A 54,950-nucleotide genomic window follows, 5' to 3' on the forward strand; every position below is an offset into this window, starting at 1 on the left:
TGCGGCAGGGTGCGCGCCAGCTCGTTAAGCGAGGTCCCCAGCGAGGCCAGCAGCACAACGGCTAACATCACGATAAGGCCTATCAGCAGTGAGATCGCCAGCACGCGCGGCACCCGGCAGCGGACCAGCAGCTGCACCAGCGGATTAAGGATCACCGCCAGAAAAAGCGCGAGAATAAACGGGACAATAATGTCTGCCGCAAAGCGAATGCCGGTCAGGATGATCACCAGCATGCCCAGCATGATGACCATCTTTAGTCCGTTAAGTGTAATAATAGGTTTAGCCATAGGATCCCGTCCTCAATCTTCCTTGCCTGTTAACAGGTTGCGTTACATTAGCATAATGACGTTTTTTTTCAGAAAAAACGCATTGCTGCAAAACCGCGGCGTAAAGAATTGCAAAGTCTTTGAATTAAATGTAGCACTATGCTACAAATCTACCTGTGTTTAACTACTGAGGACAATTTCCATCCGCACCGGACGAGAAGCAACACCGCGGATAATTGTAATTTTATGGACAATCAGTTCAGGATGTATATTTTAAATCACCCCGCAGTATCCCTCACTTTTTCCCGTTTTGCCGGCGAACAGCACTGGCATTCGGCGCTATAGTCACCTTCTTTCTGCCTGAGCTGGCGCCAAGCGCACAGCGAAATCTACGTCAGAAATTTTCCGGTTTACGCGTCTCGTAAACGGTAATGGATTATATTCTCAAGCAGGAGAAGGGATCATGTTTTATTGGATTTTATTAGCTTTAGCTATTGTTGCTGAAATTACCGGCACGTTGTCGATGAAATGGGCAAGCATCAGCGGTGGGCATACCGGCTATATTTTAATGCTGGCCATGATAGCTCTGTCATATATTTTTCTCGCCTTTGCAGTTAAAAAAATTGCCCTCGGCGTGGCTTACGCGTTATGGGAAGGAATTGGCATTTTGCTGATCACCCTGTTCAGCGTTCTGTTATTTGATGAAAGCTTGTCGCTGCTGAAAATAGCCGGTCTGACCACACTGGTGGTGGGGATCGTCCTGATTAAGTCCGGCACCCAGAAAAAAGCGTCGTCGAAGCAGGAGGTGGCTCATGCAGCAGTTTGAGTGGATCCACGCCGCCTGGTTGGCTATCGCCATTGTTCTGGAGATTATTGCCAACGTCTTTTTGAAGTTTTCCGACGGTTTCCGCCGCAAGGTCTATGGCATCCTGTCGCTGGCGGCGGTGCTGGGTGCGTTCAGCGCCCTCTCGCAGGCGGTAAAAGGCATCGATCTGTCGGTTGCCTATGCGCTGTGGGGCGGCTTCGGTATCGCGGCGACCATTGCCGCCGGCTGGGTGCTGTTTGGCCAGCGCCTGAATAACAAAGGCTGGGCGGGAGTCATCCTGTTGGTTGCCGGCATGGTGTTAATTAAACTCGCCTGACGTCGCGCCGCCTGCAAAGCCAGGCGGCAAAACGGGTCCGCTGTAGTATGCTTACCTCAAGACCGGCCCCGCAGTTATTGTGCCCGGTGACGATGAGGACTGCGCATGTTCACAGCTTTCGGCTGGCGGAAAATTCCTTCCGCCAGGACGTTGTCAATAATGATTTTTCTCGCCGGGCTCGGCCTCACCGCGTCGGTGATCTCCCTGCTTTACCTGTCGCAACACCTCATTGCCAGCAAATCCAATGAAATTGACCAGCAGCGTTCGGTCCTGTCGGTGGAAGGGGCGGTGCAGACATCGGTCAACCGGGTGCTGTCCCTGGTGCTGGACAATGCTATCTGGGACGATGCGGTGACCCAGACTTACGCCCCCAGACTGGATCAAAAATGGCTGTACGACACCTGGGGATCGGGCTTCAAAATCAATAACCTGTACGACGGCACCTTTGTCCTTGATGAACATTATCACATTCTGTGGGGCGCCTTTCAGAGTCAGGTGATGCCCCGGACAGACCTTTCATTTCTCGGCGCCGGGCTGACCAGCCTGATCCGTTATCATGCAAAGGCTCTGCGCGAGGGCAAAAACGCCTTCGCCGGCATCACGCGCACCGAGGCAGGGATCGCTTTCGTCGGCATCGGCCTGATCCGGCCGACGACCGGCCGGCTGCAGGTGGCTGACGATACCCGGCGCTATCTGGTCATTACCCGGCACATCAGTCCTCAGCTGCTGCAGCGTTTAGGCGACACCTTCCAGATAAGTCATCTCCATCTCAGCGACGGCCCCGGCGAACACCGTATTCCGCTGCGCACGCAGGGAGGCGAGGTGCTGGGCTATCTGGCGTGGCAGCCGCGTCTGCCCGGCGCCGAAGCGGCCCTGGCCTCATCAGGCAGTATGCGGCTGATCGCCGGGGTGGCCGCCAGCCTGATCCTGCTGTTTATTCTGTTCAGCAGCCTCGGCATGTATAAGCTGGCCCGCGGCGAACGTCAGGCGCGGGAGATCGCCCTGATTGACTGGCTCAGCCGGCTGCCCAACCGACGAGCGCTGCTGCTGCGGTTAAGCCAGGTGTGCGACACGAGTAAGCACGACATGCAGTGCGTGGTGTTTATCGATCTGGACGGATTTAAGGATGTGAATGATAACTATGGCCACGATGTGGGCGACGCCCTGATCCGCCATATCGCCAGCGCGCTGCAAAAACGGGTGCCGGCGGAGGCCATGCTGGCGAGAATGGGCGGGGATGAATTCGCCATGGCGGTGAGCGGCGAACAAGCGATCGACCGGGCGGCGGCGTTCGCCTGGGCGGCGCTGGAGCTGCTGAAAGCGCCGGTGGCACTGAGCAAACGCAAAATTTATATCGGCGCCAGCATCGGCATCGCCAGCGGAACCCCGGCGGAATGCTCCAGTACCGAACTGTTTCGCCGGGCGGATATCGCCATGTACCACGCCAAGAAGAGCGGCAAGGGGCAGACGGCCTGGTATGACGATGCGCTGGATGCCGTGCGACGTCATCAGCTGATGATCGAGAATGGCATCCGTCAGGGGCTGGAGCAGGATGAATTTGAGGTCTGGTATCAGCCGGTAGTCGATGCCGATACCCTGACGATGACCGGTGTTGAAGCGCTGCTGCGCTGGCCGCGTCGCCCGCAGGGTGCGCTGGCGCCGGATGCATTTATCGCCATTGCCGAGAGCAGCGGCCTGATTGACACCCTCGGCCAGTTCGTTCTGCAACGTGCCTGCAGCGATCTGCAGCCGGTGAGCGATCTGCTGCTGTCGGTGAATATCTCCCCGGCGCAATTTCGCGATCCGGCTTTTGAAAGCCGGGTGATGGAGACGGTCGCTGCCTGCCGCTTTCCGCCGTCACGCCTGCAAGTGGAGGTGACGGAGAGTTATGTGCTGGAAAATCCGGAACGTTCGCAGGCGGTGGTGGAGAATCTGAAGGCCCAGGGCATCGCCGTGGCGCTGGACGATTTTGGCACCGGTTATTCGAGCATCGGCTATTTACGCCGCTTTCGTTTTGACAGCCTGAAGATTGACAAATCCCTCGCCGGGCGGGTGGACTGTGATGCGCAGGCGGCGGAGATGGTGCGCGGCACGGTGCGCATCGCCCGCGCGCTGGGGATGACGGTCGTGGCTGAGGGGGTTGAAGATCCGCAACAGCTGGCGCTGCTGCGGCGGGCCGGTTGCGACCGGCTACAGGGCTTTTACTTCAGTAAACCGATGCCGATCGCCGACCTGCTGCAGCGGCGCCAGCAGCAGGGGTAATTACTCTCCGGCCAGCGCCTCCAGCTTATCGCGAAAGCCGGTCACCGCGATGGCGCGGTTGTCCGCTCGCCAGCGATCCTGCGGGCCGGGAGCCGAACTTTGCACGGCGATCACTTGCCAGCCGTCCGCGGTTTTCAGCAGCAGCGGCGAGCCGCTGTCGCCGGGCAGGGTGTCACACTGGTGCGACAGAACGCTGTTTTGCGCCCAGCCGGTGACGATGCAGTCCTGGTGGCTATAAAGATTATCCAGATGATCTTCAGGATAACCTGACTGGGTCACTTTCCGGTCCGCCGCCTTCAGCGCCGCGGTTAAATCGGCCTTACTGCCGGGGAAGAGCGGGATCGGCGTGATGCCTGAGGGAGCATAGCGCAGCACGATCAGGCCAAAATCCGAGGGCGCCGCGGCGGAGGGAACGATCCAGCCGTCGCCGTCGGCTTTCAGGCGCTTGCCTAAGCCGGGATCCACTCGTCCGTCAATGCCGTGGATCTCATACACCCAGTTCCCCTTGCGGGAAATAAAGCGCAGAGCGACCGCTTTATCCGGCTTGCCGCGCGGGGGTGTTAACAGGCAGTGGCCCGCGGTCAGCGCCAGGTTGGGGGAGATGAGCGTCGCCGTGCACAGATTGCCGCTGGCGGTCTCCAGCTGGCCAATCGCGTCCCACGGGCTCTCCTCCGGACGGCTCACCGCTTTACGGTCATCGTGACCGAAAAACAACGTCTTAATATCTTTGGCGCTCAGTCCGTTATCATCGGCATGTGCGCCCAGAGGTAACAGATAAAATGAACACAGTAATAACAGAACGTTTCTACGCATATCACTCTCTGGGGAGGCTATGATGTCTATTGACAGTAGCAGGAGATTTAAGTTTATGAAAGTAAACAATAATTCTTATCAGGCCAAACGGCATGTCTCATCTGCGCTCGGTGGGCTCTGGCGCGGGTAAAACCGTCTGATTTCAATCGGTTAATACCAGTAACCTTCTGCTGCTATTTCCGCAGAAAGCGCGGTCTGGCGCAAGAACATTCGTGTATCAGAACGTACTGAAATTGGCGAATAATGCAGCAACACTTCTTTAAGGTTATTCCTGGTTTGTCAGCGGAATGCGCAAAAATAATACGTTTACCCGCCAGAACTTCACCAGAATTCGCACTTCTTTACACCTCACGTAATAATTTTCAATGCGAAACATTTTCTCACCGAAAACATTGTTACCGTCACCCCGCCGTTGAGTAAATAGAGAGGTAATACCGGCGATGATAGCCTGAATTCTATTTCCCCGGCGTTCGGAGGGTATATGTCTAAAAAAGGTATTCGCGCACTGGTCTATGTTTCCCTGGTCTCCGTGGCCATCTGGGGCGCAACCGGCTATCTGGTGATGGAAGCGGTACGTGCTTTGTGATGAGTCTGGCCGCCGCATGGGGGCCAGGCGCGCGATGGTTTCTTGCTAACGTGTCTGGCGTCTTCGGGCGCCGGGCGTTATTTGCACCGCTGGCAGCGGCAGGATACAGAGAGTGGTAAGAGGCAGGCAATAATATTTGCGCGACATTCACCTTCCGGGAAGTCTGCGCCAGGCGGCAAAACGGGAGAGGGGGCGAAACAATTAATAGAGGAAAAAGCGGGTCGCAACCACTGCGCAAATGATTAACAGGATCAGGATGAGCTCAAAACGATAGCGCCGCAGCATAGTGCTCTCCAGAAAAAACGGCGCTGAAACAGCGCCGATTATTTAAGAAGGTTGGTTCACCGGGAGGAATTATGCTGCCGGCTGTGCAGCAGGTTTAGCGGCCTGGTGTTTGGTGGTTTTGTGGTGTTTTTTCGCTGCCTGGGCTTTCTGGGCTACCGGTTTAGCGGCAGCTTTGTGGTGCTTTTTAGCGGCCTGGGCTTTCTGCGGAGCGGCTGGTTTAGCTTCTGCTTTTTTGTGTTTTTTAGCGGCCTGGGCTTTCTGGGCAGCGGCTGGTTTCGCTTCTGCTTTCTTGTGTTTTTTGGCAGCCTGAGCTTTCTGCTCTGCAGCTGGTTTTGCTGCGGCTTTATGGTGTTTTTTGTGATGGGTGGTCTTGGCAGCAGTGCTGTGGGTAGCAGCAGGCGCCTGAGTGGTGCTTACTGCGTCAGCAGCGAAAGCGGCGGAAGAGAGACCCATAGCAGCGGCAACGACCAGAGCTAATACTTTTTTCATTCTGATATCCTCGAAAAGTTTTCTTAATTTCAACCCCACTGCGGGGCCGGTGAAATTACTATATGCTTGTCTTTTCGGGCTTTCCGTGAGTGTTTGGTATCGGCGTGTAACCGAATGTACAAGGCGAGGAGCGAAGGACGCGCCGGGCAGCCCGGCGCGGACGATTACAGATAGCGGGCGGTAAGGTGGTCGCGGAAGTAGCGGCTGTTAAGATCCTCTCCGGTGGCCTGCTGGATCAGCTGCGAGGTGGTGAAGCGGCTGCCATGCTGCCAGATATTCTGCCGCAGCCAGTCAAACAGGGCGCTGAAATCCCCTTCCGCGATATCGCGGTCTAACGTCGGCAGCGCGCGGCGGGCGGCGGCCATCAGCTGCGCGGCGTACATCGCCCCCAGCGTATAGGAAGGGAAGTAGCCGAACCCGCCGTCGGTCCAGTGAATATCCTGCATACAGCCGTCCCGGTAGTTGCCGGTGGTCGACAGTCCCAGCCAGTGCTGCATTTTCTCATCCCACAGCGACGGAATATCTTCCACCTCGATCTCGCCGTCGATCAGCGCGCGTTCAATTTCATAACGCAGGATCACATGCGCCGGGTAGCTGACCTCATCGGCATCAACGCGAATAAAGCCTGGTTTCACCCGCTGGTTCCAGGCGACAAAATTCTCCTCGCTAAAGGCCGGCCGATCGCCAAAGCGTTCGCGCACCGCCGGCAACAGGCGGTGGAGGAAGCGCTCGCTGCGTCCCAGCTGCATTTCAAAGAACAGGCTTTGCGACTCGTGAATGGCGGTAGAGCGGGCCAGTCCTACCGGCTGGTCGATCCACGGGCGGGGCAGGTTCTGCTCATAGCGGGCGTGGCCGGTCTCGTGGATCACGCCGAACAGGGCGCTGAGCAGGTCGTTTTCGTTGTAGCGGGTGGTGATGCGCACATCCTGAGGGACGCCGCCGCAGAACGGGTGGGCGCTGATGTCCAGACGCCCGCCGTCAAAGTCAAAGCCGAGGATGCGCATCGCCTGCAGACCCAGCTCGCGCTGCTCAGGGATCGGGAACGGCCCCTGCGGGGCGATCAAGGTTCGCGTCGCCTGCTTGTCGACCGCTTGCCGCAGCAGGGAAGGTAGCCAGGACTTGAGGTCGGCAAACAGGCTGTCCAGCCGGGCGCTGGTCATATCCGGCTCGAAAATATCAAGCAGCGCGTCATAGCGTGAGCCTCCCCGGGCGTCGGCGCGGATCTGCGCTTCCTCGCGGCTCAGTCTGACCACCTCGCGCAAATTTTCGGCAAAGCCAGCCCAGTCGTTAGCCGGCCGCTGGCTGCGCCAGGCATGTTCGCAACGGCTACCGGCCAGTGATTTGGCCTCCACCAGGCTTTCCGGCAGCAGCGCCGCCTGATCGTACTGACGCTGCATTTCCCGCAGGTTGGCCTGTTCGAGGTCGTTGAGATCCTGCTGGCGGGCCGCCTGCAGCCATTGGCCCACTTTTTTATCGGTCAGGATCTGATGCTGTAGCACGCCGAGTTCCGCCAGCGCTTCGCCGCGGGCGGCGCTACCGCCCGGAGGCATCATGGCGAACATATCCCAGCCGGCGATGGCGGAGAGATGCGAAAAGCGCGACAGGCGCTGAAACGTGCGGGTAAGCTGCTGATAAGGCGTATTTTCAGTCATAGTAGCGTTCGGTCCGTGACAGGTGAATGAACAGATTATCGGTATGCCTCTACACTATCCTGATACGCCTGGCGGGTCGAGCGTTGCGCGCAGGAGGCGTGGTATAGCATCAGCCGGGAGATAGCAGGAAAAAAAGCGTGGCTCTGTGAGCGGTATTGCAGAAATCGGCAACGTATCGTGACTAAACTGTGATCGATTACACAGGTCTGGAGGTTCGGGGGTGGTTTATGAATCCGTTCACCTGGCTGTTTATTGCCTTACTGTCCGTTGATGCCGTCAGAGAGCTGATGGGCTTGTCATCTATCATGGGCATGTGGTGAAACGTGGCCCGCAGGCCACGTCACGGGCGATTATTTTAGTCGGCGATACAGGCAAGTGCCGGTCAACAGCGCGGCAAGGAGCAGCAGCGCGATAAATCCGCCGACGCCGTTCCAGCCGTAGCGGTGCCAGAACACCCCGCCTAACGTCCCCGCCAGGCTTGAGCCAAGATAATAGCTGAACAGATATAGCGATGACGCCTGACCGCGGGCGCGGCGCGCGCGTGGGCCAATCCAGCTGCTGGCGACGGAATGCGCGGCGAAGAAGCCGGCGGAGAACAGCAGCATGCCGATGAAAATCAGCCACAGGGAAGAAAAGAGCGTCATCAGCAGGCCGCAAAGCATCACGCCGGTAAAGCCGAGCATCACCGGACCGCGGCCATAGCGTATGGTCATGGCGCCCGCTTTCGGCGAGCTCCAGGTTCCGGTGAGATACGCCACCGACAGCAGACCCACCACCGCCTGGCTTAACGACCACGGCGACATCATCAGACGGTAGCCAATGTAGTTAAACAGAGTGACAAAGGCCCCCATCAGCAGGAAACCTTCGATGAACAGCAGCGGCAGGCCGCGATCGCGCCAGTGCAGGCGGAAATTAATCAGCAGCGTTTTTGGCCGCAGCGAGGTCGGGCGGAAATGGCGCGACTCGGGCAGGATACGCCAGAACATAATCGCCGCTGCCAGAGCGAACCCGCTGATCACCGCCAGCGCCACGCGCCAGCCGAAGAAATCGGTAAAGACCCCGGTGAGCAAGCGGCCGCTCATGCCGCCGATGGAGTTGCCGCTGATATAGAGTCCCATGGAGAAGGCCACGAAGCTGGGGTGGATCTCCTCGCTCAGGTAGGTCATGCCGACTGCCGCCACGCCGCTCAACGACAGGCCGATCAGGGCGCGCATTATCAGGATGCCGTGCCAGCTGGTCATCATGGTCGACAACAGCGAGCAGCAGGCGGCCAGCAGCAAGGCGGTGACCATCACCGGCTTGCGGCCAATGGCGTCCGATAGCGGGCCGGTAAACAGCAGGCCCACCGCCAGCATCGCCGTGGAAATGGAGAGAGAGATACTGCTGCTGGCCGGCGATACGCCGAACTCGTTCGACAGCACCGGCAGGATCGGCTGCACGCAATAGAGCAGGGCAAAGGTGGCCAGACCGGCGGAGAACAGCGCGAGAGTGACGCGCATAAACTGCGGGGTGCCGCGCTTAATAAATTGATCCGGGCGGGATGCACCAGCGACGCTGACCTCGTCCGCCGGCACGGTGTCAACGGTTGTTGTACGACTCACAGAGAATTCCTTGGATAGAAGTTGCTGCTTACCAACAGAGTGTTGTGACCATTCAGCTCACATTTTTAGGGTATGAAAATGTAAATATTCTGTCTAATATATTAATAATCTCAAATAAGACGTTTTAAATATGAATATCGAGTTGCGTCATCTGCGCTACTTTGTCGCCGTCGCCGAGGAGCTGCATTTTGGCCGCGCCGCGGCGCGACTGAACATCTCTCAACCGCCGTTAAGCCAGCAAATTCAGATCCTCGAGCAGCAGACCGGCGCCCGCCTGTTCGCCCGCACCAACCGCAGCGTCAGCCTGACGGCGGCGGGCAAACAGTTTCTCGCCGACAGCCGACAAATTCTCGCCCAGGTGGAGGACGCCGCCGCCCGCGCCGCCCGCCTGCACCATGGGGAAACGGGCGAACTGCGTATCGGCTTTACCTCCTCGGCCCCTTTTATCAAGGCGGTATCCGATACGCTGTCGCTGTTTCGTCAGCGCTACCCGGATGTGCATATTCTCACCCGCGAGACCAATACCCGCGAACAGATTGTCCCGCTGAGCGAGGGGGCCCTCGACCTTGGCCTGTTGCGCAATACCCAACTGCCGGACACCCTGGCGTGGCAGCGGGTCCTGCGTGAGCCGCTGCTGGCGATGGTCCCGGCGGACCATCCGCTGGCCCGCCTGCCCTCGGTCAGCCTGGCGGCGCTGGCGCGGGAGCCGTTCGTCTTTTTCGACCCGCATGTCGGTACCGGCCTGTATGACGATATCCTTGGCCTGCTGCGCCGCTACGGCCATACGCCGGTGATTGCGCAGGAGGTGGGGGAGGCGATGACCATTATTGGCCTGGTGGCCGCCGGACTGGGGGTGTCGATCCTGCCGGCCTCCTTTCAGCGCGTGCAGCTCAGCGAAATGCGCTGGCTGCCGATCGACGAACAGGATGCGGTGTCAGAGATGTGGCTGGTGTGGTCGAAACACCATGAGCAGGGAGCGCTGGCAAAACGCTTTCGTGACACGCTGCTGGCCTGGAAAAGCGAGCGCAATTGAAGCAAAAATGGGCTGGAAATGTGCGGTAAATCACAAGGCTAAGCAAAAATTTGACGTTCACCATCGAAGTGCTTCACCATAGCCGAAAGTTTATTTCGAAGCGCGAAAATAAAGGGAGTCAATGGTGGTAGCGGATAGTCAACCAGGCCATATCGATCAAATCAAGCAGACCAATGCGGGCGCCGTCTATCGCCTGATTGATCAGCTCGGCCCGGTATCGCGTATCGACCTCTCCCGATTTGCGCAACTGGCGCCCGCCAGCATCACCAAAATTGTCCGCGAAATGCTGGAAGCGCACTTGGTGCAGGAGACCGAAATTCAGGAGCCCGGCAGCCGCGGGCGGCCGGCGGTGGGGCTGATGGTGGAAACCGAGGCATGGCACTATCTGGCGGTGCGCATCAGCCGCGGCGAGATCCACCTTTCGCTGCGTGATTTAAGCAGCCAGCTGGTGGTGGAGGAGCAGCTGGAGCTGGCGCTTGCCGACAGCACGCCGTTTCTGACGCGGATTATCGACCATATCGATCGCTTCTTTATTCGCCACCAGAAGAAGCTGGAACGTCTCACCTCCATCGCCATCACGATGCCGGGTATCATTGATACTGAAAACGGCATTATTCATCGCATGCCGTTTTATGAAGAAGTCAAAGACGTCCCGTTGGGCGAAACGCTGGCCAACCATACCGGGGTGCCGGTCTATATTCAGCATGACATCAGCGCCTGGACCATGGCGGAATCGCTGTTTGGCGCCTCGCGCGGCGCCCGGGACGTCATTCAGGTAGTGATCGATCACAACGTCGGCGCCGGGGTTATCACCGATGGACGTCTGCTGCACGCCGGCAGCAGCAGTCTCGTGGAGATCGGTCATACCCAGGTCGACCCCTACGGCAAACGCTGCTACTGCGGCAACCATGGCTGTCTGGAAACGATCGCCAGCGTGGAGAGCGTGCTGGAGCTGGCGCAGATGCGGATGGCGCAGTCGATGAGCTCGCTGCTGCATCAGCGTCCGCTGAGCGTGGAGTGGCTATGTCAGGCGGCGCTGCAGGGCGATCTGCTGGCCCGGGACATTATCAGCGGCGTCGGTAATCACGTCGGCCGCATTCTGGCGATCATGGTCAATCTGTTTAACCCGCAGAAAATCCTGATTGGCTCGCCGTTTAACCTGGCGGCAGACATTCTTTTTCCGGCAATTTCCAGCTGCATTCGGCAACAATCACTCCCGGCCTACAGCCAGCATATCGCGGTTGAATGCACCCAGTTCTCCAACCGCGGAACGATGGCTGGCGCGGCGTTGGTCAAGGATGCGCTCTATAACGGATCCTTACTCATACGACTGTTACAGGGTTAACATTTTTTCATAGTCACACCAAAAATTGCGCTATCTCAAGCTGACCCCCAGCGGCTTCACGTAGACTTTGCCCACTGTTGATTATTTCTCTCCCGTATATTTCATCGACAAAACTGTGGGGTTAGTGATGTTTAAGCGTTTCTTTATTACAGGTACAGACACCTCTGTCGGGAAGACAGTGGTTTCCCGTGCGCTGTTGCAGGCACTTGCTGCCAGAGGCAAAAGCGTGGCCGGGTACAAGCCTGTGGCGAAGGGCAGCAAAGAGACGCCGGACGGTTTGCGTAACAAAGACGCGCTGGTGCTGCAGAGCGTCTCCACGCTGGCGTTACCCTATGAGGCTGTCAATCCCATCGCCTTAAGCGAAGACGAAAGCAGCGTGGCGCACAGCTGCCCGATCAACTACGGTCTGCTGTCGGATGGTTTGCAGCGGCTGACCGGGCAGGTTGAACATGTGGTGGTTGAAGGCACCGGCGGCTGGCGCAGCCTGATGAACGACCTGCGACCGCTCTCCGAATGGGTGGTACAGGAGCAGCTCCCGGTGCTGATGGTGGTGGGGATCCAGGAAGGGTGCATCAACCATGCGCTGCTGACGGCCCAGGCGATCGCCAATGACGGGCTACCGCTGATCGGCTGGGTGGCCAACCGCATTAACCCCGGTCTGGCGCACTACGCCGAAATCATCGATGTGCTCAGCAAAAAGCTGCCGGCGCCGCTCATTGGCGAGCTGCCGTATCTGCCGCGCGCCGAGCAGCGTGAGCTAAGCCGCTACGTCGACTTAGACATGCTCGGCAACGTGATGGCGATAGATCGAATCCCGGCGTAACGTCCGCGACAGCACCGACGCCACCACGCAGGTGATCAACAGGCCGGGAAGCAGCGTATACTGCCCGGTCATCTCACAAATCATCAGGGTCGACATAATGGGCGCATGGGTGGTGGCGGCAAGAAACGCCGCCATGCCGGTCAGTCCCATCATCAAAGCCATCTCCTGATCCCCCGGTAGCCACAGCCCGCTGAAGCGGGCAAACAGCATGCCCATCGCCAGACCGACAAACAGCGTGGGGGTAAACACCCCGCCCGGCGCGCCGGAGCCACTGCTGGCCAGCACCGCCAGCAGTTTGCACAGGAATACCGCCACCAGCAGCGCGCCGGGCGGCGGCAGCAGGAGATAGCTTTGCACCACGCTGTAGCCGTTGCCCCACACCGCCGGAGTGATGAGCGATAAGCCGCCGACTATCAGCCCGCCCAGCGCCAGCTGCCACGGCGGCGCCAGCTTCAGCCTGACGAACCCGCGGTGGCTGTAGGCCATCAGCCAGATAAACAGCGGCCCGCACAGCCCGGCCAGCAGTCCGGTGGCGAGCATCAGGCCATAGTGCAGCGCGCTAAGGTCCTGCTGCAGGACGACATGGTACAGCGGCGCGGCGCCGCCGTTGAGAAACTGGGTGAGCAGCAGGGCGATCACAGCCGAGATGACAACCGGCCCAAGCGAGGCCAGCATCAGCGTGCCAAAGAGAATTTCAGCGATAAACAGGCTGCCGGCCAGCGGGGCATGATAGGCGCTGGCCATCCCGGCGGCGGCGCCGCAGGCGACCCACAGCTTCCATTCTGCCTGCGGCGTGAAGCGGCGGGCGAACAGCGAGGCCGCCAGCGCGGCCAGCAGGATCATGGCGCCTTCCCGGCCAATCGCGCTGCCGGTGACCACCACCAGCAGCGAAGCCAGCGACTTCACCAGGCTTGCCGGCGTATCGAAGCAACCGTCCCCGGTTTCCAGGGCTTCCATATAATCGGTGGCGGCGTGCGGGCGGGCAATGCTGCGCCGCTGCCAGAGCCAGAGAAGTGTCCCTGCCGCCAGTCCCCCCAGCGCCGGGGTAATCAGCCGCCGCCACGCCGGCAGCGACTGCGCGGCGTTGACCAGGCTCCCGCTGTCGTTACCGAGAAACAGCGTTTCCAGCACCACCATGGCATGGCGAAACAGGGCCACCGCCAGGGCGGCGAGCAGGCCAATCAGCGTGGCGATCAGCAGGCGACGAAACATCACCTGCACGTCAGGATAGGGATGAAGACGGTGCATCGGTCATGGCGAGAGTCGGAAAACATGGCCTTATTGTGATAGGGAATAACCTTATATGCAAAAGCGATAAGTGCGGGTCACGGTCAGGCGTGCAAATAAGGAAACCGCGCCGACTACCGGCGCGGTAAAGGGATTAGCGATAGAGCGGCTTTTCCGCCACGGCGATCGGCAGATTCTCCTGCCACTGCGCCAGGGTCGCCTTCGCCAGCTGACCCAGCGCCTGGTAGAAGGGGTGGGCAGCGCGTTCGACAAAGACGCTCAGGAAGCGTCCGGACCACGGCAGCAGATGCCAGGCCAGCAGCTGGCCAAACAACGCCTCCTGCTCCGTTTCGCACAGCCACGCCGCCAGCAGCAGCAGGGTGCCGAAATGGTCTTCCGGCTCGTTGCGATCGGCGTCCAGTGCGATGCCGTTCGCGCGCATCCATTCGCGCAGGGCCAGCGTGGATTCGCCGAACAGCACCGATTCTTTATCCAGCCAGACGGATCCCCATGGCGGCGCCGGCAGGGCCCATGGTCCGATAAACAGGCGCTGCCAGGCTTCCGGCAACGACTCTTCAGCCGACGCGGCAAACCCCGATGCCAGCGGGGCGGCAACCGGGTAGGGCCACTGTTGCTGCCAGCTGCCGTCCTGGAAGGCGGCGACCAGCGGCGCGATTTGCGCGTTATTCGGCGCATAAGAGAACAACGCGCCCAGGGTACGGGCGCTTAACGCGACGGCGTCGCGGTGTGGGAACGGCATCATCACTTATTCCTTTCTGCGGCGCGCGCCGGCGCGCCGTCTCATTAACCGGCAACCGCCATACCGACGGTCATATGTAGCCCATAAAACAGGCCGCGGCCAATACATTCAGCAATCAAGACCAGCAGCAGACCAGCCAGTAGCCCCGCCGCGCGCGGCGGCTGGCGACGGATCAGCGGGCACAGCCAGCAGCCGAGTCCCAGCGCCAGCAGGATCAGGCGTAAGGCCTGCAGTCTGCCGTAATTCGGCAACAGGCTGGCCGCCTGCTGAACGGAGCTGTGAATAGTACTGAGCCCGGCGCTTTGCATGACGATCACCGCGGCGCTGATGACCAGCGCGGCCACGCTCAACCCAGCAATAAACCAGCCGTTAACGTCGACTTTCGCCATTTGCAACAGCAGGGCGGCGAACAGCGGCCCGCTAAGGAGTACCGTCAGGAAGAAGGCGCTGGTGGTGTAGCCAGTGTACCATGTCGGTACAGTATCGATTTGATAAACCCGGGTCATCGCGAGGACAAACAGCAGCCCCAACAGCAGGGCGATCACCAGCCAGATTTTGCCCAGCGCTGCCGGCATTTTTTCCAGCACGGCCAGCAGCCACCAGAATCCGCCCACAGCGAAAAACAAGGCGCCGCTGGCGATTTCGTTGCTCAGCGCCGAGGCGCCGACGCGGTTCAGCGAGTTAAACGCGCGCAGTGGCGAACCGAGATGCATAACTGAAGCGAGAAAGCCGATCCCCATCAGCAGCCAGATAAAAAACATGCTGCGCACCAGACGCTGCCGCGCTTCGCGCTGGTCCGCCAGCTCGAGCCAGACCAGACCACTGATGAGTGTCGCGCCCACCACGCATTGCCCCAGTACCGTAAACAGCACCAGCGGCCATTCATGCCATCCGCTTCCCATCTCACACCTCCTTCGGGTTTGCCAGATAACCGGTGGTATCGCCACACGGCCGGGCGTTGCGGTTAGGGTTGATCGCGATGCTCGGCTGAGTGAAGTGCGCCGAGGGCAGCGGGGCTACCGCCGCCAGTTGGCCGTGCTTAGCACGCAGTTCAGCAATCGGCCCGAAATCGAGCGCCCGCAGCGGGCAGGACTCGACGCAGACCGGCTTTTTCCCCTCGACGACGCGCTCATGACAGCCGTCGCACTTGGTCATATGGCCTTTGTCGGCGTTGTACTGCGGCGCGCCGTACGGACAGGCCATATGACAGTAGCGGCAGCCGATGCACACCTCTTCATCCACCACCACAAAACCGTCTTCGCGCTTGTGCATCGCCCCGCTCGGGCAGACTTTGGTGCAGGCCGGATCGGCGCAGTGGTTACAGGCGATGGAGAGGTAATAGGCAAAAACGTTCTGCTGCCAGACGCCGTTGTCCTGCTGCCAGTCGCCGCCGGCGTACTCGTAGATGCGACGGAAACTGACTTCCGGGGTCAGGTTTTTATAGTCCTTACAGGCCAGCTCGCAGGTTTTGCACCCGGTACAGCGAGCGGAGTCGATAAAGAATCCATATTGCGTGCTCATGGTTTACTCCTTAAACCTTCTCGATATCGACCAGGATGGTATGCTGCGGATTCCCTTTCGCCAGCGGCGACGGGCGATGGGTGGTCAGGGTATTCATGCAGGCGCCATGGTCAACCCGGTCGCCGGCCATATTGGCGTCGTGCCACGCGCCCTGGCCCATCGCCGACACGCCCGGCATGATGCGCGGCGTCACTTTCGCCGGCAGCCGGACTTCGCCGCGCTGGTTGAACACCCGCACCAGATCGCCGTTATTAATCCCGCGTTTTTCCGCGTCAAGCGGGTTGATCCACACTTCCTGACGGCAGGCGGCCTGCAGCACATCCACGTTGCCGTAGCTGGAATGGGTGCGCGCCTTATAGTGGAATCCAAATAGCTGCAGCGGATACTGACTGCGCAGCGGATCGTCCCAGCCTTCAAATGTGGAGGCGTAGACCGGCAGCGGGCTGATGACGTCGTCTTTCTCCAGCTGCCAGCGGGCGGCAATCTCGGCGAGCCGGCTGGAGTAGATCTCAATTTTGCCGGACGGGGTGTTGAGCGGATGCGCTTCGGGATCGCGGCGGAAGTCGCGATAGGCGACGAAGTGGCCGTTCGGATCCTTGCGTTTGTAGATGCCCATTCGCTTCAGCTCCTCGTAGGCCGGCAGCGCCGGATCTTTCGCCACCATTTTGGCGTACAGATGCTGCAGCCACTGCGCCTGCGTGCGCCCCTCGGTAAAACGCTGGTAGACATCGTCGCCGAGCCGTTTCGCCACTTCGCTTAAGATCCAGTAAATCGGTTTGCGTTCAAACTTCGCCGAGGTGGCGGGCTGGATGAAAATCAGATAGCCCATATTGCCGGCGTAATCGTTGGGAATGATATCTTCTTGCTCAACGGTCATCAGGTCGGGCAGCAGCAGGTCGGCATATTTCGCCGACGAGGTCATAAAGTTGTCGATGACCACGATGGTTTCGCACTTGCTCTCGTCCTGCAGAATATCGTGCGTCTTATTGATGTCGGAGTGCTGGTTGATGATGGTGTTGCCGGCGTAGTTCCACAGGAATTTGATTGGCACATCCAGCTTCTCTTTGCCACGCACACCGTCGCGGGTGGCGGTCATTTCCGGACCACGGGCGATAGCGTCGGTCCAGGTGAAGCAGGAGATGGCGGTTTTCACCGGGTTTTCCAGCACCGGCAGACGCTCGATGGTGATGGTGTAGGTCGATTCGCGGGCGCCGCTGTTGCCGCCGTTGATGCCGACGTTGCCGGTTAAGATCGGCAGCATGGCGATTGCCCGGGCCGAGAGCTCGCCGTTGGCCTGGCGCTGCGGCCCCCAGCCCTGGCAGATGTAGGCCGGTTTGCTCATGCCGATGTCGCGCGCCAGCTTAATGATGCGATCGGCTGGGATGCCGGTGATACGCGAGGCCCACTGCGGCGTTTTGGCGACGCCGTCGTCGCCCTCGCCGAGAATATAGGCTTTATAGTGGCCATTCTCAGGCGCCCCGGCCGGCAGCGTCTTCTCATCGTAGCCGACGCAGTATTTATCAAGGAACGGCTGATCCACCAGATTCTCGTTAATCAACACCCAGGCGATACCGGCGACCAGCGCGGCGTCCGTGCCGGGGCGAATGGGGATCCACTCATCTTCGCGACCGGCGGCGGTATCGGTGTAGCGCGGATCGATAACGATCATCCGCGCGTTGGAGCGCTCGCGGGCCTGTTCCAGATACCAGGTAATGCCGCCGCCGCTCATGCGGGTTTCCGCCGGGTTGTTGCCGAACATCACCACCAGCTTGCTGTTTTCAATATCTGAGGTGCTGTTGCCGTCGTTACTGCCGTAGGTGTAGGGCATGGCGCAGGCGATCTGCGCGGTGCTGTAGGTACCGTACTGGTTAAGCGAGCCGCCGTAGCAGTTCATCAGCCGCGCCACCGGCGAAGCGGAAGGCGAGGAGCGAGTGATGTTCCCGCCGACAATTCCTGATGAGTAGTTAATGTACACGGCTTCGTTGCCATATTCCGCGACGACGCGCTTCAGGCGGTCAGCAAGGGTATCCAGCGCTTCCTGCCAGCTGATACGCTCAAATTTACCTTCTCCGCGTTTTCCCACGCGCTTCATCGGATAGTTAAGGCGATCCGGGTGGTTGATGCGCCGGCGAATCGAACGCCCGCGCAGGCAGGCGCGGACCTGGTGATCGCCATAGCGGTCGTCGCCGGTGTTATCCGTTTCGACATACACCACTTCATCATCACGCACGTGTAACCGCAGGGCGCAGCGGCTGCCGCAGTTGACCGAACAGGCGCCCCAGACAATGCGGGTGTTGTCGCCGGCAGCCTGTTGTACTGCCGCCGCGGCGCTGCGCAGCGTAAAGGGGAGGGGAAGCCCGCCGGCGGCCAGCGCCAGAGAACCGAGGGCTGTGGATTTAAGTAACGCGCGTCGGGTGACGCCGCCGGAAGATTCCTGATTCGACATTGCTCACTCCATGATGGTTATGCTGGGCGGAGAAGGGCCGCCGCGTCATTAACAGACGCCGGGGTGAGCGATAATACATTATGGGTAGCCGGCAGATCTTATCCCTGGTCAATGCAGGGATAAGATCTTTCGTTTGAAAGCGAAGTGGGCTTACTGTGCGTCGTTTTCGGCGGGACTGTCGCTGTTACGGGTGTAGGTGATTTTGAAGGTGTCATTGGCGCAATGACCGACCACCTGAGCGCCGGGCTGGTCCGCCTGGTCGTTGGGCACAATGGCCAGACTGAAGGCCGTTTCCGGTACGCCATTGTTAATGATCTTCTGTTGAATATCATTTTTGACCCGTTCACAGGAGTCGGGGGCCGCCAGTACGGTCGTGGAGCACAGCAGCAGCGCGGCGCCTGTCCAGAGGGATAGTTTCATCTTACGCTCCTTATCGATGTTATCCAGATTTAAGCATAGCAGAACTGGTGTAAACAATTGTATTTGCTAATATGATTGGATGTACACAAAAGGAATCACCTGTGAAAAGACTGTATTGGCTGATCCCGACCGCGCTGTTGCTGACGGCGTGCGACCGCGAAAGCGTCCCGGAAGCCTTCACCCCGGAGATGGCGAGTTTTTCCAATGAGTTTGAGTTCGATCCGCTGCGCGGACCGGTGAAAGATTTTAGCCAGACCCTACTGGACGAACACGATGTGGTGGTCAAAAAGGTGAGCGCGCAGCTGTCAAAAGAGGGATGTTTCGATCTGTTGACGCTGGAGGATGTGGAGAATAACACCGGCGCGACGCTGCTGCTGGACGCCAACTATTACGTCGATGGCCGCACCCATGAGAAGCGGCTGCGTCTGCAGGGGAAATGTCAGCTGGCGGAGATGCCCGCCACCGGCGTGAGCTGGGAAACGGATGATAACGGCTTTATTATTAGCGCCCGCGGCAAAGAGACCACCGCCACCTACCGCTACGACAGCGATGGCTATCCGCTGGGGAAAACCACCACCGCCAAAGAGGAGCGATTTACCGTTGCCTCCACGCCGTCGAAGGATCCGCGCAAGAAAATGGACTATACCGCCATCAGCACCTTCAACGACCGCACGCTGGGCACAGTGCGCCAGACCTGCGACTACGATCGCCATGACAATCCGCTGAGCTGTGAGCTGCAGGTGATCGATGAAAGCGTCCAGCCGCCGCTGACCCGCCACTACACGATTAAAAACCGCATTGATTATTACTGAGCCGTCGGCTTCAGCAGGGACGGCCCCGGCGTTTTGTGTTCCGCCAGATACTGATGCTGGAACAGACACATGCGGATGGTGTTGCGATACTCGCCGTTAATGAAAAACTCATGGATCAGTTCACCCTCGACCATAAAGCCGAGCTTGCGGTAAATATGGATCGCTTTTTCATTCTCTTTATCGACAATCAGATACAGCTTATACAGATTGAGCACGGTAAAGCCATAGTCCATCGCCAGCCGCGCGGCGCGGGTGGCGAGGCCTTTTCCCTGGAAGTCGGGCGAGATGATGATCTGGAACTCGGCCCGGCGGTGCACATGGTTGATTTCAACCAGCTCCACCAGTCCGGCTTTATCGCCATTGCATTCGATCACAAAGCGACGCTCGCTTTGGTCGTGAATATGCTTGTCGTACAGATCGGAAAGCTCAACGAAGGCTTCATAGGGCTCTTCAAACCAGTAGCGCATCACACTGGCGTTGTTGTCGAGCTGGTGAACAAAGCGCAAATCTTCGCGCTCAAGGGGGCGGAGTCTGACGTGTAGCGCGTCGGTCATGGGAATTCCTGTGGTCAAAGCGGAAAAGAGGGGACGGAAAGGCGGCGCCCGCAGGCGCCAGCATGCTCAGGGATTGATCGCCCGGCCGGTACGGCGGTCAAGGCAGCGCAGGGTGTTTGGTTCCCAGTAGGCATTGACGTTGGCGCTCTTCTGGCAGTTATCCTGCGCGTCAAAGGCGACATCGGTTTTGTCCCACTCTTTTTCCGCCCGTTTGTTCACCTTCTGGCGCAGGCTGCGGGTGTCGTTCCATTGCTCTTTTTCCATCGACGCCTGCTGACGGCTTTGCGCGCTGTCGCCTGACTCAATCACCAGCCGGTCGGTGGCTGCGAATGAGCTGGAGGTATAGACCACGGCGCTTAACGCCAGAATGGCGGTCAGGCACCAGCGTTTGTTCAGTGTCATGTTCATCACGATTTCCTTTAGGTGATGGGTTAACCCTCAGGTTAAGTTTACTACAGCTGTTTTGCCCGGCATAGCCGACAAAACAGCGTAGGGAAAGGGCTATTATCGCGTAGAATAGTTCAACGCTTTGTCTCTTTTACGAATCTTTTAATGCTCAAAACCACGCTGCTGTTCTTTGCCACCGCTCTGTGTGAAATCGTCGGCTGCTATCTGCCGTGGCTATGGTTAAAACGCGGGGCCACGCCGCTGCTGCTGATCCCCGCCGGCCTGGCGCTGGGGCTGTTCGTCTGGCTCCTGACGCTCCATCCAACCGCCAGCGGGCGGGTATATGCCGCCTACGGTGGCGTGTATGTTTGTACCGCATTGCTCTGGCTGCGGGTCGTTGACGGAGTCAAATTAACCCATTATGACTGGGCGGGGGCGGCCATCGCGCTGTGCGGGATGCTGATCATCGTGGCGGGCTGGGGACGGGCATAAGCCCGTCTAATGTGATCCCTGCCACTTTTTTAAACCCTAATTCTTGTATGGTAGTCGACCTGTTGCCTTACTTATCAGACATCATATTGGGTTATGACTCTGTAAGGAACAACGATGGCTATTGAGACATTTGCCCCACAGGCGGGGGCAACGCCGCTGCGCATCCGTCGGGTGCAGAAGATCACCCTGACGCTGCTGTTTATCGCCGGTATCGTTAACTTTCTGGACCGCTCTTCCCTGAGCGTCGCCGGGGAGGCGATACGCGCCGATTTGGGTCTGAGCGCCACCGAGTTCGGGGTGCTGCTCTCCGCTTTTTCGCTCTCCTACGGCTTCGCGCAACTGCCCTCGGGCATTTTGCTGGATCGCCTCGGACCGCGGGTTGTGCTGGGCGCCGGGCTAATATTCTGGTCTGCGATGCAGGCCCTGACCGGGATAGTCAATTCGTTCTCGCATTTTATTCTGCTGCGCATTGGCCTCGGGATCGGCGAAGCGCCGTTTATGCCCGCCGGCGTGAAATCGATCAACGACTGGTATGCGCAACGAGAGCGCGGCACAGCGGTGGGGATATTTAACTCCTCGACGGTGCTGGGTCAGGCCATCGCCCCGCCGGCGCTGGTCATCATGCAGCTGGCCTGGGGCTGGCGGACAATGTTTGTGGTGATTGGTTTAGCCGGTATCCTGGTCGGCCTGTGCTGGTATGTGGGATACCGTAACCGGCGGCAATTCACCCTGCAGGAGGAGGAGCAACGCTATCTGGCCAGCGAGGAGGCGGCCCGACCGGCGCTGAAACTGAGCGAATGGCTGGCGCTGTTTAAACGACGTACCACCTGGGGGATGATCCTCGGCTTCTCCGGGGTGAACTATACCGGCTGGCTGTATATCGCGTGGCTGCCGGGTTATCTGCAGGCGCAGCAGGGATTGAGCCTTGCTAAAACCGGCTGGGTGGCGGCGATCCCGTTTCTCGCTGCGGCGGTGGGCATGTGGGTCAATGGGCTGGTGGTCGATGCGCTGGCGCGCAGAGGCTACGATCTGGCGAAAACCCGCAAAACGGCGATTGTCGCCGGACTGGTGCTTTCCGCGCTCGGCACGCTGTTGGTGGTGCAATCAAACACGCCGACCCAGGCGGTGGCGTTTATCTCCATGGCGCTGTTCTGCGTCCATTTCGCTGGCACCTCGGCCTGGGGATTGGTACAGGTGCTGGTGGCGGAACATAAAGTGGCGTCGGTGGCGGCGATCCAGAACTTTGGCAGCTTTGTGTTTGCCTCCTTCGCGCCGATCGTCACCGGCTGGGTTGTGGATACCACCCACTCTTTCAATCTGGCGCTGGTGATCGCCGCCGGCGTGACCTTCGCCGGGGCGCTGTGCTACTTCTTTATCGTCAAAACCCGCATCGATTAACCGGTCGTTATGCAACAGGCCCGCAGGGAGGCGTGGCCTGCGCCATGATCCGTCTTCTCTTACCGCTTCGTGGCGGATTTTCTTCTGTCATCTCAAAGATTTTGTGACCGATCGCCAGCGAGCACAACCCGGCAAAAAGCTTCTTGTATGGTAGTTGACAGAAATCAAAGATGTTATACCAATTGCGTGAGATGGTTGAGGCACAAAGGCATTCTCCTCGAGAGTTCTCCCAGAGAATGGTTGATGAGCCACATAACAACGAGAGTTACCATGGAAAACACCCTCTTAACCGCTAACGCCATCCTGCCCGGCTACGATCGCCACGCGCTGGTCCCCCGTATCGTCCATCTGGGTTTTGGCGCGTTTCACCGCGCCCATCAGGCGGTATACGCCGATATACTGGCCAGCGAGTACGGCAGTGACTGGGGCTACACTGAAGTCAACCTGATTGGCGGCGAGCAGCAAATCGCCGATCTCCGGCAGCAGGATCTGCTGTATACCGTGGCCGAAATGTCCGCCGACGCGTGGACCGCGCGCGTGGTCGGGGTGGTGAAGCAGGCGCTGCATGCCCAGGTCGATGGTCTCGAGGCCGTGCTTTCGGCGATGTGTGAGCCACAGGTGGCCATTGTCTCCCTCACCATTACCGAGAAAGGCTATTGCCATTCGCCCGCCAGCGGCGAGCTGCAGCTCGATCACCCGCTGATCGCCGCCGATCTCGCTAACCCGCGCCAGCCGAAATCGGCAGCGGGCGTGGTGGTGGAGGCTTTAGCGCGCCGCCGGGCGGCAGGGCTGCCTGCCTTTACCGTGATGTCCTGCGATAACATGCCGGAAAACGGTCATGTGATGCGCAACGTCGTTTGCGCCTACGCCCGGGCGCTGGACGCGGACCTCGCGGCATGGATAGAACAGAACGTCACCTTTCCGTCGACCATGGTGGACCGCATTGTCCCGGCGGTGACCGCGGAAACCCTCGATAAAATTGAACAGCTGACCGGCGTGCGCGACCCGGCTGGGGTGGCCTGTGAGCCGTTCCGCCAGTGGGTGATTGAGGATAATTTTGTCGCCGGACGTCCACAGTGGGAGAAAGCGGGGGCGGAGCTGGTCGCCGATGTGGTGCCTTTCGAAGAGATGAAGCTGAGGATGCTCAACGGCAGCCATTCGTTCCTCGCCTATCTCGGCTATCTGGCCGGTTATCAGCATATCAACGACTGTATGCAGGATGACAACTACCGCCGCGCGGCGCTGGCGCTGATGCTGGACGAGCAGGCCCCGACCTTAAAAGTGCAGGGGGTGGATCTGTCACACTATGCCAGTCTGCTGATTGACCGCTACTGCAATCCGGCGCTCAAACACCGTACCTGGCAGATTGCAATGGACGGTAGCCAGAAGCTGCCGCAGCGCATGCTGGACTCGGTACGCTGGCATCTGGCGCACCAGCATGACTTCACGCTGCTGGCGCTGGGCGTGGCGGGGTGGATGCGCTATGTCGGCGGTGTTGACGACGCCGGCCAGGCAATCGAAATTTGCGATCCGCTGCTGCCGGTGATCCAGCAGGCGGTAGCCGCCAGCGCCGATGGCGAAGCGCGCGTCAAAGCGCTGTTGGGCATTGAGGCCATCTTTGGCCGGGAGCTGCCGCAGGAAGCGCGGTTCGTCTCGGCGGTGACCCGCGCCTATGTAGCGCTACAGCGTCAGGGGGCGAAAGCCACCGTTGCCGCATGGGCTGAGGCGCAATAATCATTTGTTCCCGGTGTCGGTCATGGGGTCGACACCGGCTCTTCTGCTGTTTCTGCACGGTTCCGCTGATAAATCTTTTTTGCTGTTGATCGCTTTTAGCAGGCTAAAAATATGATCGAACGCAATGTCCTTACATAACTCTATATTTCCCTGATTTACTAAAGATAATTAGCTGTTATTTTTCCGAATAATGGCTGGTCATTCACCGCAAAAATGGCATAGTTAAGTTATTGAAAAATCATTTTCTCTGGAAAAGGAGTGCGGGCCATGTATAAAAAGATTTTATTGCCTGTTGATGTTTTTGAAATGGATTTAAGCGATAAGGCAGTGCGTCACGCGGAATTTCTCGCATCGGCGGAAAATGGCGAGATCACCTTGCTCAACGTCCTGCCGAACAGCAGCCGTTCGTTATTACGCGGATTTACGGCGGATATTCGTAAATTCGAAGCCTATATGCAGGAAGAGTCAGAGAAAAAGATGCGCGAGGTGGCGCGACTGTTCGACCTGCCAATGTCACGGATCCATACCCGGGTCGTGTTTGGTAACGTGCGCGATGAAATTCTGGCTATCAGTAACAACGAAGCGTTCGATGTGATAGTGATTGGCTCCCGCAAACCGGGGATCTCCACCCATCTGCTGGGCTCCAACGCCGAGTCCATTTTGCGCTACGCCAAAACGCCGGTGCTGGTGGTCAGATAATCCCCTCCGTCACGACGGCTGCGTCAGCCTTATTTCGCAGCCGTCTGGTCCTTACTCTTCGCTAAACCAGTCGCGATTCTCCTGGCGGATCAGCAGCACAGATTCGCTGATTTCATGCAAATGAATACTCATGGCTTTCTCGACTGCCTCAGCGTCGCGTTTTTCCAGCGCGGTAAAAATTTCGTGATGCTGGCGCAGAAGCATCTCCGGGGAGGAGACATGGTCAAGGCTCATGTAGCGCACGCGGTCAATGGCGGCTTTGATGTTTTCCACCGTATCCCAGGCCAGCTGACAATCGGCAATAACCGATAGCTTCTGGTGAAATTCATCATCAAGCAGGAAAAAATCGTTTAACTGCTGGCGGTCGACGGCAATACGCTGCTGATGGAGATTCTGCTCCAGCTGATAGACTTGCTCATCGTTAATCATGCCAGCGGCACGGCGGACCACCGCGCACTCAATCGCCTGGCGGACAAAGCAACCATTGCGCACCTGAGACAGGGAGATTTTGTTGACGTAGCTGCCGCGCTGGGGACGGATCTGGATAAGTCCATTCTCCGCCAGCTTAATAAAGGCCTCGCGCACCGGCTGACGAGATACCGCAAAACGCACGGAGACTTCTTTCTCCGACAGCGGCGTGCCAGGCGGGATGAGGCAGTGAACGATATCCCGGCGGAGGATGCGATAAATTTGCTGATTAACGGGTTGCGTCGGATTCAGTTGCGATTCTGCGGCCATTGATGGTTACTTTTTATGGGGTTATGCGCACTATTTTACGCGTTTTTTGCGGTTCCGCCCATACCCGGCCATCAGGCCGGGTGGCTGACGGTTAGCCCTGGCGGTGAACGCTGAGCCCGGCAAAGCTCTGGCTCACCGGCATCATCTCCAGGGTGTTGATGTTGACGTGTTTCGGTAGGGTGGCCACCCACCAGACCGCCTCGGTCACATCTTCCGGCGTCAGGGCTTCGGTGTTCTCGTAGGTTTTACCGGCTTTGGCGTCATCGCCTTTAAAGCGGACGTTAGAGAACTCGGTGCCGCCCACCAGGCCCGGCTCGATGTCGGTGACGCGCACCGCGGTGCCGTGCAGGTCAGTGCGAAGATTGAGGCTGAACTGGCGCACAAAGGCTTTGGTCGCCCCATAGACGTTACCGCCAGCATAAGGCCAGCTGCCCGCCGTGGAGCCGATGTTGATGATATGGCCGCGATTGCGCGCCACCATGCCCGGCAGGACGGCGCGGGTCATGTACACCAGCCCTTTATTATTGGTGTCGATCATATCTTCCCAGTCTTCCACGCTGGCGCGGTGCGCCGGCTCCAGGCCGAGCGCCAGACCCGCGTTGTTCACCAGCACATCGATAGCCTGCCACTCGGCGGGCAGGTCGGCAATCAGCGTCTCAATAGCGGCGCGGTTGCGGACGTCCAGTTGCGCGATATAAAGATTATCGCCCAGCTCGTCTTTCAGCGTCTTCAGGCGCTCTTCGCGACGTCCGGTGGCAATCACTTTATGACCGTTAGCGACAAAACGGCGAGTAATACTTTCACCAAAACCGGCAGTGGCGCCGGTGACCATGATAATCATCTTACTGTTCCTCAACGCTTTTTGTGTTTTCATACCATAGCACGCACAGGCGGCGACCGGTAACGGAAATCATTGCGACCCCTTAAGGAGAAGCCTAATCTTACAGGATTAGCCTGTGCAGGAGAGAAAGATGTCCGAACAAAACCCCTTTTTTAGCGTCAGTCTGTTGCCTTATCAGGCGCCGCGGTTTGACCTGATCGAAGACAGTCACTATCGGCCGGCGTTTGATGAGGGCGTTCGGCAGCAGCGCGAGGAGATCCGCGCCATTATCGACAATCCGCAGCCGGCCAGTTTCGCCAACACGCTCGAGGCGCTGGAGCAGAGCGGACAGCTGCTGGCGCGGGTGACGCGGGTCTTTTTCGCCATGGCCGGCGCCCATACCAACCCTTATCTTCAATCACTGGATGAACAATTTTCCGCCGAGCTCGCCGGGCTGGGGAATGACATCTGGCTCAACGAGGCCTTATTCCAGCGGGTGAACAGCGTCTACGAACAGCGCGAGACGCTCGCGCTTGACGGCGAATCCCTGCGTCTCCTGACCCTGACATGGCAACGTTTTGTTCACGCCGGGGCAACGCTGGACCCGGCGCAGAAGGCGGTGCTGCGCGCGCTGAACACTGAAGCGGCCACTTTGCAAAGTCAGTTCCAGCAGCGGCTGCTGGGGGCGGCGAAAAGCGGCGGCCTGGTGGTCGATGACCGGCATCAACTGGATGGCCTGAACGATGAGGAGATAGCGGCGGCTGCCGAGGCGGCGCGCGAAAAAGGGCTCAGCGATCGCTGGCTGCTGACGCTGACCAACACCACCCAGCAGCCGCAGCTGCTTGCGCTGCGCGACCGGCAAACGCGGGAAAATCTTTTCGCCGCCGGCTGGACGCGCAATCAGCAGGGCGATGAGCATGATACCCGTCGTCTGGTGCTGCGGCTGGCGGCGATCCGCGCGCAGCAGGCGGAACTGCTGGGGGCGGCAGATTACGCCAGCTGGGCGCTGACCGATCAAATGGCGGCTTCCCCGGCGGAGGCATTGGGCTTTATGCGTCAGATCGCGCCGGCGGCGCGGGCGAGGGCGGAACGTGAGCTGGCGGACATCCAGCAGGTGATCGACAACGAAGGCGGGGCGTTTCACGCGCAGGCATGGGACTGGCTTTACTACAGCGAGCAGGTGCGGCGGGCTGCCTATGCCATTGATGACGCGCAGCTTAAACCCTATTTTGCCCTCGAGCGCGTGCTGCAGGACGGCGTCTTCTGGACGGCATCGCAGCTCTTTGGGCTCCGCTTCGTGGAGCGCTTTGACATCCCGGTGTACCACCCGGATGTGCGGGTCTGGGAGATCTTCGACCACAATGGCGAAGGGATGGCGCTGTTTTATGGTGATTATTTCGCGCGCGATTCAAAGAGCGGCGGCGCCTGGATGGACGTGTTTGTCGAACAGTCGACCCTGCGGGAGCAGCGCCCGGTTATCTATAACGTCTGCAACTACACCCGGCCGCAGAGCGAGCAGAGCGCGCTGTTGTCATGGGATGAGGTGATCACCCTGTTCCATGAGTTTGGCCACGCCCTGCACGGGCTGTTCGCCAATCAGCGTTATGCCAGCCTCTCCGGCACCAATACCCCGCGGGATTTTGTCGAGTTCCCGTCGCAAATCTTCGAACACTGGGCCAGCCATCCGCAGGTATTTGCCCACTATGCGAAGCATTATCGCTCCGGAGAGCCGATGCCGGAGGCGCTGCGCGACAATATGTTGCGTGCGGCAACTTTCAATAAAGGATATGACATGAGCGAGCTGCTAGCCGCCGCGCTGCTCGATATGCGCTGGCACACGCTGTCGACCACTTCGTTACCGGAAGAGGTGGATGCGTTTGAACAGAAAATACTTCGGGATGAGCAACTGGATCTGGCGGCCGTTCCCCCGCGCTATCGCAGCAGCTACTTCTCCCATATCTTCGGCGGGGGTTATGCGGCAGGCTATTACGCCTATCTGTGGACCCAGATGCTGGCCGATGACGGCTATCAGTGGTTCGTGGAGCAGGGCGGTTTGACCCGTGAGAACGGTCAGCGCTTCCGGGAAGCGATTCTGTCGCGCGGCAATAGCACTGATTTAGCTGAACTTTATCGCCAGTGGCGCGGACACGATCCACAGATTGAGCCGATGCTGGAAAACCGTGGGCTGAGTGCGTAGGGTCATTTCGGGCTGACACGATAACCGGGCGCGATGCCCGGTTTATTGACCCCTTTTTGTTCCTCAAATGTCTCCACACTGTTCTCCCCAGTCCCCCCTCAAATTCTGAGAAAAAACTATACCGGCGATATTTCCGTCGCAGTAACGGGGCGGCACAGGTGACAGCGGCTTTGTCCGTTTTCCAAACACAGAAAAAGAGGACATCAGGCGCCACTTATTTCCCTGCAAACACGGGTGTTAAGGTTTAATTAACAAACAGGCAGGATACTGACCTCGCCAATCCTCTCATAAAATGGCCAAATCATGAACGAACAGTTACGTAATGCACTACCGCATAAAGACACCCCTTTTTTCCGCATGCTGCATATTATTGTCGCCACCCTGATTCTGCTGCAGATTATTAGCTCTAATTTCACTGAAAGTGAGGCGCTTCGCGACCTGAATATTACCGGGGTCGTCACATGGTTTCATATTGTCTCGGGATTAGCGCTGATTGCGCTTGGTGCGGTGATGCTGGTTTGGATGCTTAATACGCGCGGGTTTCGATACTATTTTGCCTGGTCGACGTTTGATTTTCGTGGTGTGGTTGAAGACAGTAAACAGCTGATGACATTTCGTCTTCCTGAAGCCCATGCCGGGGGCATAGCGGCAATGATTCAGGGGCTTGGCGTACTGGCACTGTTAGCGGTCGCACTCTGTGGTGGACTCTGGTTTGTACTGGACACCGCGTCATGGGCGTCACCGTCGCTGGCGGAAACAGTCCTTCATTGGCATAAGTTTCTGACGGTGTTCATTGAAACCTATTTCTGGGCACATGGTGCGATGGGAGTGCTGCATATCTTTCTCTCCTTTCGCCGTCAAAGGAAACAAGCGATTATTGATTAATGTTCTGCACTTTCTAATTCCGATGAGGATGCGTATTTAAAGGGAAACGACATGCATCTTGAACGACACAGCATCGAAACCGTCGGCTGGCTAAGGGCTGCGGTTCTGGGAGCAAATGACGGGATTGTCTCAACCGCAAGCCTGGTGCTCGGCGTCGCCTCTGCAAACAGCGGCTCTTCGGGTGTACTACTGGCGGGGGTCGCCGGGCTGGTTGCTGGCGCCATGTCTATGGCCGCAGGAGAATATGTTTCGGTATCATCCCAGGCGGATACCGAAGCCGCGGCGCTTGCCCAGGAAAAAAGCGAGCTTGACGCAGATTATCAGGGAGAGGTGCGGGAGTTGACATCACTTTATATCCAACGTGGTGTGGAGCCAGCGCTTGCCCGGCAGGTAGCAGAGCAGCTTATGGCTAAAGACGCTCTGGAGGCTCATGCCCGCGAAGAACTGGGGTTAACGGATGTCCTTTCTGCGCGACCTTTGCAGGCGGCTCTCTTTTCGGCAGTGAGTTTTTCCGTCGGGGCGGGGTTGCCTTTGATCGTTGCCTTGTTATCGCCAGCAAAATTGATATCCATCTCTATCTTCTTTTCTACACTTTTTTCACTGGCTGCGCTGGGCTATCTCTCTTCCGTTGTGAGTAACGCACCGCCTGTCAGGGCGATCATCAGAATTACGTTCTGGAGCTCGCTGGCCATGCTTTTTTCGATGGGGATTGGGCGTATCGCCGGGCAGATACTATTGTAGAATTGTCGAGGGTCTGTTCCTCGACCGCTCCTCATCACTGGTTGAGCTCATCGTAGGGTTTTGATCGGCAGGGAGGAGCACTGCCCACCTCATTCGTCAAGGAGATACGTTTGCATATTGAGACTCATCGCCTGCGTCTTCGCCCTGTCATGGCTGAAGATGTTGTCGATCTATACCGAATTTATGGCGATCCGGCGACAAATACCTTTAACCCCGCAGGGCCCTATCCGGATATTGACTATGCCAGTACGGTTCTCCAGCGCTGGCTTGCGCACTGGCACGATCGCGGATTTGGCAACTGGGCCATATCGGCGCGTGATACCCCGGAAAAAATCATTGGCTTTGGCGGCGTAAGTCTACGCAGTTATAACGATGTCACCATTAACAATCTCGGATATCGGTTTTCCACTGAGGCATGGGGAAAAGGACTGGCCACCGAGTTTGCGATTGGCGCGATAAGATATGGCTTCGAGGCGCTTAAACTTGCGGAGATGTCAGCGGTTGTCCGGGCTAACCATCTGGCTTCGCAGAAAGTTCTCGAGAAAGCCGGGATGAGGTACATTAACGATATTGCTGATGTAAAAGATGCGCCGCCGAGTCTGCTCTATTCGTTGACCTTAAGCGAGTGGTTAAGCCAGTCGGGGTAACCCGCGGGCGCTTATTCGCAAGGCTGGATCGCACCGCAGCCGGCGCATCAGGTGGGGATTGCTCACAGAATCATGCGTTCATTCTACTGGCTCAATTAACTCTGGCCCTTGATTGTTCACATTGCCGACCGCCCGCGATACCGCATGCCAGATGAAATCGTCGGCGGTGACGGCTCCGTCCCTGGCAATCTCCACCGCTTCCGCGCCGGTGACTTCTTGCCTCATCCATTCCCGGGCGGCTTCCGGCGCCAGGACCAGCGGCCGGCGGTCATGAATATCGACAAGACCGCGATCGGCGGCAGCGGTCACCAGCAAAAATCCTTCGGCGCTATCCCCGCGTTCGAAGGGCGTGCTGCCAATAGCGGCCATAAATATCGGCTGACCATCCTTGCGCTGGATGAAGTAGGGCTGCTTTTTCTCTCCGGCCTTTTTCCACTCAAACCAGCCGTCGGCGAAGCAGATCGCCCGCCCGTGCTGCCACAGCGGTTTGAACATCCTGCTGGTGGCTGCGGTCTCAACGCGGGCGTTGATCAGCGGGGGTTTATCCCACCATCCTGGCGCATAACCCCAGTAAACGGGATCGAGGTGGAGTTGCGCATTCCTTTCACTCAGGAGTAACACTTTTGTCCCGGGTGCCACGTTATACCGCCCAATCGGCGCCGGGTCCCAGGGGATATCGTATTCAGCCTCTTCGGCAAGATAAGCCAGATATTCTTCCCGCGTCTGTGCTTGCGCAAAACGTCCGCACATCGCCACCTCCAGCATAATGTCTAAAGGAAAGCATAGTTCATCAGGGAGGGGGCGTTGTGAGAAATGATTTTGAAATCATGCGATTGTGATCCCTTCCCTCAGGCGTAAGGCTGACGCCTGGGCACATACTGTTTAAGTTGCCGATATTGCAGGCCATAATTCTGGCCTGAAATATATTAATTGAAGTTACGTATTCACTATGTGAATTGCTATTGCGAAAAATGTACGCAGGCGCAAGTACTGAGTATATGTCGCCTGAACAAGGCGTGTAGATGGAGTTGAAGGTGGGGTGTTTACCCGCCGCTGCAACAGACGAAAGGCAACGGCGTAGAAAAAGATTAGTTATCCGGGTTGTTGGAGATGCCTCTCCATACCATCCCCAGACCGATCAACATCGACGCGAAGAGGGCGAACAGGGTGGTAGAGATAAAAATGCTGGTCATTATGATGCCTCAGAAAGTGCGTATGCAGATTATTAGGCACGGGGGGACGAGAAAGGTTCCTTCCCTGACGGATTATCTTTTCACCAGCGTCTTTCCGTCTGGCGCCAGCGAGGCGGATGTCATATCGAGGCACCGCTCTTGACGGAGGGATAATGCGGGGAGCCGTGTTTCTCCCTGCGCTGTTGCAGGAAGCCACTGGCAGGGGGATGCGTCGTGTTTCGGGCGTTGACATCCCATTGTACAAGTTATATATACATGTCGCTTCTGTTTATTGAATGTTAAACAGCATCAGTTATGGGACTCAGAAGCACCACACCCCCGCCGTCGGGCGGGGGTTACTTTGCCACCTGACCTGGTTATTTCTCACGGTGACTGACGAAGAAAATTTTTATTTCAGGTCTTGAAAAACGCGCTTTAGCTATTATTTTATATAGCGGACAAGCAATGCTTGCCTTTATGTTGAGCTTTTGAATGGATATTCAGGAGGTTAATGATGGCACTCAAAACCTTGTCAGCACTCCCGGTATTTGCTGATTCCCTTTTTGCCGATCGCTTTAATCGTATTGACCGTCTTTTCAGCCAGTTAACTGGCGATACGCCGGTGGGTACCTTACCTGCCTACGATTTACAGAAAGTGGATGACAGTAATTTTCTGCTCAGCGTCAGCGTACCAGGCTGGAAAGATGATGAACTGGAAATAGAGACCGTAGGCGGTAATTTACATATTACCGGCAAGCGCGCGCAAACCGAAAATCATTCCGGCGGCAGCCAGGGCTGGATTTATAAAGGCATTCGTCGGGCTGATTTCCAGCTCAGTTTCTCGCTTCCTGAACACGCCCAGATTAATCAGGCGCAGCTGGATAGCGGGATCTTAAAAATTGCTATCCATCAGGAAATACCCGAGAGCGAAAAACCGCGCAAAATTGCGATTGAGAATCAAGGCAGGGTGATCGAGCATAAAGTTTGATTGTGCCTCTGTCCTAAAGTTGTTCATTTCAAGGCCCGCGCTGCGGGCCTTTATATTATCCGCTAAAGGAGGCGTAAACGGTCTCCCGGCGATCAGAGAAATCGATATGCTATCCTGTAAACAGGGCCTGTGAGGCTGTGTTCCTTCTAAAAGTCGGCGAGGTGTCAGAATGACGGACCAAATCGATAAAGACGCACAAAATACCCATGAATTGACCGCTCGGGTGGCCCGGGCGCTTATTGCGAGAGGCTGGCGACTGACCACGGCGGAATCCTGCACCGGTGGCAATCTGGCGGCGGCGCTCTGTGCTCAGGCTGATACCGCGGCCTTTTATGATACCGGCGTGGTTACCTTCAGCGATGAAGCCAAGCGCAACGTGCTCCAGGTCCGCGCGGAAACCCTGGCGGTACATAGCGCTGTCAGCGAAGCGTGCGTTCAGGAAATGTCGACCGGTATTTTGACGTTAGCCGGGGCCGATATCGCCATCGCCATCAGCGGCTATGCGGGGCCGGAAGGAGGGGAGGATGGAACTCCCGCCGGGACGGTATGGTTTGCATGGAACTTTCGCGGCCAGATCGAAACCCAACGGATGCGCTTTACCGGTGACTGCGAGGCAGTGGTGGCACAAGCGGTGCGCTTCGCCATGGCAGCGCTGGGCGAAAAACTCGCCCACTGGCAGTGACGCTACCGGACGCTGCGCCCTTACAGATCCGCAGCCTGGCGCTCTACCGGCCAGAAAATCTCCCCGATGCCATTCAGACAAGGCCGGGAAAACAGGAAGCCCTGAAACAGGCGAATGCCAACCGACTGTAGCCAGCACCACTCCTCCAGGGTTTCAACGCCTTCCGCCACGACCGTGATGCCTAAATCCTCGCAGCAGCGGACGACCGAGGCGACAATCGCCTGCTTGGTGCCGCTGATATGAATGTTGCGCACCAGCTCTGCGTCCACTTTAATTTTGTCAGGCTGAAAGCGGGTCAGTAACGACAGGCCGGAGTAACCCGCGCCAAAGTCATCGATGGCCAGCTTTATGCCCGCGACGCGCAGCGCTTTGAGCACCTTGCGGAACTGGTCGAAGCAGGTGATCACCTCCGTTTCGGTGACCTCTATCAGCACCTGGTCCGGCCTGAGGCCGGCCGCCAGCAGGCTGTTCATCAGCCAGCCGACGGCGTCAGGATGGTTATACAGCGAACCGGGCAGCAGGTTAATGGCCAGTTGGTGTTTGCCAAGCGGTAGCTGACCTGCGAGAGAGAAGGCATATGCTTTGCTCTCGAGGTCGAAACGGTAACGATCCTCCGCCGAGATGGCGGCAAACATCTCCACAGGGGATCCGCCGGTAGGGCTGCGGATCAGCGCTTCAAAGGAGGAGATTCGCTTTTTCGCTGGTTCGACGATAGCCTGCAAGGCAAACTGGCAGGGTTGATCGGGCAGATGACGCGGCGTGGCTGTGCCCGCGGCGGCCTTCATCGTCCAGCGAGAAGGCTGCAACGGCTCGGGAAGACAATAGCGCCCACCGTTAGCGATAAAGGCGTTAATCAGTCGGAACATCCGGTCGTTGATTGGCTCGGTGACCCCGAACGAGCTAATGCGCAGGATCTCCTCCAGCGCGCCATCGTTATCGTAAAGACGGAGATCCAACATGCGCATCCCGGTGCCGCGAAAGCGACGGTAGGCCGAATAGTCGCGCATCAGCTCAACCACATCGCGATGGCGCGGATCGCTTTGTATTTCGTGGAATAACGACTCCAGACTCTCCTCGCTCCCTTCCAGCACCTGGAAGAACTGCAGGCCGTTAAACAACAGAATGCCGGTGATGCCAAGGGGCGTATTTTTCCCGCAGGCGCGATGAATTAAAGCGTCGAGATCGGTGAGCGGGCGGTCAGGATCAACCTGGCTGCGATAAATCAGGGTGGTTAGCATTAGTCATTCCGGTCGCTGCAGCAAAGCTGCGATGGCCTGTGCAGCGCATGTAGAGAAAAGTATGGCCTGCCCCCCAAATAGGGAGTCTGTGTTTGGTGCCCTTTAACTAACCGTGATGTCCGCACGCGGAACGTGAGTTTCACTTGGTGACTACCTTCACTCTACAGGGAATCTAAAGTTTAGCTATCTTTTTCGCATGCTCAATGCAAAAAAGGGCAAACAGACCGATCGCCCTTTTTGGAAATATTGGCTCAGCGTATTAACTTACCGGTTAATACTCGTCACCAGGAATTATCCTACCATTCTATTTCACGCTCTCAAAAAGCGATGCTGGTCTTGCCTCGATAAAATGGAATGCATAATATCAGTCCAGGTTAAATTTCTTTTTTTAGGTCTGCTATGAGTGACTTGTTTATTATTTTATGCCTGATTCTCTGCCCCGTTATTTCTTTGTGGAGTGGTGTTTCTTACATTCGGGAAAGACGCAAAAGACGCTACGTCTTCCGTTCCAGAAGATAAGCTGCAGAGGTAATACAATGGCGATTGTATTAACGTCTTGCGAGTAGTTTTACGAGGTTGTTAAATTGCTGGCGGCTGTTTAAATTGAACTTGCACATAATATTCTTTTTATGCGAATGAATTGTTTTATGGCTAATTTTAAGCGCCGCGGCGACTTCATGCGGACTTAATCCAATACTGAATGCGTAAATGACTTTGGTTTGCGCATCGCTGACCGTCTTGCAGGCGCAATTGATGCAACGCCGCAGGCGATTGAAGGATGGGTCATGATGAGGTGGCAGGGAGCGCTGAATCGCGCTGGCTATCTCATCTTTAAGAAGCTGAACGGGAGCGTGGGGAGGCATAAACACCGCCTGCCGCAGACAGTTGGGTAAACCCTCTTCGGCGGTAGCTTGTTCATTATCCTGAAAAATAAAAAGCGTGTATTGCTCTGGGGCATGCTGAAACAGGTCATGACACAGGTACCATTCTCCCGCCACCATTTCCGTGAAGATCACATTAGCTTGCGCCATCCCATCCGCGTTCCATTGTTGAGAAAACTGATACTCTGATCCCCCGTAGGTCTTCATCGCTTCATCCACCAGTTCCGCAATAGCAACCCGCAAATAGTGATTTTTTATATTGATCAAAAAATTCGTCATATAACTTCCCTGTTGGGTATTAAAAAAGGTGTCAGAATAAATTAAAGAATATAATGGTGAGGTGCAGACGTTTTTTAGCCGGGGTAATCTAAGGGATGTTTTTCATTAATGCAATATCTGCCTGGAAAAGTGAGATATCGGTGTATTGGTATGCGAAAGTTCCTAATAAACAAAATGTTAAGGATATATCGATCAGCGTTTTAAGCGTTTTGATGATTTTTTATTTTTGCGATGCATAAAAAGCTTAGTGATAGCCAGTATCTGTTGTTAGAATTAGCGGAGGACAAGATTACAGGAAGTATGTAGTGCTTATGAAGCAGAAGCTCTATTTAAAAATGTTGGCGTGGCTGGAGGATAATATCTACTGTAACCCGGCGATCGATGACCTGGCACAGTATATGGGCTATTCGCGTCGGTTTGTGTACGAGGTGTTTTATCAATACGGCCGGTTACCCATCGGGCAGTATATTCGCCTGCGGCGCTTGACCATCGCAGCGGTCAGTCTGCGCTTAACGCGGCAACCGATCGCCGCTATAGCCTGGCAGTTAAGTTACGATTCTCCGCAGACCTTTTCCCGCGAGTTTAAGAAACGGTTCTCGCTTTCGCCACGGGAATACCGATGCGCAGCGCACTGGGATACGGCAAAACTGTTAAAAAAATTCTCCCCTGATGATGAACGTCTGCCATTGGCGCGGATCTGTTCCCTGCCGGAGCGGGTCTATTATGGCTACCCGATGAAGTATGAACTGCGCCTGTCGGATATGGTGCTGCAACGCACCGCCAAGACGGCTATCAGACAAAAGGTTGACCGTTTTTTTACCACCGGAGAAGGCTCGCTTTCCATACTCTCTGATTACGCCGCGGCGCGTCAAAATGAGCTTAACGTCGAGATTAACGCCTTTGTTGGTTGTCATGAGACGCGAAAGCCATCGTCCACGTTGACCGCCCGGTCGGGACTCTATGTCGGAGTTGATTTCTACGGCAGCTGGTCACGCTATGCCCGTTTGTCCAGCGATCTCTATCTGGATCTGCTGCCAACGCTGGGGGTAAGCCGTCGCGACGGGTATGACATAGAATGTTTCATGGCACGCCATACGGAAGGCGGAGATACAGAAGAGAGGTGCTATCACGTACGCTATTTTATACCGGTGACGCTGAAAGCGGCGGCTCAGCAGCCGGGCAGCGATAATGAGTCAGTCCCCGCGAGGGGGACCCAATAAGGTGGCCGGAGCCACCCAAATAAACTTCACAGTAAAAACCACAGCAGCCAGGTAATGAGGAAGCCCGTCACCCCCATGATGGTTGTCAGTACGGTCCATGTTTTGAGTCCGTCCGGCACCGAGAGCCCCAGATAGCGCGTGACCACCCAAAATCCGGCATCGTTGACGTGTGACAATCCGAGTGAGCCGAAGCAGGTCGCCAGCGTCACCAGCACCAGCTGCAGCGGCTCCAGCCCGGCAACCGCCTGTGACAGCAGGCCGGAGGTGGTGAGGATCGCCACGGTGGCCGAGCCCTGCGAGGCCCGAAGCACCAGCGACAGCAGGAAAGCGGCGGGCATCAGCGGCAGATGAATCGTCTCCAGCGCCTCGGCTAAGGCATTGCCGATGCCGGAGGCGACCAGCACCCCGCCAAAGGCGCCGCCGGCGCCGGCGACAAGGATAACGTCCGCCGAGGAGGGGATCGCGCTGCCGGTCACTTCTCCCAGCTTTTTCAGGTTCATACCCCGCCGGATGCCCAGCGTCCAGCTGGCCAGCCCCAGGGAGATCAGCAGGGCGACGGGCGGGGTGCCAATGACGGTCATCAGCTGGCGAATCGCGTTTTCCGGCAGCAGCAAGGCCTGACAGAGCGTTCCGGAAACAATCAGCACGATGGGCACCACGATCAGCCCGCCGATAACCAGCGCATTCGGCGGCGCCAGTCGGGTCTGCTGCGCGTTGACGGAGAGGTCGGGCACCTCGGCCGTTTGCTGCTGTTCCAGCACGTTAATCGACAGATGATAATGGCGCTGATTGATCGACCGGGCGACAAAATAACCCACGATACCCACCACGACCGACACCCCAATCCCCGCCAGCATCAGCCAGCCGACATCGCTATGCAGAATACCTGCCGCGGCCGCCGCGCCAGGGTGGGTTGGCAATGCCACGTGGACGGTTAACATCACTCCGGCCATTGGCAGGCCAAACTTCAACGGCGACATATGAGCGACTTTACTGAAGCCGTAAATTAACGGAATGATGATAATAAAGCCGACTTCAAAGAAGACTGGCGTGCCGAGAATAAAAGCAACGATGGTTAAGGCGGCAATCGTCCGTTTAGAACCCAGCACGCCGGTCAGCGTTTTCGCCAGCGATTCGGCGCCGCCGGATATTTCAATGAGCACCCCCAGCATTGATCCCAAAATAATAATGCTGGCGATATGGCCGAGCAGGCCGCCCATCCCTTTTTCAATGGTGGTAATGATTTTATCCGCCGGAATGCCGGTGGCGAACGCCACCAGCAGGCTGACGATCAGGAGCGCCACAAAAGGATGCGCTTTAGCTTTGATCACCAGCAGGAGCAACAGCACTACGCTGGCTAACGCAATAAGTAACAGCGCCGATGTCGACATAGTTTTGCCTCGGGTATTAACAGGTATACAGAGAGTTATATTTTTAGAACTGCGCTTTATTTTTTCCGGTAGGGCGAAAACCATTCCAGTCCGGAAAGGGTATCCGCCCTGGGGATATATTCGCAGCCGATCCAACCGTCATAGCCCGCTTTATCCAGTAACGCATAGATCCATGAATAATTAATCTCGCCCTCGTCCGGTTCATGGCGGTCGGGCAGGGAGGCTATCTGAATATGGCGGTACTGACCGGCATACTCAGTAATAAGATGGCTTAAATTACCGTCCACTTTCTGCGCATGAAACAGATCTAACTGCACCGCGATGTTTGGCCGGTCGACCCGCTTCGCTATCTCCAGCGTCTGATATTGGCTGTGGTAGAGATAGCCCGGTTTGGTCTGCGGATTCAGGGCTTCAATGAGCACTCGCTTGTCGTGGCGGGCAAAGCACTTGGCGGCGTAGCGCAGGTTATCGACAAGCTCGGCCTCGCAGGCCGCGCGATCCATCCCCGGCGGCACCACGCCGGCCATGATATGCACCTGCGGACAATCCAGCTGGCGGGCATACTCCAGCGCCAGCTCAATATCACGCCGGGCCTCGGCGCTCCTGCCCGGCAGGGCGGCGAGACCCCACTCCCCGGCATTAACGTCGCCGGGCGGGGTATTAAACAGCACCAGCTGCAGCTGGTTTTCCTGCAGGCGCTGTTTAATTTCCCCGGCGGCATACTCATAGGGGAACAGAAACTCCACGGCTTCGAAACCGGCGCCGGCGGCGGCGGCAAAGCGGTCCAGGAACGGCAGCTCGGTAAACAGCATGGATAAATTTGCAGCGAATTTTGGCATGGTTTTATCTCAGTTCATCCACTTCGTCAGCGGTCAGGTAACGGATCTCGCGATTGCCGAGGGTAAACATCAGCCGCGCGGTCTCTTCCAGCTCTTCGGTATTGTTGGTGGCTTCGCGCAGCGATGAGCCGGTGACCACCGGACCATGGTTGGCCAGTAAAAAGGCGTTATAGCGCGGCGCCAGCCCGGCCAGCGCCTCGGCAATGCGGTCGTCACCCGGTCGGTAGTAGGGAACCACCGGGACGTCGCCGACCCGCATCACCACGTAGGGAGTAAAGGGGCGAATACAATTGTGCGGATCGAGCCCCTGCAGGCAGGAGAGCGCGGTCAAATAGTGGCTATGCAAGTGGACGATCGCCTTGCAGGCCGGGTTATGCAAATAGACCGCCCGGTGAAAAGCGACCTCTTTCGACGGTTTGTCGCCGGCGAGCCATTCGCCTTGCAGGGTGACCACCGACAACCGCTGCGCCTGCAGCTCGCCCAGGCATGAGCCGGTCGGCGTCGCCAGCAGGTTGCCGTCCGGCAGCAGCAGCGACAGATTGCCGGCGGAGCCGGTGGCATAACCGCGGTTAAACAACGAGGCGCCAATTTGCACCATCTCATCTCGCAGCTGTCGCTCAGTCATGACAAAACTCCTGCTGGGCACGGGCAAAGAACGAGATATCGCCGAAATTCCCTGACTTCAGCGCCAGGGAGAGCGGCTGGCGGGTGTCACGCACCCAGGGAACTCCAGGGGAGATCGTCGGCCCGATATGGAACGCCTCGACCCCCAGCGTCTGCGCCACGATGCTCGACGTTTCCCCTCCAGCCACAATAAAGCGGGTGAATCCTTTCGCTTTCAGCGCGGCGGCGAGGGCGGCGAACAACTGTTCCACCCTTTCGCTGCTGGCCTTGTCGCCATACTGCGCCTGGATCCGCTGCAGCGTTTGCGGCTCGGTGGTGGCATAGACCATCGGCGCCAGCGGCGCATCGCGGTTTGCGTCCACCCAGGCTGCCAGCGTCCCGACATAGCCTTCGAGATCGGTAAAGCAGGCGCTTAAGTCAACGGCGCGGGCGGGAGCCTGTTCACGATAGGCCGCCACCTGGCTGTTGGTCATCAGCGAACAAGAGCCCGAGAGCACCACCGCCGGGCCGGGCAGCGGCATGCCCGCCAGGGATCCTTCACCCTGGGTTCCGTGGCGCTGCGCCCAGTCGCGGGCGAGGCCGATGGCGAGACCAGAGCCGCCGGAGACCAGCTTCATCTCCCGCAGCGCCGCCCCCTGGGTCAGCAAATGCTGTTCACTAAGGGCATCGAGCACCACATAGCGCACCGCCGGATCGCTGATGGCCGCCAGCGCGGCAGCGACCGCTTCCGGCCCCTGATCGACAACCGGCCAGGCTATCAGCGCCGCTTTACCGCCGCCCTGGCGTTCGATTAAGCGGCCGAGGTGGGCATCCTCCATTGGCGTCACCGGATGGTGGCGCATCCCGGACTCATTGAGCAACTGCTGGCCGACAAACAGATACCCCTGATAGACCGTGCGGCCGTTCACCGGCAGCGCCGGTGATATCACCGTCCGCGTCTCGCCCAGCTCTGCCAGCAGCGCATCCAGTACCGGGCCAATGTTACCCTGCGCGGTGCTGTCGAAAGTGGAACAATACTTAAAATAAAATTGCTGACAGCCCCGGGCTTGCAGCCAGCGCAGGGCCGCCAGGGACTGGCTGACGGCGGTTTCCACCGGGCAGGATCGCGTTTTCAGACTGATCACCACCGCTTCACTGGTCAACGGCAGTTCGTGGGGCGGTACGCCGTTTAGCTGCACGGTCGGCATGCCGTTGCGCACGAGGAAGCTGGCGATATCCGTGGCGCCGGTAAAGTCATCGGCAATGACACCAAGCTGCATCTTGTCTCTCCTCACTGTTTATGGCCCGGCAGGGTAATGCCGTTGAAAATCTTGATCACCGCGCTGTCATCTTCCCGGCCGAATCCGGCGTTGCTGGCGGAGGTGAACATATTCAGCGCGGTGGTCGCGAGCGGCAGCGGGAAGGTCAGCGCCCGGGCGGTGTCATTCACCAGACCGAGATCTTTGACAAAAATATCGACGGCGGATTTTGGCGAGTAATCGCCATCCAGGACGTGCTGCATACGATTCTCAAACATCCACGAATTACCCGCCGCGTGGGTCACCACGTCGTACATCGTCTCCAGCGGGATGCCGGCGCGGGCGGCGAGGGCCATCGCTTCGGCGGCGACGGCGATATGCACCCCGGCCAGCAGCTGATGGATGATTTTCACCGTTGAGCCGAGGCCAATGTCGCTCCCAATGCGGTAGACTTTGCCGGCCACCGCATCCAGCACTGGCGCGAGGCGGGCAAAGGCGGCATCGCTCCCGGAGGCCATTACCGTCATGTCGCCGGCGGCCGCTTTCACTGCGCCGCCCGATACCGGCGCGTCGAGCATCAAGAGCTGGTATTCTGCCAGCGCTACGGCTATCGCCTGGGCATCGGCGGCGGCGATGGTTGACGACACCATCACCGCGGTGCCCGGCTTCAGATGGGCGGCGAGGCCGCTCTCGCCGAACAGGATCCCCCGCACCTGGGCGGCATTAACCACCAGCAGTACGACCGCATCCAGCTCAGCGGCGAAAGGCACCGCGCTGGAGCCTGCGCCTTTGGCGCCCGCCTCCAGCAGCGCGCGGCAGTTGTCGGGGTTGATGTCCACCCCCCAGGTGTTCAGGCCCGCCTGCAGGCAGGCGCGAGCGGCGCCCATGCCCATCGAACCCAGTCCAATCACGCAGACGTTAGTGTGTGCAGTCATGATGGTCTCCTTGTGAATATTCGTTAATTAATGTGATTTAATGATAGAATAAAGCGTTATCATGTGAAATTATGTGAGAGTTATCACGAATAACCCACATGAATATAAAAAATTCACAGGCGGAAAGTGGCTGCGCGACGGCGATTCTTGCCCTAAAATAGCGTAAAAACAGCGGTCAAGCGCGATAACAGTACAGGGTATCGTCAGGCTCCCGGCGTGAGTGGTGTGGTCTGGTGTGAAAAAATGGTAAGGGGAGAGCGGTGATTCCAATTGAACGTCATCAGCGTATTTTAGCCCTGGTGGAGCAGCGTGGGGCGGTAAGCATTAATGAGCTGACGGAGATCCTCGGCGTGTCCCATATGACTATCCGTCGGGACGTCAGTAAGCTGGAAGAACAGGGGCTGCTGGTCAGCGTCTCGGGCGGCGTGCGCGCCGTCAGCCGGCTGGCCGCAGAGCCCAGTCATCTGGTGAAAAGCACCCTGCAGAGTGAAGAGAAGCAGGTCATCGGTGCGCTGGCGGCCAGTCTCATTGCCAAAAACAGCTGCATCTATCTCGATGCCGGCACCACCACTCTGGCGCTGGCGCGGGCCATCCTCGACCGGGACGACCTGCAGGTGGTCACCAATGATTTTGAGATAACCCAGCTGCTGATAGATGCCAGCCAGTGCGGGGTGATCCACACCGGCGGCACCCTGTGCCGGGAGAACCGCTCCTGCGTCGGCGAGTCGGCGGCGCGCACCTTGCGCCACCTGGCTATCGATACGGCCTTTATCTCCGCCAGCGGCTGGGACAGCCGCGGAATTTTCACCCCTGATGAGAACAAAGTCACCGTCAAGGAGACCGTCAGCCAGGTTAGCGCCAGAAGCATCCTGCTGTGCGACAGTTCGAAATACAATCAGGTGGCCACGTTTATGGCGTTGCCCTTGACTCGCATTACCACCATCATTACCGACCGGCATCTCTCCGATGCCGCCGCCGCCCATATCACCCGGCACGCCTGCGAGGTGCTGCGCGCCGGGTAAGGCGCGCGGCCTTCGCCGGGCTAGCGCTGCCAGTGCTCGATCAGCGCCGCGCCTATCACGGCGATCTGCTGGTTACGTTCGGCCATGGTCGCTGCGGTATCCCGCAGATAGATCACCACGATACGCTCCGCTTTGCCGTCCGGGCCGAGCAGGGCGACAATGCCGCGTGAGCCCCGCTCACCGGCCCCGGTTTTATCGGCGATAAACCAGCCCGCCGGCAGCTCGGCGCGGATCAACGGGCCGGCCACCCGGTCGTCAACCATCCACTGCAGCAGCTGCTGCTGCGAACGGGCGCTCAGAGAGGGGGTGGTTAGCAGCCTGCGCAGGGTGGTGGCCATGCTGGCCGGGGTGGTGGTGTCGCGCACGTCGCCGGGAAGCGCCTCATTGAGTTCCGTTTCCCAGCGGTCAAGACGGGTGACGTTGTCACCGATCTGGCGCAGAAAAGCGGTCAATCCCGCAGGGCCGCCGACGCTCTTCAACAGCAGATTGCCGGCGCTGTTGTCGCTCATGGTGATGGCGGCGGCGCAGAGTTCGCCAACGGTCATCCCGTCGGCAAGGTGTTTTTCGCTGACCGGGGAGTAGTCCACCAGATCCTGCTGGCGGTAGTGGATCCGCCGATCCAGCTGTTCGTCGCCGGCATCCACCCGGGCCAGCACCGCGCCGCAGAGCAGCACTTTAAAGGTGCTCATCAGCGGAAAGCGCTCACTGGCGCGCCAGGCGGCCAGCGTGCGGCCGCTGGCCAGATCCATTTCAACATAGCCCACCCGGCCCGCCAGCTGACTTTCGCTGATTTTAATCTGCTCAAGCGGCTGAGGGCTGGCGAATACCGCCAGTGGCAGTGCGGCAATCAGGGAGATAAGGCACAGGCGAACATAACGCATAACCGTAATACTTCCTTGTGTAAGGGCCGATAAAGGCGAGAAAAAGTGTGGCGAATAAGAATAACCCGGTATTTTGCTGATTCACAATTCCTCTTTTTTCCTTCATCATTTGTCATCTTTTATTTCGAATAATCAATATTTAGCTCAGCCTAAGCACGCTATTTTTTGACTCAAGGCCGCAATGAACTATAAGAAAGTACTTAAGACCGCACGCTGGCTGGCGCCGCTGATTGCTGACGATACGCCCGCCGCGCTGCGCGGTTTGCCAATGATCTATGCCATCCCGGGAGGAACTGGTGCACCCGATAATTAAGGTCATGCTGGTGGGCGGTAAGGCGGATGGACTGCTGGTCAGCGTCGCCGACGATGCGACCGAGGTCTCGGTGACGCCTGCGCAATACGGTGCGCCGTCCGGGCAACCGCTCAGCTATCGTATCGTAAGTCAAACCATTGACGATGAACGCTATTTCTTTGGCGTCTTTAGTGACGCCCATCAGGATAGCGATAAGCTGACGCGGGTGGCGCTGACCCGCGGAATGAAAAAAATGTTCTGTTGAACCCGGGCGGAGTGAGGGGATGCGATAGTATCCATGCCGCGGCTTTGCTACTGTGGCAGCCTTCTCTCTCCGGGCCAGGACGCATCATGATTCAGTACATCCATATACAAAACTTTCGCTCAGTCAGGGATATCGAACTGGAGCTGGGGCCATTGAACATTGTCTTCGGTCCTAACGGCTGCGGCAAATCCAATATTTACAACGCCATCCATCTGTTGACCGCGGCTGCCGACGGCAGGCTGTCGGGGTTTATCAGCGCAGAGGGCGGCCTGGAAAATATGATGTGGTCCGGAGATCGTTCCCCCCTCGATCGCCATCCCCGCCGGCTGCAAATCGCCTGTCGGACGGAGAGCTTTGATTATGAACTGCAGGTAGGTTTCCCGGAAAAATTACCCTATCCGACGCAGTTCATGCTCGATCCCATCGTCAAAGAAGAGCACATCTGGCTGGCAGGCTACTCCCGTCGGCCTTCCTCCCGCGTACTGCAGCGCAAGAATCAGGCGGCGTTCCTCGTCGATGTCACCGGGGAGAAAAGCACCTTCACCGAGAGTATTTATGAAAACGAGTCGGTGTTCGGTCAGCTTGGCGAGCCGCACCGTTTTCCCGAAGTGTCGCGGGTGCGGGAGACCCTGCGCCGCTGGCGGTTTTACCATGAGTTCGCCATTGGTCGCCACTCGCCGCTGCGCCAGCCGGCCGTGGGGTATCGTTCGCCGGTGCTCGACAGCGATGGCCATAATCTGGCCGCCGCCTTTCAGACCATTGTCGAGATTGGCGCGGAGGAGATGTTGCACGAGATCCTCGCCGACGCCTTTCCCGGCTGCCAGTTTTACTGTGAAAACGAGCACTCGCGTTTCGCCCTGAAAATGCGCCGGGAGGGGATCCGCAGGCCGCTGCTGGCGGCGGAGATGTCCGATGGCACGCTGCGCTTTCTCTGTCTCGCCGTCGCGCTGCTCAGCCCGCGCCCGCCGGCGTTTCTGGCGATCAATGAGCCGGAGAACAGCCTGCATCGCGACATGCTCCCGGCGCTGGCCCGACTGATAATCGAGGCCTCCCGCTACAGCCAGATCTGGCTGACCAGCCACTCGGCTGAACTGGCGGAGCTTATCGCCGCCGGGGCGCCCTGTCAGCGCTATGCGCTGGAGAATAGCGGCGGAGAAACGCGCATTGTGGCGTAAACCCCGTCATCCCTGACGGGAGCGCCGGGATCAGGCGGGGGTCTGCGTCTCCGCTGCTGGCAGCAGGCTTTTGCCGCCGCGTAAGGTGATGAACGAGAGCAGGGTGAAGCTCAGGGTGATGCAGCCGAGGATCAGATAGGCCTGATGGAAGCCGACGGTGTCATACATCCGGCCCACCCAGGCGGAAAGGACCACCCCGGACAGCTGTTTCGACAGGTTAAAACCGATCAGGAACAGGGTGGCCGAGAGCCGCGGGTTAAAGGCGGAGGAGATATATTTAAAGGTCCCGACCAGCAGGAAGGGGATCTCAAACATATGCAGCATCTTGAGGATCACCACCTCTACCGCCGATGAGGCGAACGACGATCCGAGAATGCGCACTGACATGATCATCCCGGCGGTCAGCAGGGCGTTTTTGGCGCCGATGCGGTTAACGATGGCCGGGGCGCAGAACATAATTAGCGCGTTGAGCAGCTCGCCGCCGGTGGTGACGAAGCCAAACACTTCGGTACCGCGCTGCGGACTGGCGAAAAAGCTTTTGAAAAAGTTGGCGAACTGCTGATCAAACACGTCGTAGACGCTGGCGACTCCCACCACATAGACGATAAAGCCCCAGAAACGCGGCATACGTAACAGCTCGGCCGCGGTGCGCAGCGAAAAGGCCTGGCGATTGGCTCCCAGCGCCTCAATAACCTGGGCGCTGTTGCTGCTTTCCGGGCGCGACAGCCAGAGCAGAAGACCTAGCACCAGCGCAAAGCCGGAGGCGATCCAGAAGGTAATATTGGGGTCGATGCCGAACAGCACGCCGGTTATCGAGGCGCACAGCGCCCAGCCGACGCAGCCAGCGACCCGCACTTTGCCATATTCAAAGCGGTTTGCCCGGCTGACGCGCTCGATATAGGCTTCCACCGCCCCGGAGCCGCTGGAGAAAACAATCCCCAGGTAGATCCCGCCCACCAGCGAACCGGCGATAATATTCATCTGCAACAGCGGGGAGAAAACGAAAATAAAGAACGGCGCGAACAGAATTAACAGTACCGTGATGGTCCACAGCAGATGTTTGCGCAGGCCAAGCTTATCCGACATCAGACCAAATACCGGCTGAAAAATAATTGCGAACAGCGAGATGGAGGAGAAGACGATCCCGGTTTCCGTTTTGGTTAAATGGTTAACGTCCGCCAGCCACACCGGAAAAAAAGGAAAATAGGCCGACATAATGAAATAGTAAAAGAAAAAGAACAGCAGGAAATAGACAAAATTATGCCGTTCTCGCGGCGCCAGTTCAGAGAATTTCATCACCATGATCCCTTGTTATTCTGTTTGTAGGGTGGGGGCTGCCGCCCCCACGGATTAAAGGCAACGCAATGAGACCTCGTACTGCCAGCGCGTTTGGGTCAGGAGCCACTGCGGCAGCACGCTTGGGGTCCAGGAGTCATCGCCGCCCACTCCCATATGCAGGCCGTCGAGGGTGATCCACACCCCGTCTTCAGCCTGGATCTTGTGCCAGTGGTCGGTCTCCATCAGCTGACGGGTGCTCCATGGCTGAACGGAGAAGTGGAAATGACCGCTGACGTGCCAGCGTCCCCAATCCAGCGCCTGGGTATCACAGCGCAGGCCGTTTTCCGTCGGGAAGATGTAGGGCGTGCTCATCGCCGCCAGCGGCTGCTCCCAGCGGGCGAAGCAGGCGCTGCTCCGCCGGTCGGGGTAGTTCTCATGCGGTCCCAGCCCCAGCCAGCTCACCGGCGCCTGCTGTTCCGCCACCTGGAAATGCAGTCCGACCCGCGGCAGCGGCGGCAGCGTTTCCGCGCGCTCGCCGTCCACCGTCAGCCGTACCGTTCCGTCCGCAGTAAAGCGCATGCGCCAGTGGCTGACAATCACCACCTCGTCGCCGCGCAGGTAGTGCCAGCGGCTGTCGACAAGGGTCTCATTGGCCAGGCGCTGGGCATCGCACTGCACGCAGCATGCCTCAAGGTCGAACAGGCCGGCGCTTTTCCAGCGCTCCACCCAGGCGTTGGGATCGATGCGCTCCACTTCGCTGACCCCGATGTCATTGTCGAGCGGCGCGCGGATAAACTGATCCTGCAGGGGGGTCAGCAGCTGCTCCTGACCGGCAAGCGACCAGCCACTCAGCAAACCGGTCCGCCGATCGACAGTCCAGCACTGCGTGCCGGCGCGGATCTGCCAGGCCTCCTCGCTGACGACCAGATCCGGGGCGCCGGCAGGCACCGTGGGCGCCGGCAGCGCCAGCGGGGCGGGCAGGGGAAACTGCTGCCAGGCGACGCGATGGTCCGCCGGGGACCAGTCGGTCGCCCGGGGCTGGACCACCTCCAGCGTCAGCCACACCGCGCGGGCGCCTGGCGGTAGAATCAGGTCATCAAGCAGCGTTATCTCGTCACTGCCCTCCGGGGGAAGCGCCAGCGTCAGGTTGCCGTGATACAGGGTTTCACCGGCCGCCTGCACCTGCCAGCGCAGCGCTTCGTTATCGCTCTGGCGGAACAGGTATTCGCTGGCGATGCGCACGCGCAGCGGCGAGGTCGACAGCAGGGCGAACTGGAAATACTGCTGGGCGTGCTTCGCCTCGATCAGCGACGGATGCGGCGTGCGATCGGGGAACACCAGGCCGTTCATACAGAACTGGCGATCGTTCGGCTTATCGCCAAAGTCGCCGCCGTAGGCCCAGCCGACGCTGCCGTCGTCAAAGGTTTTGCAGATCGCCTGGTCGGCCCAGTCCCAGATAAACCCGCCCTGCAGCCGCGGATACTCGCGGAAGGCCTGCCAGTAATCGGCGAAGTTGCCGAGACTGTTGCCCATCGCATGGGCGTACTCGCAGAGGATCAGCGGCCGCTGCTCGCCGGGCAGGCTGATCCATTTTTTGATCCCCCACTTCGGTACCGCCGGGATCGGCTGGTCGCGTTCGACGCGGGCGTACATCGGACAGATAATATCGGTAGCGGTGGTATCCGCGCCGCCGCCCTCGTACTGCACCGGACGGCTCGGGTCGTTGCGCTTCAGCCAGTGGTACAGCGCTTCATGGTTGCCGCCGCCGCCAGATTCGTTACCCAGCGACCAGATGATAATGCATGGATGGTTGCGGTTGCTCTGTACCATCCGGGTGACGCGGGCGCTGAAGGCTGGCAGCCACGCCGGATCGTCGGACAGCCGGTTCATCGGCACCATGCCGTGGGTTTCAATATTGGCTTCATCGACCACGTACAGACCGTAGCGGTTGCACAGCTCATACCAGCGCGGCGCGTTGGGATAGTGCGAGCAGCGCACGGCGTTAAAGTTGTTCTGCTTCATCAACAGAATGTCCTGCACCATATCCGCCTCGGTGACCACCTGCCCGCGCAAATGATGATGCTCATGGCGGTTAACGCCGCGGATCAGCAGCGGTTTACCGTTGAGACGCAGCAGGCCATCGGCAATCTCGATGCGGCGAAAACCGATGTCCCACGCTTCGGCCTCCAGCAGTTCGTCGCCGCGCCACAGGGTGACCACGGCGCGATAACAGTTCGGGGTTTCCGCGCTCCAGTGCGCCGGCGTCGCCACCGCCAGGGAGAAATCGACCCGTTCCGCGTAGTGGCCGCGCTCATCCACCGTCGGGGTACCTAACGGCTGCCGCCCGGCGGCGATCTGCTCCTCGCCGCGCCACAGGCTAACCCCGACGCTGAGCCCGGCAAGCGCCGCCTCAGTCGCTTCGACGGTCGCCTGGACCTGCAGAGTGCCGTCGCGATAGAGGGCGTCAAGGGCTGGCGTCAACTGCACGTCGCATAGCCGTTGCTGCGGCTTATTCAGCAGCCATACCGAGCGGAAAATACCGCTCATCCGCCACATATCCTGGTCTTCCAGCCAGCTGCCGGCGCTCCAGCGCATGACCATCACGCACAGGCGGTTGTCGCCCGGACGCAGAAAGGGGCTGAGATCGAACGCCGCCGGCAGGCGACTGTCCTGCGAATAGCCGACCCACACGCCATTGCACCACAGATGAAACGCCGAGTTGACGCCATCGAAAATAATCTGCGTTTGCCCGTTCTCGCGCCATGTGTCCTCAACCGTAAAGTGCAGGGAGTAGCAGCCGGTCGGGTTATCCTCCGGCACCCGCGGTGGGGTGGTGTCGATGGGATAGCGGACGTTGGTGTAGATCGGCGCGTCATAGCCCTCCATCTGCCAGTTGGAAGGCACAGGCGTGCCGCGGCAGTCCGGTAGATCCTGCGTCAACCACTGCGCATCGACGGCAAACGGGCTACGGGCGTAAGAGAACTGCCACTCGCCGTCCAGTTGACGGCGGCGGGATGAAGGTAGGTTATCGCGGGCGGCAAGCTCATCGCGCCAGCTGGCGAAAACGGGATGCGCTGGCAGGCGGTTAAGGTGGGTAATGGTCTGGTTCTGCCAGTCTTCACGGGCGAGGACGGCGTGAAAGTCAGGCGCGTGGCTGCGGCCGGTATCGCTAATTTGCATATTAAACCCCGGAAAGTCAGAAATTGTCGTTCGCTAAACAGGATGATTAACGTTATCGGGTAATTTGTTTTGTCCAGCAATCTCGGGGGAATCGAAATTAACAGACGATCACGAAAGCGAGGGCGAAGCGCTGTTTTTTGTCGCGCGTTAAACATAAAATGTTAGCGCACGACATTGTTATTACTGAGGAGAAAAGATGCCGCGTCGTACCGCAACCCTGGAGGATGTCGCCCGCGCCGCGGGCGTGTCCCAGCAGACGGTCTCCCGGGTGCTGAACCGTCCTGAGGTGGTGTCAGCCCGCACCCGTGAGCAGGTGATCCGCGCGATGCAGGCGCTGCACTATGTGCCTAACCGCTCGGCGCAGCTGCTCGCCGGCAAAGCAGCGCCCTCCATCGGGCTGATTACCGCCTCGCTGACGCTGCACGCCCCCTCACAGATCGCCGCCGCGATAAAGAGCCATGCCAGCCTGCATCAGCTGGAAGTGGCGATAGCGATGCCGGCGCAGGCCGATTTTGTCGCGCTGCAGGCCCGGCTGGACGAGCTGCGCGCCCAGCATATTCGCGGGGTGATCGTCAGTCTGCCGCTGGAGAGCGCCACTGCCGAGCGGCTGGTGCAAGACAATCCGGATATGGCCTGCCTGTTTCTCGATGTCTCCCCGGAGGCCGATGTCTGCTGCGTGCGCTTCGACCACCGCGACGGCTGCGGGGCCTGCGTGCGCCACCTGTGGGAGCTGGGGCATCGCGAATTTGGTCTGCTGGCGGGACCGGAAAGTTCGGTTTCCGCCCGTCTGCGTCTCGCCAGCTGGCGCGAGGCGCTGCACAGTCTGAATATCGCCCGTTCAACCACGGTGTTCGGAGACTGGAGCGCCGCCAGCGGCTGGCAGAAAACCTTTGAACTGCTGCACCTGCAGCCGCGGATCAGCGCCATTGTGGTGGCGAACGATCAGATGGCGCTCGGGGTACTCAGCGCGCTGGCCCAGCTCAATCGCAGCGGCAGCCAGGCGGTATCGGTGACCGGCTATGACGACACCGCCGACAGTCTCTACTTTCAGCCGCCGCTTACCACGGTGGCGCAGGACTTCGATCTGTTGGGCAAAAGGGCGGTGGAGCGGCTGATTGCCCTGATGGCGGCCCCGCAGCTGCGGATCCGCGAGCTGCTGCCGACCCGGCTCATCGTGCGCCAGTCGGCCTGGCCTGTCGCCGCCGCGGAGGACCGGCAGCAGACCCTGGCGCAGCTGAAAGCGTTGGTGGAGAAGCTCTAGCCGCAGGCCGTTGAGGATTTATTGAGGTTGACCATGCTAACCTCGGGATCAAACGTAGAGAGGTCAGGATCCTCTGCCTGCGAAAAATGCAAAATACAATCTATCCATGCAAGCATTGATTTACCGCCAGTCACATGGCGGTTTTTTTTTGCCTTCCTCCGTTTCCCGCTTTGTTCCGTTCGTTTTTTCGCCTGGCATCCCCTGCGGCGGCATGCTACATCTGTCTTTCGGGATAGATGCCGAACACAACGGGAGTCAAGGTCATGATGGTGATTGAGGGGAAAGAGGCGATTGGGCGGGTAGACTGGCGGCGGGTGAGGACCATCGTCGCCGAGGCCGGGCTGAATGAACGTGATGTTCAGCAGCTGGAGCAGGCGTTTCTCCATAGCACCTTCTGCTGGTTTGGCTATGAGCACGGTCAGCTGATTGCCGTGGCGCGGGCCATCAGCGACTGCACCTGGAGCAGCTATTTGTCGGATGTGGCGATCGTCCCCGACCGCCAGGGGCAGGGTTACGGACAACAGCTAATGCTGGCCATCCGGGAGCAGCTGCTGCCCTTTGGCAAAATATTTATCTATGCGGTGGCCGATAAAATTACGTTTTATCAGCGCTTTGGCTTTGCCATGTTGACTACCGGCATGGTCTGCGCCAGCGAGGAAGGCATGCAGAAAATGCAGGAGCAGGGCTATATCCGTCAGCTCTGAAAGCTGACGCTTAGAAACGCCTGGCTTAAACGTGTAAACCAGGCGCAGGCTGTCAGAGGGGGCGTTCGAGCACGAAAAGATACGCTTCCCGCGACCAGAACAAGGCGGTACGGCGTCGCTCCACCGACATGGTTTTTACCTCCCAGCCTTCGCGGGTATAGCTACTGAGAAACTGGCTCATTTTGTCAGGGTCGGCTTTGGCTTCGCCAAAAAACAGGCTGCCCAGCAGGCCCTCTTTATAAATTACTACCCGACACTCTTTCTTCATCATCGACCATCCTGGCGACCGGTTTACTGTGGCCGTCTATTGTCCGTGGCTGGGACGATTTTGCAATCGGAGAAGTTGCAAACTGTTTACGGTACTGCAGTGGGCTTAGCGCGAAGCGCTGGCGAAAATGGTGGCGCAGGGTGCCAGCGCTGGCAAAGCCGCAGCGCTCAGCGATCTGGTCGATGCCCATCGTGCTCTCCGACAGGTGCTGACGGGCGCGCAGCAGACGCTCCTCCAGCAGCCAGCGGGCGGGGGTTTTACCAGTGGCCTCTTCAAAGCGGCGCAAAAAGGTGCGCGTCCCCATGCCGGCGCGCTGTGCTAGGGAGGCGACGGTGTGGCTGGCGGCGAGATGCTGGTGCAGATAATCAAACAGCTGGCCAAGGCGCAGACTCTCCCGGCTGCGGGCCACCGGACGCAGGACCTGCTGCGCCTGACCGCCGTCGCGATGGGGAGAGACCACCAGGCGGCGGGCGACCACATTCGCTGCCTCGCTGCCGAAATCCTCGCGCACCAGATGCAGACAGAGGTCGATCCCCGCCGCGCTGCCGGCGGAGGTCATCAGCAAATCATCGCCCACGTACAGGACATCCTCCACCACCTGGATCTGCGGAAAACGGGACTGCAGCGCGGCGGTGTAGCGCCAGTGGGTTGTCGCCTGGCGGCCATTGAGCAACCCGGCGGCGGCGAGAACGAACACCCCGGAACAGATGGAAATAATCCGGCACCCGCGGGCGTGAGCGGCGGCCAGGGCGGCGCACAGCGCCTCGGGGACCGGAGCGTCGATGCCGCGCCAGCCGGGGACCACGATGGTCTGCGCCTGGGCGAGAAGCTCAGGGCCGCCGTCGGTCATCAACCGGACTCCGCCGGTGGCTCTCAGAGGCCCTTCATCGACGGCGGCGACGGCGAACTGGTACCAGCGCTCGCCCATTTCCGGGCGCGGCAGGCCGAAGATCTCCACGGCCACGCCAAACTCAAAGGTGCACAGGCCATCGTAGGCGAGGGCCACCACGCGGTGAGGTGACAGTGTCACCGAAGGAGTTGTCAGGATGTTAGCGTTTTCTGTCATGGTTGCCGGCAGATAAGGGTGATGGGCGTCAGTAAAGTAGTGTTATCACAGACAAGGAGAAGACGCCATGAGTGTAGTAACCCAATTTACCCCCGCCACCTCCGCCGAGGCTATCCGCTGGTTCCGCCATAAGCTGCATCTCGAGACCGACTGCGCCGATGTGCACAGCGCCCAGCGTGCCGGCGAGGTCGACTTTGTCCTGCTGCACGTGGTAGGCAGCGAGGAGGCCTTCGCCAGGCGCCACCTGCCCGGCGCGCTGCATCTCCCGCACAGCCAGATCAGCGCCGAGAGAATGGCGGCCTGGCCGGCGGAGACCCTGTTTGTGGTCTATTGCGCCGGGCCGCACTGCAACGGTGCCGACGTTGCCGCGCTAAAGCTGGCCGAACTGGGGCGGCCGGTGAAAATGATGCTCGGCGGGATCACCGGCTGGGAAGATGAGGGCTATGCGTTTGTCGCCGGTAAATGAATATTTTTCATGCACCATGAAATATTCTCGTTTGCGGCACGTCGGCCTGCATGCCAGTATCTGGACATATAGCCATCCAGAAGTCTAAAAATTCAAATAATGAACTATCACGGTGGGCAACTAACGCGCCCACCGCTAAGGAGACAGCATGCAACGTCAACAGGCCCCGTTCCGCGCAGACATCGTCGGCAGTTTTTTGCGCCCGGACAGCATCAAACAGGCGCGTCAGCAGCTGGCTGAGGGGATTATCGACGCCGCTCAGCTACGCGAGATTGAGAATAACGCGATCCGTCACCTGGTCCAGCAGCAGTGCGACTGCGGCCTGCACGTGGTTACCGACGGCGAGTTTCGTCGCGCATGGTGGCATTTTGATTTCTTCGACGGCCTGCAAGGCGTTGAGCGTTACGATGCCGAGCAGGGGATCCAGTTCAACGGCGTGCAGACCAAAGCGCACGGCGTGCGCGTTACCGGCAAGCTGGCGTTTGGCGACCACCCAATGCTGGAGGATTTCCGCTATCTGAAAAGCATCAGCGGCGACGCGCAGCCGAAGATGACCATTCCCAGCCCGAGCGTGCTCCACTTCCGCGGCGGTCGGAAAGATATTGATGCCACCGTTTACCCGGATCTCAGCGACTACTTCGACGACCTGGCCACCACCTGGCGCGACGCGATCCGTGCGTTTTATGACGCCGGCTGCCGCTATCTGCAGCTGGACGATACCGTCTGGGCCTATCTCTGTTCCGATGCCCAGCGTCAGCAGGTGCGCGAGCGCGGCGACGATCCGGATGCGCTGGCGCGCATTTATGCCCGGGTGCTGAACCAGGCGCTGG

The 54,950-nt window shown here is 58.7% G+C and carries 59 protein-coding genes and 1 pseudogene (2 of these 60 only partly in view); 30 read left to right on the forward strand and 30 right to left on the reverse strand.

Annotation, left to right across the window (positions count from 1 at the left end):
• Window positions 1–287: the 5' end (the start) of an AI-2E family transporter gene (locus KHQ24_RS08475; RefSeq protein WP_004206059.1), read on the reverse strand. Its footprint begins 748 nt before the window's first position; 287 of the gene's 1,035 nt are visible here — the first part of the coding sequence; its start codon is at window positions 285–287; the stop codon falls past the left edge of the window.
• A 138-nt stretch (window positions 288–425) separates the two neighbouring features.
• Between KHQ24_RS08475 and KHQ24_RS24550 the strand changes: the two genes are divergently transcribed.
• The 3 genes from KHQ24_RS24550 to kpnF all read left to right on the forward strand — a co-directional run bounded on the left by KHQ24_RS24550 (window position 426) and on the right by kpnF (window position 1,408).
• Entirely contained in the window at window positions 426–611 is a 186-nt protein-coding gene (locus KHQ24_RS24550; protein ID WP_004148297.1) for a hypothetical protein, read from the forward strand.
• Window positions 612–729: 118 nt separating this feature from the next.
• Window positions 730–1,092, forward strand: a complete 363-nt coding sequence (gene kpnE, locus KHQ24_RS08480) for a multidrug efflux SMR transporter subunit KpnE (protein WP_004206058.1) — start codon at window positions 730–732, stop codon at window positions 1,090–1,092.
• Window positions 1,079–1,408 (forward strand): multidrug efflux SMR transporter subunit KpnF, encoded by a 330-nt coding sequence (kpnF, locus tag KHQ24_RS08485; protein ID WP_004206057.1) that lies wholly within the window; start codon window positions 1,079–1,081, stop codon window positions 1,406–1,408. Before kpnE ends, kpnF begins: the two co-directional genes overlap by 14 nt.
• 74 nt (window positions 1,409–1,482) lie before the next feature.
• On the opposite strand, the gene KHQ24_RS24500 is transcribed toward kpnF, so the two are convergent.
• Window positions 1,483–1,596, reverse strand: coding sequence for an ArsR family transcriptional regulator (locus KHQ24_RS24500; RefSeq protein ID WP_224052065.1), 114 nt, complete (start codon window positions 1,594–1,596; stop codon window positions 1,483–1,485).
• Between KHQ24_RS24500 and KHQ24_RS08490 the strand changes: the two genes are divergently transcribed.
• Window positions 1,568–3,670 (forward strand): putative bifunctional diguanylate cyclase/phosphodiesterase, encoded by a 2,103-nt coding sequence (locus KHQ24_RS08490; protein WP_225855523.1) that lies wholly within the window; start codon window positions 1,568–1,570, stop codon window positions 3,668–3,670. The genes KHQ24_RS24500 and KHQ24_RS08490 overlap by 29 nt on opposite strands.
• On the opposite strand, the gene KHQ24_RS08495 is transcribed toward KHQ24_RS08490, so the two are convergent.
• The 3 genes from KHQ24_RS08495 to KHQ24_RS08505 form a co-directional block, all read right to left on the reverse strand.
• The gene (locus KHQ24_RS08495; protein ID WP_004206054.1) at window positions 3,671–4,483 is read right to left on the reverse strand and encodes a trypsin-like serine peptidase; all 813 of its coding nucleotides are present in this window, start codon (window positions 4,481–4,483) and stop codon (window positions 3,671–3,673) included.
• A gap of 940 nt (window positions 4,484–5,423) precedes the next feature.
• Window positions 5,424–5,843, reverse strand: a complete 420-nt coding sequence (asr, locus tag KHQ24_RS08500) for an acid resistance repetitive basic protein Asr (RefSeq protein WP_004206052.1) — start codon at window positions 5,841–5,843, stop codon at window positions 5,424–5,426.
• Between the two features lie 164 nt (window positions 5,844–6,007).
• Complete coding sequence (locus tag KHQ24_RS08505; RefSeq protein WP_023318168.1) at window positions 6,008–7,495, reverse strand: carboxypeptidase M32; 1,488 nt, start codon at window positions 7,493–7,495, stop codon at window positions 6,008–6,010.
• A gap of 227 nt (window positions 7,496–7,722) precedes the next feature.
• Here KHQ24_RS08505 and KHQ24_RS08510 point away from each other — a divergent pair, with 227 nt between their 5' ends.
• Window positions 7,723–7,815 carry a KPN_01571 family protein gene (locus tag KHQ24_RS08510; RefSeq protein ID WP_004206050.1) on the forward strand — a complete coding sequence of 31 codons (93 nt, stop codon included), beginning with the start codon at window positions 7,723–7,725 and terminating at the stop codon, window positions 7,813–7,815.
• 30 nt (window positions 7,816–7,845) lie between these two features.
• Here KHQ24_RS08510 and KHQ24_RS08515 read toward each other — a convergent pair whose 3' ends face one another.
• Window positions 7,846–9,096 (reverse strand): MFS transporter, encoded by a 1,251-nt coding sequence (locus KHQ24_RS08515; protein ID WP_211777223.1) that lies wholly within the window; start codon window positions 9,094–9,096, stop codon window positions 7,846–7,848.
• Between the two features lie 130 nt (window positions 9,097–9,226).
• On the opposite strand from KHQ24_RS08515, the gene KHQ24_RS08520 reads away from it, so the two are divergent.
• The 3 genes from KHQ24_RS08520 to bioD all read left to right on the forward strand — a co-directional run bounded on the left by KHQ24_RS08520 (window position 9,227) and on the right by bioD (window position 12,297).
• Complete coding sequence (locus tag KHQ24_RS08520) at window positions 9,227–10,129, forward strand: LysR family transcriptional regulator (protein ID WP_004206047.1); 903 nt, start codon at window positions 9,227–9,229, stop codon at window positions 10,127–10,129.
• 124 nt (window positions 10,130–10,253) lie between these two features.
• On the forward strand, window positions 10,254–11,474 hold the full coding sequence (mlc, locus tag KHQ24_RS08525) for a sugar metabolism global transcriptional regulator Mlc (RefSeq protein WP_043519663.1): 1,221 nt from the start codon (window positions 10,254–10,256) through the stop codon (window positions 11,472–11,474).
• A 127-nt stretch (window positions 11,475–11,601) separates the two neighbouring features.
• Entirely contained in the window at window positions 11,602–12,297 is a 696-nt protein-coding gene (gene bioD / locus KHQ24_RS08530) for a dethiobiotin synthase (RefSeq protein WP_004206045.1), read from the forward strand.
• Here the strand turns inward: bioD and clcB are convergent.
• The 6 genes from clcB to KHQ24_RS08560 form a co-directional block, all read right to left on the reverse strand.
• Window positions 12,250–13,545 (reverse strand): voltage-gated ClC-type chloride channel ClcB, encoded by a 1,296-nt coding sequence (gene clcB / locus KHQ24_RS08535; RefSeq protein ID WP_053810422.1) that lies wholly within the window; start codon window positions 13,543–13,545, stop codon window positions 12,250–12,252. The two genes, bioD and clcB, sit on opposite strands and share 48 nt — an antisense overlap.
• Before the next feature lie 133 nt (window positions 13,546–13,678).
• Window positions 13,679–14,287: a Tat proofreading chaperone DmsD gene (dmsD, locus tag KHQ24_RS08540; protein WP_053810421.1), complete on the reverse strand. Its 609-nt coding sequence runs from the start codon at window positions 14,285–14,287 to the stop codon at window positions 13,679–13,681.
• Between the two features lie 41 nt (window positions 14,288–14,328).
• Complete coding sequence (locus KHQ24_RS08545; RefSeq protein WP_080840985.1) at window positions 14,329–15,186, reverse strand: DmsC/YnfH family molybdoenzyme membrane anchor subunit; 858 nt, start codon at window positions 15,184–15,186, stop codon at window positions 14,329–14,331.
• A 1-nt stretch (window position 15,187) separates the two neighbouring features.
• Window positions 15,188–15,805 carry a DMSO/selenate family reductase complex B subunit gene (locus KHQ24_RS08550; RefSeq protein WP_048324102.1) on the reverse strand — a complete coding sequence of 206 codons (618 nt, stop codon included), beginning with the start codon at window positions 15,803–15,805 and terminating at the stop codon, window positions 15,188–15,190.
• 10 nt (window positions 15,806–15,815) lie between these two features.
• Entirely contained in the window at window positions 15,816–18,251 is a 2,436-nt protein-coding gene (gene ynfE / locus KHQ24_RS08555; protein WP_211777224.1) for a selenate/tellurate reductase subunit YnfE, read from the reverse strand.
• 150 nt (window positions 18,252–18,401) lie between these two features.
• Window positions 18,402–18,671, reverse strand: a complete 270-nt coding sequence (locus tag KHQ24_RS08560) for a DUF1161 domain-containing protein (RefSeq protein ID WP_004206039.1) — start codon at window positions 18,669–18,671, stop codon at window positions 18,402–18,404.
• Between the two features lie 101 nt (window positions 18,672–18,772).
• Here KHQ24_RS08560 and KHQ24_RS08565 point away from each other — a divergent pair, with 101 nt between their 5' ends.
• Window positions 18,773–19,483, forward strand: a complete 711-nt coding sequence (locus KHQ24_RS08565; RefSeq protein ID WP_017900332.1) for a YnfC family lipoprotein — start codon at window positions 18,773–18,775, stop codon at window positions 19,481–19,483.
• Here KHQ24_RS08565 and speG read toward each other — a convergent pair.
• Together speG and KHQ24_RS08575 are read right to left on the reverse strand one after the other, a co-directional pair.
• Window positions 19,477–20,037: a spermidine N1-acetyltransferase gene (gene speG / locus KHQ24_RS08570; protein ID WP_004206037.1), complete on the reverse strand. Its 561-nt coding sequence runs from the start codon at window positions 20,035–20,037 to the stop codon at window positions 19,477–19,479. The two genes, KHQ24_RS08565 and speG, sit on opposite strands and share 7 nt — an antisense overlap.
• A gap of 66 nt (window positions 20,038–20,103) precedes the next feature.
• The gene (locus tag KHQ24_RS08575; RefSeq protein WP_004206035.1) at window positions 20,104–20,445 is read right to left on the reverse strand and encodes a DUF1283 family protein; all 342 of its coding nucleotides are present in this window, start codon (window positions 20,443–20,445) and stop codon (window positions 20,104–20,106) included.
• A gap of 108 nt (window positions 20,446–20,553) precedes the next feature.
• Between KHQ24_RS08575 and KHQ24_RS08580 the strand changes: the two genes are divergently transcribed.
• From KHQ24_RS08580 to KHQ24_RS08595, 4 genes are all read left to right on the forward strand, one after another.
• Entirely contained in the window at window positions 20,554–20,916 is a 363-nt protein-coding gene (locus KHQ24_RS08580) for a YnfA family protein (protein ID WP_072140454.1), read from the forward strand.
• 114 nt (window positions 20,917–21,030) lie between these two features.
• Entirely contained in the window at window positions 21,031–22,314 is a 1,284-nt protein-coding gene (locus KHQ24_RS08585; protein ID WP_064150104.1) for an MFS transporter, read from the forward strand.
• A 270-nt stretch (window positions 22,315–22,584) separates the two neighbouring features.
• Window positions 22,585–24,048, forward strand: a complete 1,464-nt coding sequence (locus tag KHQ24_RS08590) for a mannitol dehydrogenase family protein (protein ID WP_004206030.1) — start codon at window positions 22,585–22,587, stop codon at window positions 24,046–24,048.
• Between the two features lie 267 nt (window positions 24,049–24,315).
• Entirely contained in the window at window positions 24,316–24,747 is a 432-nt protein-coding gene (locus KHQ24_RS08595; RefSeq protein ID WP_004206026.1) for a universal stress protein, read from the forward strand.
• 51 nt (window positions 24,748–24,798) lie between these two features.
• On the opposite strand, the gene KHQ24_RS08600 is transcribed toward KHQ24_RS08595, so the two are convergent.
• Both KHQ24_RS08600 and ydfG read right to left on the reverse strand, forming a co-directional pair.
• Entirely contained in the window at window positions 24,799–25,485 is a 687-nt protein-coding gene (locus KHQ24_RS08600; protein ID WP_004206025.1) for a GntR family transcriptional regulator, read from the reverse strand.
• A gap of 91 nt (window positions 25,486–25,576) precedes the next feature.
• Window positions 25,577–26,326 carry a bifunctional NADP-dependent 3-hydroxy acid dehydrogenase/3-hydroxypropionate dehydrogenase YdfG gene (gene ydfG, locus KHQ24_RS08605; RefSeq protein ID WP_004206024.1) on the reverse strand — a complete coding sequence of 250 codons (750 nt, stop codon included), beginning with the start codon at window positions 26,324–26,326 and terminating at the stop codon, window positions 25,577–25,579.
• 130 nt (window positions 26,327–26,456) lie between these two features.
• Between ydfG and dcp the strand changes: the two genes are divergently transcribed.
• From dcp to KHQ24_RS08625, 4 genes are all read left to right on the forward strand, one after another.
• On the forward strand, window positions 26,457–28,502 hold the full coding sequence (gene dcp, locus KHQ24_RS08610; protein WP_004206022.1) for a peptidyl-dipeptidase Dcp: 2,046 nt from the start codon (window positions 26,457–26,459) through the stop codon (window positions 28,500–28,502).
• Between the two features lie 303 nt (window positions 28,503–28,805).
• Window positions 28,806–29,387, forward strand: a complete 582-nt coding sequence (locus tag KHQ24_RS08615; RefSeq protein ID WP_004206021.1) for a cytochrome b/b6 domain-containing protein — start codon at window positions 28,806–28,808, stop codon at window positions 29,385–29,387.
• A 51-nt stretch (window positions 29,388–29,438) separates the two neighbouring features.
• The gene (locus KHQ24_RS08620) at window positions 29,439–30,128 is read left to right on the forward strand and encodes a VIT1/CCC1 transporter family protein (RefSeq protein WP_032455996.1); all 690 of its coding nucleotides are present in this window, start codon (window positions 29,439–29,441) and stop codon (window positions 30,126–30,128) included.
• A gap of 110 nt (window positions 30,129–30,238) precedes the next feature.
• A complete protein-coding gene (locus tag KHQ24_RS08625) occupies window positions 30,239–30,775 on the forward strand; it encodes a GNAT family N-acetyltransferase (RefSeq protein WP_004206018.1) in 537 nt (178 codons plus the stop codon).
• A 78-nt stretch (window positions 30,776–30,853) separates the two neighbouring features.
• Here the strand turns inward: KHQ24_RS08625 and KHQ24_RS08630 are convergent, their stop codons facing one another.
• Both KHQ24_RS08630 and KHQ24_RS24505 read right to left on the reverse strand, forming a co-directional pair.
• Window positions 30,854–31,525 carry an SOS response-associated peptidase gene (locus KHQ24_RS08630; protein ID WP_004206016.1) on the reverse strand — a complete coding sequence of 224 codons (672 nt, stop codon included), beginning with the start codon at window positions 31,523–31,525 and terminating at the stop codon, window positions 30,854–30,856.
• A 338-nt stretch (window positions 31,526–31,863) separates the two neighbouring features.
• Entirely contained in the window at window positions 31,864–31,959 is a 96-nt protein-coding gene (locus KHQ24_RS24505; protein WP_272481999.1) for a YnaM/YnfT family protein, read from the reverse strand.
• On the opposite strand from KHQ24_RS24505, the pseudogene KHQ24_RS08635 reads away from it, so the two are divergent.
• From KHQ24_RS08635 to KHQ24_RS08645, 3 genes and pseudogenes are all read left to right on the forward strand, one after another.
• Window positions 31,919–32,011, forward strand: a pseudogene (locus tag KHQ24_RS08635) (hypothetical protein); the annotation flags it as partial. The gene KHQ24_RS24505 and the pseudogene KHQ24_RS08635 overlap by 41 nt on opposite strands.
• Before the next feature lie 450 nt (window positions 32,012–32,461).
• A complete protein-coding gene (locus KHQ24_RS08640; RefSeq protein ID WP_017900339.1) occupies window positions 32,462–32,935 on the forward strand; it encodes an Hsp20 family protein in 474 nt (157 codons plus the stop codon).
• A 169-nt stretch (window positions 32,936–33,104) separates the two neighbouring features.
• On the forward strand, window positions 33,105–33,617 hold the full coding sequence (locus tag KHQ24_RS08645; RefSeq protein ID WP_023318181.1) for a 2-oxo-tetronate isomerase: 513 nt from the start codon (window positions 33,105–33,107) through the stop codon (window positions 33,615–33,617).
• 20 nt (window positions 33,618–33,637) lie between these two features.
• On the opposite strand, the gene KHQ24_RS08650 is transcribed toward KHQ24_RS08645, so the two are convergent.
• On the reverse strand, window positions 33,638–34,855 hold the full coding sequence (locus KHQ24_RS08650; RefSeq protein WP_211777225.1) for a diguanylate phosphodiesterase: 1,218 nt from the start codon (window positions 34,853–34,855) through the stop codon (window positions 33,638–33,640).
• 399 nt (window positions 34,856–35,254) lie between these two features.
• Here KHQ24_RS08650 and KHQ24_RS08655 point away from each other — a divergent pair, with 399 nt between their 5' ends.
• Window positions 35,255–35,374, forward strand: a complete 120-nt coding sequence (locus KHQ24_RS08655; RefSeq protein WP_138100189.1) for a small membrane protein — start codon at window positions 35,255–35,257, stop codon at window positions 35,372–35,374.
• A gap of 29 nt (window positions 35,375–35,403) precedes the next feature.
• Here the strand turns inward: KHQ24_RS08655 and kbvR are convergent, their stop codons facing one another.
• Entirely contained in the window at window positions 35,404–36,015 is a 612-nt protein-coding gene (gene kbvR / locus KHQ24_RS08660; protein ID WP_004206009.1) for a LuxR family transcriptional regulator KbvR, read from the reverse strand.
• Between the two features lie 311 nt (window positions 36,016–36,326).
• Between kbvR and KHQ24_RS08665 the strand changes: the two genes are divergently transcribed.
• On the forward strand, window positions 36,327–37,235 hold the full coding sequence (locus KHQ24_RS08665; protein WP_004206007.1) for a helix-turn-helix domain-containing protein: 909 nt from the start codon (window positions 36,327–36,329) through the stop codon (window positions 37,233–37,235).
• Between the two features lie 26 nt (window positions 37,236–37,261).
• On the opposite strand, the gene KHQ24_RS08670 is transcribed toward KHQ24_RS08665, so the two are convergent.
• From KHQ24_RS08670 to ltnD, 5 genes are read right to left on the reverse strand one after another with little or no spacing between them, the layout of a single operon-like run.
• Window positions 37,262–38,626, reverse strand: a complete 1,365-nt coding sequence (locus tag KHQ24_RS08670; RefSeq protein ID WP_004206005.1) for a GntP family transporter — start codon at window positions 38,624–38,626, stop codon at window positions 37,262–37,264.
• 56 nt (window positions 38,627–38,682) lie between these two features.
• On the reverse strand, window positions 38,683–39,465 hold the full coding sequence (locus KHQ24_RS08675; protein WP_211777226.1) for an HPr family phosphocarrier protein: 783 nt from the start codon (window positions 39,463–39,465) through the stop codon (window positions 38,683–38,685).
• A gap of 4 nt (window positions 39,466–39,469) precedes the next feature.
• On the reverse strand, window positions 39,470–40,090 hold the full coding sequence (locus tag KHQ24_RS08680; protein ID WP_043519530.1) for an aldolase: 621 nt from the start codon (window positions 40,088–40,090) through the stop codon (window positions 39,470–39,472).
• The gene (otnK, locus tag KHQ24_RS08685) at window positions 40,083–41,348 is read right to left on the reverse strand and encodes a 3-oxo-tetronate kinase (RefSeq protein ID WP_122543030.1); all 1,266 of its coding nucleotides are present in this window, start codon (window positions 41,346–41,348) and stop codon (window positions 40,083–40,085) included. The genes KHQ24_RS08680 and otnK overlap by 8 nt, the downstream gene beginning before the upstream one ends.
• An 11-nt stretch (window positions 41,349–41,359) precedes the next feature.
• A complete protein-coding gene (gene ltnD / locus KHQ24_RS08690) occupies window positions 41,360–42,262 on the reverse strand; it encodes an L-threonate dehydrogenase (RefSeq protein ID WP_004205998.1) in 903 nt (300 codons plus the stop codon).
• 260 nt (window positions 42,263–42,522) lie between these two features.
• Here ltnD and KHQ24_RS08695 point away from each other — a divergent pair, with 260 nt between their 5' ends.
• Window positions 42,523–43,284 (forward strand): DeoR family transcriptional regulator, encoded by a 762-nt coding sequence (locus KHQ24_RS08695; protein ID WP_211777227.1) that lies wholly within the window; start codon window positions 42,523–42,525, stop codon window positions 43,282–43,284.
• Window positions 43,285–43,304: 20 nt separating this feature from the next.
• Here KHQ24_RS08695 and blaOKP read toward each other — a convergent pair whose 3' ends face one another.
• Window positions 43,305–44,165, reverse strand: a complete 861-nt coding sequence (gene blaOKP, locus KHQ24_RS08700) for an OKP family broad-spectrum class A beta-lactamase (RefSeq protein WP_117246947.1) — start codon at window positions 44,163–44,165, stop codon at window positions 43,305–43,307.
• 181 nt (window positions 44,166–44,346) lie between these two features.
• On the opposite strand from blaOKP, the gene KHQ24_RS24475 reads away from it, so the two are divergent.
• The 3 genes from KHQ24_RS24475 to KHQ24_RS08710 all read left to right on the forward strand — a co-directional run bounded on the left by KHQ24_RS24475 (window position 44,347) and on the right by KHQ24_RS08710 (window position 45,897).
• On the forward strand, window positions 44,347–44,478 hold the full coding sequence (locus KHQ24_RS24475) for a hypothetical protein (RefSeq protein ID WP_023318188.1): 132 nt from the start codon (window positions 44,347–44,349) through the stop codon (window positions 44,476–44,478).
• Window positions 44,462–44,722, forward strand: a complete 261-nt coding sequence (locus KHQ24_RS08705; RefSeq protein WP_004205993.1) for a hypothetical protein — start codon at window positions 44,462–44,464, stop codon at window positions 44,720–44,722. Before KHQ24_RS24475 ends, KHQ24_RS08705 begins: the two co-directional genes overlap by 17 nt.
• A gap of 86 nt (window positions 44,723–44,808) precedes the next feature.
• On the forward strand, window positions 44,809–45,897 hold the full coding sequence (locus tag KHQ24_RS08710; protein ID WP_004205990.1) for an AAA family ATPase: 1,089 nt from the start codon (window positions 44,809–44,811) through the stop codon (window positions 45,895–45,897).
• A gap of 30 nt (window positions 45,898–45,927) precedes the next feature.
• Here KHQ24_RS08710 and KHQ24_RS08715 read toward each other — a convergent pair whose 3' ends face one another.
• Both KHQ24_RS08715 and KHQ24_RS08720 read right to left on the reverse strand, forming a co-directional pair.
• Complete coding sequence (locus KHQ24_RS08715; protein WP_004205989.1) at window positions 45,928–47,193, reverse strand: MFS transporter; 1,266 nt, start codon at window positions 47,191–47,193, stop codon at window positions 45,928–45,930.
• A gap of 54 nt (window positions 47,194–47,247) precedes the next feature.
• On the reverse strand, window positions 47,248–50,355 hold the full coding sequence (locus KHQ24_RS08720) for a beta-galactosidase (protein ID WP_208527098.1): 3,108 nt from the start codon (window positions 50,353–50,355) through the stop codon (window positions 47,248–47,250).
• Between the two features lie 196 nt (window positions 50,356–50,551).
• Here KHQ24_RS08720 and KHQ24_RS08725 point away from each other — a divergent pair, with 196 nt between their 5' ends.
• Both KHQ24_RS08725 and KHQ24_RS08730 read left to right on the forward strand, forming a co-directional pair.
• Window positions 50,552–51,616: a LacI family DNA-binding transcriptional regulator gene (locus KHQ24_RS08725; RefSeq protein ID WP_004183956.1), complete on the forward strand. Its 1,065-nt coding sequence runs from the start codon at window positions 50,552–50,554 to the stop codon at window positions 51,614–51,616.
• A 263-nt stretch (window positions 51,617–51,879) separates the two neighbouring features.
• The gene (locus KHQ24_RS08730) at window positions 51,880–52,320 is read left to right on the forward strand and encodes a GNAT family N-acetyltransferase (RefSeq protein WP_064177856.1); all 441 of its coding nucleotides are present in this window, start codon (window positions 51,880–51,882) and stop codon (window positions 52,318–52,320) included.
• A 52-nt stretch (window positions 52,321–52,372) separates the two neighbouring features.
• Here the strand turns inward: KHQ24_RS08730 and KHQ24_RS08735 are convergent, their stop codons facing one another.
• On the reverse strand, window positions 52,373–52,588 hold the full coding sequence (locus KHQ24_RS08735) for a DUF4177 domain-containing protein (protein ID WP_004205985.1): 216 nt from the start codon (window positions 52,586–52,588) through the stop codon (window positions 52,373–52,375).
• On the reverse strand, window positions 52,557–53,654 hold the full coding sequence (gene ftrA, locus KHQ24_RS08740) for a transcriptional regulator FtrA (protein WP_094309667.1): 1,098 nt from the start codon (window positions 53,652–53,654) through the stop codon (window positions 52,557–52,559). Before ftrA ends, KHQ24_RS08735 begins: the two co-directional genes overlap by 32 nt.
• Before the next feature lie 67 nt (window positions 53,655–53,721).
• Between ftrA and KHQ24_RS08745 the strand changes: the two genes are divergently transcribed.
• A complete protein-coding gene (locus KHQ24_RS08745) occupies window positions 53,722–54,120 on the forward strand; it encodes a rhodanese-like domain-containing protein (RefSeq protein ID WP_017900351.1) in 399 nt (132 codons plus the stop codon).
• Between the two features lie 148 nt (window positions 54,121–54,268).
• Window positions 54,269–54,950, forward strand: partial view of a cobalamin-independent methionine synthase II family protein gene (locus KHQ24_RS08750; RefSeq protein WP_053810405.1) — the 5' portion only. Its footprint extends 422 nt past the window's final position; the window shows 682 of its 1,104 coding nt (coding positions 1–682); its start codon is at window positions 54,269–54,271; its stop codon lies beyond the right edge, outside the window.

The sequence above is a fragment of the Klebsiella sp. 54 genome, assembly GCF_018223875.1.
In the GTDB taxonomy this organism is placed as follows: Bacteria; Pseudomonadota; Gammaproteobacteria; order Enterobacterales; family Enterobacteriaceae; genus Klebsiella; species Klebsiella quasipneumoniae.

Excerpts from the sequence above, each read along its gene's own strand:
- KHQ24_RS24550 (WP_004148297.1), top strand. The coding sequence starts at position 426 with ATGCTACAAATCTACCTGTGTTTAACTACTGAGGACAATTTCCATCCG.
- kpnE (WP_004206058.1), top strand. The coding sequence starts at position 730 with ATGTTTTATTGGATTTTATTAGCTTTAGCTATTGTTGCTGAAATTACC.
- kpnF (WP_004206057.1), top strand. The coding sequence starts at position 1,079 with ATGCAGCAGTTTGAGTGGATCCACGCCGCCTGGTTGGCTATCGCCATT.
- KHQ24_RS08490 (WP_225855523.1), top strand. The coding sequence starts at position 1,568 with ATGATTTTTCTCGCCGGGCTCGGCCTCACCGCGTCGGTGATCTCCCTG.
- KHQ24_RS08495 (WP_004206054.1), bottom strand. The coding sequence starts at position 4,483 with ATGCGTAGAAACGTTCTGTTATTACTGTGTTCATTTTATCTGTTACCT.
- asr (WP_004206052.1), bottom strand. The coding sequence starts at position 5,843 with ATGAAAAAAGTATTAGCTCTGGTCGTTGCCGCTGCTATGGGTCTCTCT.
- KHQ24_RS08505 (WP_023318168.1), bottom strand. The coding sequence starts at position 7,495 with ATGACTGAAAATACGCCTTATCAGCAGCTTACCCGCACGTTTCAGCGC.
- KHQ24_RS08510 (WP_004206050.1), top strand. The coding sequence starts at position 7,723 with ATGAATCCGTTCACCTGGCTGTTTATTGCCTTACTGTCCGTTGATGCC.
- KHQ24_RS08520 (WP_004206047.1), top strand. The coding sequence starts at position 9,227 with ATGAATATCGAGTTGCGTCATCTGCGCTACTTTGTCGCCGTCGCCGAG.
- bioD (WP_004206045.1), top strand. The coding sequence starts at position 11,602 with ATGTTTAAGCGTTTCTTTATTACAGGTACAGACACCTCTGTCGGGAAG.
- clcB (WP_053810422.1), bottom strand. The coding sequence starts at position 13,545 with ATGCACCGTCTTCATCCCTATCCTGACGTGCAGGTGATGTTTCGTCGC.
- dmsD (WP_053810421.1), bottom strand. The coding sequence starts at position 14,287 with ATGATGCCGTTCCCACACCGCGACGCCGTCGCGTTAAGCGCCCGTACC.
- KHQ24_RS08545 (WP_080840985.1), bottom strand. The coding sequence starts at position 15,186 with ATGGGAAGCGGATGGCATGAATGGCCGCTGGTGCTGTTTACGGTACTG.
- KHQ24_RS08550 (WP_048324102.1), bottom strand. The coding sequence starts at position 15,805 with ATGAGCACGCAATATGGATTCTTTATCGACTCCGCTCGCTGTACCGGG.
- ynfE (WP_211777224.1), bottom strand. The coding sequence starts at position 18,251 with ATGTCGAATCAGGAATCTTCCGGCGGCGTCACCCGACGCGCGTTACTT.
- KHQ24_RS08560 (WP_004206039.1), bottom strand. The coding sequence starts at position 18,671 with ATGAAACTATCCCTCTGGACAGGCGCCGCGCTGCTGCTGTGCTCCACG.
- speG (WP_004206037.1), bottom strand. The coding sequence starts at position 20,037 with ATGACCGACGCGCTACACGTCAGACTCCGCCCCCTTGAGCGCGAAGAT.
- KHQ24_RS08575 (WP_004206035.1), bottom strand. The coding sequence starts at position 20,445 with ATGAACATGACACTGAACAAACGCTGGTGCCTGACCGCCATTCTGGCG.
- KHQ24_RS08585 (WP_064150104.1), top strand. The coding sequence starts at position 21,031 with ATGGCTATTGAGACATTTGCCCCACAGGCGGGGGCAACGCCGCTGCGC.
- KHQ24_RS08590 (WP_004206030.1), top strand. The coding sequence starts at position 22,585 with ATGGAAAACACCCTCTTAACCGCTAACGCCATCCTGCCCGGCTACGAT.
- KHQ24_RS08595 (WP_004206026.1), top strand. The coding sequence starts at position 24,316 with ATGTATAAAAAGATTTTATTGCCTGTTGATGTTTTTGAAATGGATTTA.
- KHQ24_RS08600 (WP_004206025.1), bottom strand. The coding sequence starts at position 25,485 with ATGGCCGCAGAATCGCAACTGAATCCGACGCAACCCGTTAATCAGCAA.
- ydfG (WP_004206024.1), bottom strand. The coding sequence starts at position 26,326 with ATGATTATCATGGTCACCGGCGCCACTGCCGGTTTTGGTGAAAGTATT.
- dcp (WP_004206022.1), top strand. The coding sequence starts at position 26,457 with ATGTCCGAACAAAACCCCTTTTTTAGCGTCAGTCTGTTGCCTTATCAG.
- KHQ24_RS08615 (WP_004206021.1), top strand. The coding sequence starts at position 28,806 with ATGAACGAACAGTTACGTAATGCACTACCGCATAAAGACACCCCTTTT.
- KHQ24_RS08620 (WP_032455996.1), top strand. The coding sequence starts at position 29,439 with ATGCATCTTGAACGACACAGCATCGAAACCGTCGGCTGGCTAAGGGCT.
- KHQ24_RS08630 (WP_004206016.1), bottom strand. The coding sequence starts at position 31,525 with ATGTGCGGACGTTTTGCGCAAGCACAGACGCGGGAAGAATATCTGGCT.
- KHQ24_RS08640 (WP_017900339.1), top strand. The coding sequence starts at position 32,462 with ATGGCACTCAAAACCTTGTCAGCACTCCCGGTATTTGCTGATTCCCTT.
- KHQ24_RS08645 (WP_023318181.1), top strand. The coding sequence starts at position 33,105 with ATGACGGACCAAATCGATAAAGACGCACAAAATACCCATGAATTGACC.
- KHQ24_RS08650 (WP_211777225.1), bottom strand. The coding sequence starts at position 34,855 with ATGCTAACCACCCTGATTTATCGCAGCCAGGTTGATCCTGACCGCCCG.
- KHQ24_RS08655 (WP_138100189.1), top strand. The coding sequence starts at position 35,255 with ATGAGTGACTTGTTTATTATTTTATGCCTGATTCTCTGCCCCGTTATT.
- kbvR (WP_004206009.1), bottom strand. The coding sequence starts at position 36,015 with ATGACGAATTTTTTGATCAATATAAAAAATCACTATTTGCGGGTTGCT.
- KHQ24_RS08665 (WP_004206007.1), top strand. The coding sequence starts at position 36,327 with ATGAAGCAGAAGCTCTATTTAAAAATGTTGGCGTGGCTGGAGGATAAT.
- KHQ24_RS08670 (WP_004206005.1), bottom strand. The coding sequence starts at position 38,626 with ATGTCGACATCGGCGCTGTTACTTATTGCGTTAGCCAGCGTAGTGCTG.
- KHQ24_RS08675 (WP_211777226.1), bottom strand. The coding sequence starts at position 39,465 with ATGCCAAAATTCGCTGCAAATTTATCCATGCTGTTTACCGAGCTGCCG.
- KHQ24_RS08680 (WP_043519530.1), bottom strand. The coding sequence starts at position 40,090 with ATGACTGAGCGACAGCTGCGAGATGAGATGGTGCAAATTGGCGCCTCG.
- otnK (WP_122543030.1), bottom strand. The coding sequence starts at position 41,348 with ATGCAGCTTGGTGTCATTGCCGATGACTTTACCGGCGCCACGGATATC.
- ltnD (WP_004205998.1), bottom strand. The coding sequence starts at position 42,262 with ATGACTGCACACACTAACGTCTGCGTGATTGGACTGGGTTCGATGGGC.
- blaOKP (WP_117246947.1), bottom strand. The coding sequence starts at position 44,165 with ATGCGTTATGTTCGCCTGTGCCTTATCTCCCTGATTGCCGCACTGCCA.
- KHQ24_RS24475 (WP_023318188.1), top strand. The coding sequence starts at position 44,347 with ATGAACTATAAGAAAGTACTTAAGACCGCACGCTGGCTGGCGCCGCTG.
- KHQ24_RS08710 (WP_004205990.1), top strand. The coding sequence starts at position 44,809 with ATGATTCAGTACATCCATATACAAAACTTTCGCTCAGTCAGGGATATC.
- KHQ24_RS08715 (WP_004205989.1), bottom strand. The coding sequence starts at position 47,193 with ATGAAATTCTCTGAACTGGCGCCGCGAGAACGGCATAATTTTGTCTAT.
- KHQ24_RS08720 (WP_208527098.1), bottom strand. The coding sequence starts at position 50,355 with ATGCAAATTAGCGATACCGGCCGCAGCCACGCGCCTGACTTTCACGCC.
- KHQ24_RS08725 (WP_004183956.1), top strand. The coding sequence starts at position 50,552 with ATGCCGCGTCGTACCGCAACCCTGGAGGATGTCGCCCGCGCCGCGGGC.
- KHQ24_RS08730 (WP_064177856.1), top strand. The coding sequence starts at position 51,880 with ATGATGGTGATTGAGGGGAAAGAGGCGATTGGGCGGGTAGACTGGCGG.
- KHQ24_RS08735 (WP_004205985.1), bottom strand. The coding sequence starts at position 52,588 with ATGAAGAAAGAGTGTCGGGTAGTAATTTATAAAGAGGGCCTGCTGGGC.
- ftrA (WP_094309667.1), bottom strand. The coding sequence starts at position 53,654 with ATGACAGAAAACGCTAACATCCTGACAACTCCTTCGGTGACACTGTCA.
- KHQ24_RS08745 (WP_017900351.1), top strand. The coding sequence starts at position 53,722 with ATGAGTGTAGTAACCCAATTTACCCCCGCCACCTCCGCCGAGGCTATC.